Raw genomic sequence first — 57671 nt, forward strand, 5'->3', positions numbered from 1 at the left:
TGTGAGAGTAAGTCATCGCCAGCTCATTATTCTAAACACCCCCATTCTAATGAATGGGGGTGTTTTTTTATTGGGGAGTTTGTATCCTCAATTCTTTATATGATTATAATGGAAGAAATTCATATCAAGTCTAATAAGGATATAACATGTCTACCGATCAACAATTCCCAACACCCAATAATTTAGGTATCGCAGTTTATTCAAATAATGCAGAAGCTATTGGTAATACTCCTTTAGTTCGTATCAACCGTTTAATTAAAACTGGTGCAACTGTATTAGCGAAAGTAGAAAGTCGTAATCCTGCCTTTTCTGTGAAATGCCGTATTGGGGCTGCACTTATTGCAGATGCAGAAAAAAGAGGTGTGTTGAAAGAAGGCATGCATATTGTTGAACCAACAAGTGGTAATACAGGGATTGCATTGGCTTTTGTTGCGGCGGCGAAGGGTTATCCAATTACTTTGACTATGCCAGCCAGCATGAGTCTTGAACGCAGAAAAGTATTAAAAGCTTTAGGTGCTAATTTAATTCTAACTGAACCGGCGAAAGGGATGAAAGGTGCGGTTGATGAAGCGGTACGATTAGCAACTGAGCAACCAGATGTTTATTTCTTACCTCAACAATTCGAAAATCCAGCCAATCCGCAAATCCATGTAGACACAACTGGTCCTGAAATTTGGCAAGCTACAGGTGGACAAGTTGATATTTTGGTTGCTGGTGTGGGTACTGGCGGTACGATTACAGGTATTTCTCGTTATTTTGAACAAGTCCAAAATAAACCATTGTACTCAGTAGCAGTTGAGCCTGCTGAATCTCCAATTATTACTCAGACCAAAAATGGTGAAAACATTACCCCTGCACCGCATAAAATCCAAGGAATTGGTGCAAACTTTATTCCAAAGAATCTTGATTTGGACCTTGTGGATGAAGTCTTACCAGTGACTAGCGAAGAAGCAATTGAATGGGCGAGAAACTGTGCAACCCAAGAAGGTATTTTAGTGGGTATTTCAAGTGGAGCTGCATTAGCAGCCGCTGCAAAAATTGCAGAGCGTCCTGAAAATGCTGGTAAAACCATCGTTGTTATTCTGCCAGACAGTGGGGAACGTTATTTGTCTTCTGTATTATTTGAAGGTTTATTTGACGAATAAAATTAACCGCATAAAAAGCCCATCTATTGATGGGCTTTTGTTTAAGCATATTTATAAGGCACTTTTTAAATTTTTTTGATGGTGCTTAATAGATCGAGCATATTTTTTCGCTTTGTGACGGGTCCAGAAGCTTCGCTCATATCCTGTTGGTCCAACATTATAATAGGCCGTGGCTTTAAACCAGCTATCTGCGGTTTGATAGTAATGATTTAAAATATAAGCACCACATTGGATATTTGTAGATTCATCATACAAATTACCAGCACAAGTTTGTTGCCAATAGCTTGGAATAATTTGAGTTAAACCAACAGCCCCAGTCGGAGAGCGGGCATTACTATTGTAACTAGACTCTTGCCTGATGACTGCTGCGAGTAAAAGAGGGGGGACATTATATTGGTCAGCACTTTGAATAATCATTGGCGATAGCCGATTGGCTGTGCTCGCTGGAACAGAATACGCTTTTTGTAAGCCAGACGAGAGTTTATTTGAGCGCCAAGAAAATGAACCAGTGTTAGGTCCTAAGCTTGTACACCCTGTCATTATTGTCATCAATGCAATAATAAAAAATTTGAGGCTAAGGCGGTGTAATTCTGATGGTTCAAAATGATCTTGAGCTAAAGATGAGGTAAGCAAAATACAAAACCAATAATCAAATTTCAAGTGAAATGATGGTATTCAGCCGTACTTATCGGATCAATATAAGTTCTGTTGCTCAGCGCATCTATAAAGTAAGAATTTTGTATAATTGAAATGAAAAAACCCCGACATCCTGTCGAGGTTTCTTCGTATTCAGCTTTATGTAGCTAACTCCTGTCAACTACCGCTTCCTGCGTTCTTATTCTTCTTCAATGAGACATCCTGTCTCTCTATGTTTCATATATTATGAAAAAATACTAAAGTTGAATATTCGCAAATGACCGCAAGCTTTGTACGTTTTAACTTACAGACCTACTTCTTCAACTTTTTTTTAATATAATGTCGACTAGTTTCTGGGCGATAGGAGCACAAATCAATACACTTGGAAAAGCTAATATCCATGCAATAATCCAAGCTGATACCCACAATGAAACGAAGTGATGATTTAGTCCTATTACTTTAAAAGTTGAAACACCTGAAACGATAAAAGACATCATTCCTGATAAAATGAACAGGAATAAAAGTTTCTGTGCTTTCATGGTCTTATATTCCTTGATAAGCACTTAAGGTCAATGCAAAATTTTCTCCAAATTGTTGAGCAGTTTTAATATCTCCTTCATCAAACCTATCGGCATTACTGCCATGTTCAGCCTGAGCCATTAAGCCTGACCATGAGCCGAGACGATTGGCTGCTTGAGTATAAGGAATACCTTGGTGTTGCTCGGGCAGAATCGGGTTGCCGACCCATAACATGCCGTGTTGCATACAAAAGGTAAAAATGGAAATTAACGTCGATTGTTTATCACCAGCGGGAAGAGAGGAAATGGTAAATCCAGCTGCTAGCTTTCCCTTAAAGTTCTGCTTTTTCCATAATGGACCCGTTGCATCCATGAGTTGTTTTAACTTGGAAGATACACCCCCTAAATATGTAGGAGAGCCCCAAATTAAACCATCATATTGGATAAGCGTCTCTGGGTTCTCGATAAGATCTTCGGCATTGAGTAAATTTACTTCAATATCTTGATGGCTCAAAATACCAGTTTGAATTTGCTGAGCGATAAATTGGGTATGCCCTTGGCGACTATAGTAAATAATGGCAACAGTTTTCATGGATAGTTTCCTTTTTATCTAAATTTGAAATAGTTTTGCAGTGAGATATAAACCACAGCCAAAAACGCTATGGTTCAGTAAACTTTTTAGACAGTTCAGAAAAGGATGCAGGGTTTTTGACGAAGCAAAACCACTACCCATGGCTGGTTGCATAATAAAAAAGGGAATGAGAACAGTGACTACACCAAATAGTAGTGCTGAGTAAAACTGAGGATGAATGAGCCAATCTGAGCCGACAATGGAGAGAAAGCTCAATGCAAAGATTAGCCCAACACTATAATGAGCAATCCAGCCCAATAAATATTCACCCTTAATTTGAGGGCTTTGTGCTATAGATTGATGGATGAGTTTTCCTTGAACTATCCAGCCCACCCAGCGTCCGAGAAAGGCAAAATTTAAGGTAGGGATCTTAAATATTTTTAGTATTAACAGCCATATATCCATAATGACTGTTGCACCAACACCAAGACATAAAGCTTGAAAGAATAATGTGGAAGTATTCATTTTTACACCTTGCTTTTATACGTATGAAACGTGATAAATTTATTGTGCAAGTTCAAGTTCACTTGAAGTCAAGAGGATGTTTATGGATATTGGTGAAGTTTCTAAGAGGGCAAAAGTCACAACTGCTACACTACGTTTTTATGAAGAGAAGGGATTAATTAAATCGATAGGGCGGCAAGGTTTACGTCGGCAGTATGGTAAGCAGGTGCTTGATCAACTGGCACTTATTGCTTTAGGACGTGCTGCGGGTTTTTCTTTAAATGAGATCGCTACAATGTTTGGACAAGATGGTAAGCCTGATCTTGATCGGCAAAAGCTAAAAGATAAAGCTGAACAACTAGAGCAAATGGCAAAGCGTTTACATTTTATTAGTCAAGGATTACAGCATGCTGCTGTATGTCCTGCTGAAAATCATATGGAATGCCCAACTTTTCAGAACTTTTTGAAAGCAGCAATTGCTGGAGAATATCAGCCAACAAAACTTTAATTAGCTTTACTAACAAGTTCAGTTTTCTATTGGGTGCTAAACAATAGGCTTGTCATATTTTCGCCATAAAGATTTCATATTTTTGAAGCAAAAACTTCATACAAGCTTGATTAAATTTGCTTAATTTTTTACCAACTGTATAAAATCATGAGCAAAAAAACTTTAGTCGCATTATTATGCTGTGCCAGTTTAGGATTGACGGCATGTAATGATAATAACGATCAAGATCAAACATCACCTACTGAAAACGTTACCGAACCAACTTTAATTTCTTTTGCCAAATTGCCTGTAGAAACCTATGCTGCTGGCCCAGACTCTGGTGCATATGTAAAAGGTGCAAATGGAATTTATCCTCCATTTAAAGGCCAGCCTGTACAAGGTTTTTCTGCTGCATTAAAAAATGAAGATGGCAGCTATATGGCAATGGCCGATAATGGCTTTGGTACCCAAGATAATTCAGCAGACTTTTTACTTCGTATTTATAAATTAAAACCTGATTTCAAAACTAAAACCAAAGGTACAGGGCAAGTTACCGTACAAAGCTTTATTCAATTGCGTGATCCAAACAAGTTAATTCCTTTTAATATCGTGAACGGTAATACGCCTGAGCGTTTATTAACGGGTGCTGATTTTGACCCAGAGTCAATGCAACGTACTAGTGACGGGACCTACTGGATTGGGGATGAATTTGGACCTTATTTACTTCATTTTTCAGCAGATGGCGTGTTAGTAGATGCACCGATTGCTCTACCAAATCCGTTAAACCCGACCCAAGAATTACGTTCACCACAAAATCAGTTTAATAAAGCACAAATTAATTTTGTGGAGCCTCTGGTTCAGCAAAGTGGTGGTTTTGAAGGAATGGCAATTTCACCAGATGGGCAGTATCTTTACCCGCTTATAGAAAAGCCAATTAAATCAATTCGGGAAACGGAAAGACAGTTGCTGATCTCTCAATTCGACATTAAGAAAAAAGCGTATACAGGGAAATATTATTGGTTCCAATTAGACAGTAAGGCAACCAATATTGGTGACTTCCAACTCTTTAATGATAAAGAAGGCATTATTATTGAGCGTGATGCGACTCAGAATAATTTAGGCGGATATAAAAAATTAATCCGTATTAAATTGAATGAGCCAGATCAGCTAGTAAGCCGCGAAGATTTAGTCGATTTAATTAAAATTGCTAACCCGAATATGTTGTATGGCACGGCTAGAGCAGGGGATATTGGTACGGGACAAGTTTTTGCCTTCCCGTTTGAAACTATTGAAGATGTGATTATTGAAAATGGCACAACGCTCACGGTACTAAATGACAATAACTTCCCTGGTTCAACAGGACGTAATGCAAAACTGGCTGATGATAACGAGATTATTCAGATTCGTTTGCCAAAAACTTTGTTCTAATACCTATAAATAAATTATGTTAAGACTACGGCGGATTTTATTCCGCCGTATTTATTCTGAGAATAAAATATTGGATAAACTTTAATCAAATTAATTTCTATATTATTGTTTTCGTATGTTTTATAAACAAGGAAAATGAATGAAATTCATGTTAAAATGATCGGCTTTCATCTTTAGATGTCTCTCCTTCATCTGCTAGCCGAGATTCGCAAGCCATGTCTACCGCTTATACCATGCAAACTGCGCCAAAAGCGCTGTTTGATTACGACAAATATTGGGCGTCGTGTTTTGAACCAGCGCCATTTTTGCCGATGTCACGAGAAGAAATGGACCAACTCGGCTGGGATGCGTGTGACTTTATTTTAGTCTGTGGCGATGCTTATATTGACCACCCATCATTTGTATCGGGTGTGATTGGGCGTGTACTTGAAGCACAAGGTTTCCGTGTCGGAATTATTGCGCAGCCAGATTGGACCAATGTTGAAAGCTTCCGCGTTTTAGGTAAGCCAACGATTGCTTGGGGTGTAACCGCAGGTAATATGGATTCGATGATTAACCGTTATACGGCAGATCGTAAAATCCGTTCGGATGATGCATATTCTCCAAACAATGAACCAAATAAACGTCCTGACCGTGCTGCAACAGTTTATTGCCAACGTTGTCGTGAAGCATTCCCAGATGTACCAGTGTTATTAGGTGGTATTGAAGGTAGTTTACGTCGTATTGCGCACTACGATTATTGGTCAGATAAAGTCCGTCGTTCGATTTTGATGGACTCAAAAGCTGATTTACTCATGTATGGTAATGGTGAGCGTGCCATTATTGATGTGATGCATCGTTTGGCTAAAGGTGAAAAAATCCACGAGATTACAGATGTTCGTGGTACGGCATTTATTATTAATAAACATAACAAAGCATCAAAAGCAAAGTTTGTTGAAGTTGCGAGTAATGATGTAGATACGGTTGGGCGTGTTGACCCAATTATTAACCCATATGTCATGACAGAAGATATTGATGGCTGTGAGGTTGAAAAAGAAAAGGGTAATTCTTTAGCTCAGTATCAAAATTTCCAAAAAGAGATTGTTGCAAATCCGATTGTGCGTGAAGGCGACAAACTCGATGACGACACTCAAATCGTTCAATTAAAGCCAGCACCATCAAAAGCAATTAAACACAAATTACCACCACGAGAGTTGGCGGTTATTCGCTTACCTTCTTTTGAAGAAGTGGCGAATGACCAAGTGCTTTATGCACATGCAAACCGTATTTTGCACCTTGAAACTAATCCGGGTAATGCTCGTGCGTTGGTGCAACGCCATGGTGAGCGTGATGTGTGGATTAACCCACCTCCAATTCCTCTAACTACTGAGGAAATGGACTATGTATTTGATTTACCTTATGCACGTTTGCCACATCCTACTTATGGTGATGCGCGTTTCCCTGCATTTGATATGATCAAATTCTCAGTCAACATTATGCGTGGCTGTTTTGGTGGTTGTACATTCTGTTCAATTACGGAACATGAAGGTCGTATTATTCAAAACCGTTCGGAAGATTCAATTTTACGTGAGATTGAAAAAATCCGTGATACCGCACCAAACTTCACCGGCATTATTTCAGATTTAGGTGGTCCAACGGCAAACATGTATCGTTTGCATTGTAAGGACCCTGAAATTGAGAAAAACTGTCGTAAACCTTCTTGTGTATATCCGGGTGTTTGTCAAAACTTACATACGGATCATGCACCTTTAGTACAGCTTTACCGTAAAGCGCGCGCAATTAAAGGTGTGAAGAAAATTCTGATTGGGTCAGGTTTACGTTATGACCTTGCGGTACTCAACCCTGAATATGTAAAAGAACTAGTACAACACCATGTTGGTGGTTATTTAAAAATTGCTCCTGAACATACCGAACAAGGTCCGTTATCTAAGATGATGAAACCGGGTATTGGTACGTATGATCGTTTCAAGCAAATGTTTGATCGTTTCAGTAAAGAAGCAGGAAAAGAGCAATATTTAATTCCTTACTTTATTGCTGCGCATCCGGGTACTTCAGATTATGACATGATGCACCTTGCAATTTGGTTGAAAAAGAATGGTTTCCGTGCCGATCAGGTACAGACTTTCTATCCATCACCAATGGCAACTGCAACAACCATGTATTATTCGGGGAAAAACCCACTTGCTAAAGTAGCTCGCTATACTGAAAAGGTTGATATTGTAAAAGGTGAAAAACGCCGTCGTCTGCATAAAGCATTCTTGCGTTATCATGATCCAAACAACTGGCCATTACTTCGTGAGGCCCTAAAAGAGATGGGTCGTGCAGATTTAATTGGTAATTCGAAGCAGCATTTAATTCCGACTTATCAGCCAAAAGGCACAGAAGGGGAATATAAGTCTGCTCGTAAGAAAAATTCGTCTACAGCAGGCGATTCGGTTAAACGAAATAATCAGCAAACGAATAATCATTCGAATCAGAAGCGTCCACAAAAAGGACAGGTTCTAACGCAACATAATGGTTTACCTCCTCGTGAAACAGGAGAAAAAAGACCGTTTGGCGGGAAAAGTAAACCTAAATCTAAAGTTCGTGGATAATGATAAAACAGGCTCTTAAATAGAGCCTGTTTTGTTTTTTATAACTCTATTTAAATCGTATAATGAGATTTTTGAGGATTTAAAGTACAAAAAACGTAACGAATAATGATAAATAGCCAAAATCTGACGAGCTGCACTTGATTGTTATTGATTCTATGATTATAAATAATGTGAGGGTGGCTAAATTTAAGCCAAGCTTGATAACTACAAGTGAAATTACTAAGTGAACCTTTTAAAAAAACGGCTGTGTCGTTATCAATTAAAACAAAGTGTGATCTAGCAAAATCATTATAAAAAACTTAAAGGATTAGGCCCATGTATTATTTAATCACGATATTATTACTCTTTTTGACTGTCGTTATGGCGGCAAAGAGTCTATCCAGAAAGCATCAACAAGACAGTGCTTTAAAGCGCCGCGCCGTATTAAGCAGTCATGAACAAATGACACTTACTCGTTTACAAACAGTATTGCCTAAATTTACCGTATTAGCCCATGTTTCATTTGATGCTTTATTAACAACTAAATATGCTCACACACGTCGCAAATATCAAAATATGACGGCTGACTTTGTTGTACTTGATCAAAATTACCAAGTTTTTGTAGTGGTTATGCTTGAGGAAAATGGTTTACGCCGAGCACATCAGCAATATGAGCGCCGTTTATTACAACTTGCAGGTTATCGTGTGCTTCGCTACGGTAGTGTGCCTGATTATCATGATTTAAGAAGAGATTTATTAACCCCTGAATCAGAGATGGCAACTTTACCTGCCACGCCGCAGTTAGAAAGAATCTCAAATGCTTTTGTGAAGTCTTAGAAGTTATAAATAGAGGTTATAGCAATTTAATTTTAGGACTCATTAAAGAAGATTTGAATAAAATGCTGAAATTAAAACTTCTAAAAACATAAAAAACTGAGCATTATCTTGATCAATATTGCTCAGTTTTTTATTGCTTAAAATTAATAAGAATTATGGAAGTACTGCAACTACTGTCATTTCTACAAGTACATCTGGTGCATAAAGTTTTGATTCTACGCAAGTGCGTGCGGGTGGATGCTCTTTGCTAATCCATGCGTCCCATACAGCATTCATAGCTGCATAGTCTGTTTCAATATCTTTTAGAAAAATCATGACAGAAAGAATATGACTTTTGTCGGTTCCTGCTTCAGCAAGTAAGCGATCAATATTGTCTAAAGTTTGTTGAGTCTGCGCCGTAATGTCTACGCTGGTATCATCAGCGAGTTGTCCTGCTAAATGGACTAAATTACCCGAAATCGCCACTTCACAATATCTTGAAGTCACGTGTAAGCGTTTTACCGTCATAAAAATGCTCTAAAGTGTCTTTATTGAATAGTTTGATTTTATGAAGAGTTACTAGGCAGGCGCAAGCAAGTGCAAAGGAATTTCGGTAGATTATTGTTGTGATTTATAAGAATGGGTAGAGTCCCATGTACTTTAAGTGCCCTGTAATATTCGGATTTGGTCGTCACGCCAATCACAGGACGATATGCCGAAAGTAAGGTTGCTTTGGCACGTTGCAAATACATGGGTAATGAATATGCGTTGATTAGATTACTTCAAATTTTGATCAAAAGGGAACTGTTTTTGTTTAAAACTTGCTCATTTGGATAAAAAAACAACACTTACCATAAGGACAACTGAAAGTCGTCAGCTTTAGTCTGTAATTGATAAACGCCAATACCAATCAGCCGAAATTGGAAGTTTTCGGGAATATGCATCTCATTTAAAAGTAAGAATAAAACTTGAATCAGGTCTTGTTGAGAATGAATTGGGTTTTTAAAACTTTTACTGTGTTGGAGTGTCTGGAAATTCTTAAGTTTGAGCTTAATATTTACACCACGAGCATTAAGTTGTTTTTTCTCTAAGCTCTGCCAGACTTTTTCGGCTAAGCCATGCCAGTAGGGTTGGCACTGGGCGAGGGTAAAGTCACTATCAAATGTGGTTTCTTTTGAAATTTGCTGACGAGCACGTTCAGCTTGAACAGGCCGATTATCAATACCTTGTGCATATAAATGAAGTTGTTGCCCATATTTACCAAAGTGGTGAACCAAAACAGCTTCTTCAATTTTTTGTAAGTCACCCAGCGTATGTAACTCAAGCTGTTGGAGTTTTTCTTGGGTAACTTTACCGACCCCCGGAATTTTTTTTAAGGGCAAGTCTTGAATGAAACTGGCCACCTGAGAGGGCTTTATAACAAACAGGCCATTTGGTTTATTCCAGTCAGACGCGACTTTTGCTAAGAATTTATTGGGTGCTACACCAGCCGAGGCAGTTAGTCCTGTTAACCTAAAAATATCTTCCCGAATATGCATGGCCACTTCGGTTGCACTCGCGATTTGTTTTAAATTTTCAGTAACATCAAGGTATGCTTCATCAAGCGATAAAGGTTCAATCAGAGTGGTGTATTGTTGAAAAATACTATGAATTTGAGCCGAGATGGCACGATATTTTTCAAAATTAGGCTCAATAATAACAACTTGAGGGCATAGTTTTCTTGCTTGGCTCATGGACATGGCAGAGCGTAAGCCAAACTCACGGGCAGGGTAAGAAGCTGCCGCAATTACAGCACGCGGATGATGTGAAGAAATAACGACGGGAAGATGCTTTAGATTAGGACGCTCTCGCAATTCGACCGATGCATAGAAGGCATCCATATCGATATGAATGATTTTGCGCATATTATTGTGCTTTCACGATGCCTTGCTGCTGTAAAAATTGGTCCCATTCTTTGACTGAACCCTCATAAACGTTTAAGTCTACTGGTTTGGTCATGCCTCCAATTTTACCTTGATTACTATGCTGCCAAAAGAGCCATTTTCTTTTGTCTTTCAGCTCAGGTTTTCCTTCGTAATCTCTGACCCAAAGTGGTGTATTAGGGAAACTTCCTATTAATACAATGTGGTAAAAAGTTTTGGAAATATAAAAGATGGGCTGTTTGCCATAGTGCTGTTTTAAGCGGTCATGCATGATGCCTATTTCTTTAAGTAATTGTTCTTTGGTGTGCGCATTAATACAGTTACCGTCATATTCTAGATCGATAACAGGAGGAAGGGCATCGGCTTTGTTGGGTACAGCCGAAATAAAGTTATCTGCTTGCGTTTTACCATCACGGCATAGACGATAAAAGTGATAAGCGCCCACATTAAACCCATGTTCACGTGCCTTGAGCCAATTTTCCTGAAATTTTGGATCTTTGTAATCGCCGCCTTCGGTCGCTTTTAAATAGACGAATTGGAATTTTTCCGGTGATATTTTTTTCCAGTTAATATCACCTTGATGATGAGAAACATCGAACCCTTGCACTGGGTAATCCTGCGCAATAGCTTTTTGTTGATAGAACAAACCAAAATAAGCTAAGACTCCCATAACACAAGCTAAGCCAATTCCGATTAGGGTATTGTGCTGTGATGTGAAAAAAGTTTTAGCCAGTTTGCTCATTCAAAACTCGTTAAAATTTGAAGTCGACATCATAGCGTGATTCGCGAGCGAGAAACCATGCTAAAAATGCAACTGCTTATACAGACGTATCCTTTGGAATTTGCCAGAAAATAAATGCAGTAATGACATTGATACAACCGAGACAAATGAGAGTGACATGAAACGCTGTTGTCACGTGGTCTGCACCATAATAATTAGTAAAAATATTAATGAGGGTACCTGCCAGTGCAACACCAATACTCATTGATAGCATCATGATCATCGACAAGAAACTATTACCGCTACTCGCATCTTGTTGAGGCAAGTCTTTCAAGGTTAATGTATTCATGCCGACAAATTGCAGTGAATTTAATGTGCCAAACAAGAAAAAGTGCAAGGCTCTAAACCAAGTTGGAGTATCGACGGTCATGATTGCAAAAGAGGCAATACATAGCCCAACTAATGTTGTGTTAATGAGTAAAAAACGTCGGTAGCCAATTTTTTGAATAATAGGTCTGACAATTGGCTTTGAAAATAATGAGCCCAAGACCAATGGAATCATCATTAAACCTGCAATAAATGGTTCAAAACCAAAAGCGACTTGTAGCATGAGTGGTAAAACAAAAGGTAAGGCATTACCACCAAAGCGAGCAAAGAAATTACCTAAAATACCAATCGCATAAATTTTGTTTCTAAAGAGTCGGCTACGAAATAATGCATTTTGATGAGTATGTGAATGATAGGCATACCAAAGCGTTGCGATTATTCCGACGACTAATAATGAAATGCTAAACCATTTTGAATATTCAGGTGAGGCTAGGTGTTCGATCCCTAAAGACCATCCAATCATGGCCACGACTAATAAGATGAAGCCACCCAAATCGAATGTTTTGACTGAGGGTTCTTTTACATTTGGCATGACTTTTAGTGTCATTAATATGCCAAGTATGCCCATAGGAATATTGATGAGAAAAATCCAATGCCAAGTTGCAACTTCAACCAACCATCCGCCCAAAGTTGGACCAGCCAAAGGTCCGAGTAAACCTGCAAGGCTCATTAAGCTCATCGCAGCTAAGAACTGAGTTCGAGGAATAATTTTTAAAAGTGATAATCGGCCAACAGGAAGTAGTAAGGCGCCGCCTATGCCTTGGATGACTCGGAAAAATAACAGCTGATTGAGACTCTGAGAAAGACCACAACCTAAAGAAGCCAGAGTAAAAATTACGATTGCCGACAAGAAAATATTTCTAACACCAAAGCGGTCTGCTAACCATCCACTTAGAGGAATACAGGCAGCAACCGATAATACATAGGCCACCACTACACTGTGCATGCGTAAAGGGTCTTCATTTAGATGATGAGCCATTGCAGGAATAGCAGTATTTACAATGGTTGTGTCCAAGGCCTGCATAAAAAAGCCAATAGAAACCAAAAGAACGAGTAGTCGATATTCGGGTTGCAAAGCTTGGTGAGTCGGCGTGGCATTCATAACATTTGAAAATTAACGTTTTAGTCTAGTGTAAAACAAATTGAATTTAAAAGAAGTAAGCCAATGTTGAATACCCCTTTACTAAATCTAAGTTCTTTTGAAGATAGAGGTGAAAATAGTTAAAACAAAAAAAGCGGCAGAACCGCTTTTTTAAGTAGAGTAGGGGGACAACTAGACAACAAATCTTTTTGGCATTTTTAAGTTTTTAATGACGTTATAAATTTGATCAACATCATCACATACAATTAATTTAGCTCGGTGCTGAAGGGGAAGGAAACCTTCTTGAACTGCATGGTCTAATTGGGCAATAAGTGCGTTATAAAAGCCATTTACGTTATATAAAATCATTGGCTTTTGATGTTGGTTGAGTTGGCCCCAAGTGGCTATTTCCAATATTTCTTCAAATGTTCCTAAACCACCCGGCAACGCAATAAATGCACTTGCGCGCTCTGCCATCATGGCTTTACGTTCATGCATGGTTTCTACGACATGTAATTCAGTTAGGCCTGCATGTGCGACTTCATAATCAAGCATAAATTCAGGGATCACACCGACAGCTTCTCCGCCGTTTGCGAGAACGCTCTCAGCGACTTGTCCCATTAAACCGATACTAGCACCGCCATAGACTAATCCAAAGCCTTGTTCAGCGATTCCATGAGCGAGTTCAATTGCTTTTTCTCGGTAGATTGGGTTATTTCCTGCACGTGAACCACAATATAATGCAATAAGAGGTTGTTTTGTTTTTACAGCTGTTATTGGTGAATCATTTACTGCCATTGTTAATACGCTATTCATTGTTTTATTTTTACCTTATCACGTTCATATTTCTTGTCTACAGTAAGCAAAAGATATGACAACTTTATAAGCAGATTTATAAGAAAGATTCATGTTTTGTATGGGTTTGGTGAATGCTGGTTATGTACAAATAAAAATGATGAATTTATGTTAAATCTTGCCTATACTAAAAAATCGTTTAACAACATATGAACAAATATGGGTAGTGGTTGTAGTCGCTCCGTTTTAATTTCTTGTCTTAAAAAAACATTTTCCCCCCTTTGTATAGGCGCGCCTGTTGTGTTGCCAAATAAAGATAAAATCCAAACAACACAGGAGCAGGATCAATGATCTTTGAATGGATGTCTGATCCCTCTGCTTGGGTTGGTTTAGCAACTTTAATCGTTCTTGAAATTGTATTGGGGATCGATAACCTCGTTTTTATCGCGATTTTGGCTGAGAAATTGCCGCCAGAGCAACGAGCTAAAGCACGTATAGTCGGTTTGGTACTCGCATTAGGAATGCGCCTTGTACTCTTAGCCTCGATTGCTTGGGTCGTGACACTGACTGAGCCACTCTTCCATATTTTTGATCATCCATTCTCTGGTCGTGATTTGATTTTGTTATTCGGTGGTGTGTTCTTATTATTTAAAGGCACCATGGAATTGCATGAACGAATGGAAGGAAAACAACTTCATAAAGAAGATAATCCTGTTCATGCTGCATTCTGGATGGTCATTGTTCAGATTGTTGTACTTGATGCGGTATTCTCACTAGACAGCGTGATTACAGCTGTGGGTATGGTGAAAGAGCTGTCAGTCATGATGGTTGCGGTTGTTATAGCTGTCGGAATCATGTTGTGGGCATCAAAACCACTCATGGACTTCGTCAATAAACATCCAACAGTTGTCATTCTGTGTCTTGGCTTCTTGATGATGATCGGTTTCTCTTTGGTGGTGGAAGGCTTTGGTTTCCATATTCCGAAGGGCTATTTATATGCTGCAATTGGCTTCTCGGTTTTGGTAGAAGTTATCAATCAGAGCATGCGTCGCAATCAGGAAAAGCTAGTTACCACTACAGACTTGCGTTATCGCACTGCCTCTGCGGTTTTACGTATGTTAGGCAGTAAAAATAGTAGTTCTTCAGATACTCAATCTTCTGATAAAGAAGATGTATTAGCGACGCAAGCTTTTGCTGATGAAGTTTTTGACGAAGAAAATGGTGCTTATCACAGTGTGCTTGTACAAGGTGTGCTTGGTTTATCAGAGCGTCCTGTAAAATCTGTTATGACTCCACGCCCTGAACTTGAGTGGATTGACTTAGACGATGAACCTGAAGTTTTAAAAGAACGTTTAATGTCGATGACACATTCTCGTTTGATCGTTGCACGTGGTGAGCTTGATAATATTGAAGGTATTGCGCTTACGCATAAAGTTTTAAATAACTTTATTGAGACAGGTGTAATTGATTTCCAAAAGCATCTACGTGAACCTGTGATTGTGCATGAAAATGCTCAAGTGCTTATGGTGATGGAGCAATTGCGTCAAGCACCTTTACAAATGGCGATCGTATTAAATGAATATGGTTCCATCGAAGGTATCGCAACACCAATTGATATCTTAGAAGCAATTGCTGGCGAATTCCCTGATGAAGATGAGTTAGACGCTGCTGCTGAAAGCTTGGCAGATGGTTCATTAATGCTTGAAGGTTCAACTGATATTCGCCATGTATCACTTTTATTAGGTCGTGATCTCGTTGACGAAAGTGAACAGTATTCAACTTTATCGGGCTACTTGTTATTCCATTTAGGCCGTTTACCGGAAAATGGCGAAGCTGTTGAGGCAGACGGTTATCGCTTTGAAGTGATTACGATGGAAGGTCATAAAATTGAGAAAGTTCATATTGTTTCTATCGAGCAAGATGAATCAAAAGATTAAATGACGTTTTAAGTCTAGAAACATCATAAAATAGCTCAACTCTGAGCTATTTTTTATTTGAGAAACACCAAATGACCCAACAAACTTGTCCATGTGGAAAAGGCAGCTATACCCAATGTTGTGAGCCTTTACATTTAGGCACAGCCAAAGCACTAACGGCAGAGCAGCTTATGCGTTCACGTTATAGCGCTTTTGCATTACAGCAAATTGACTATATTGTGCAAACGACTGCTTTAGGTCAGCAAACAGCACTTGATAAAGATGCTATCGCAGAGTGGAGCAAACAAAATCAGTGGTTGGGTTTAGATGTAGTTAACGCCAACGAAAAATTAGATAAAACCCACGCACAGGTTGAGTTCAAGGCTCACTATCATGATGGACAAAAAGCCCAAATTCATCATGAGGTTTCACATTTTGTTTATCACCAGCAAAAATGGTTTTTCCTCGACCCAACGGTCGATATGCACGTCACAATGAAACAACCTTGTATATGTGGTTCAGGAAAAAAATTTAAGCAATGCTGTGCACAATTTCTGTAAGTTTATCTTAAAATACGCCCACTGTTTGGCCTGAGGGAAAGGGCGATGTTACTCACCGTTATTTATATTATTGCGATTACTGCGGAAGCCATGACAGGTGCATTGTCTGCTGGTCGACGGAGTATGGACTGGTTCGGTGTCGTACTGATTGCCTGTGTGACTGCTTTAGGTGGTGGTTCGGTGCGAGATGTATTGCTTGGCCACTATCCTTTAACTTGGGTAAAACATCCGGAATACTTAGTTCTGACCTGTTGTGCTGCATTTGTCACGATTATTATTGCCAAATGGATGCGTCATTTACATAACATCTTTTTGGTGCTCGATGCATTAGGCTTAATTGGTTTTACGATCATTGGTTGTCAGATTGCCCTACAAATGGGACATGGTTTTGTCGTGTCGGCAGTAGCTGGGGTGTTGACTGGAGTATCTGGCGGTATTTTACGTGATATTTTATGTAACGATGTTCCATTCGTTTTCCGCCGTGAACTCTATGCGAGTATCTCTTTTGTGGCAGTCATCTGTTACTGGGTTTGTCAGGATTTAGGATTAAGCCTAGAGTTAACCGTTATTTCAACTTTAATTTTTGGCTTTACCTTACGTCTGATTGCAATCTATTTTGGCTTAGAAATGCCTAAATTTATTTATAAAGATGATGATGCAGAATCGGCGTCTTCAACCGACGAACATTAATCATGCAGAATTCGATGTGAGCATGATATAACAATTAAATATATTGTCTTGCTCACTTATTTTTTCCAGTAGAGTTTTTCCTATGGATCTGGTTTCACGTATACAAAATCTTCCAATTGGCAAATTTCACTACACATTACTGTGGGTGGTTGGTTTAGGTTGGATGTTTGATGCTATGGACACCGGTATCATTGCTTTTATCATGACAACGCTTGTTAAAGACTGGGCATTAACGCCAGCAGAAAGCGGTTGGATTGTAAGTATTGGTTTTGTAGGGATGGCTATTGGAGCTGTTTGCTCAGGAGCTTTAGCAGATCGCTTTGGCCGTAAGACAATATTTGCAGTGACCATGGCCATCTATAGTATTGCGACTGCCTTATGTGCTTTTGCTCCAGATTTGAAGTGGTTATTAATTTTCCGTTTTATTGTTGGTCTTGGGCTTGGTGGACAGTTACCCGTTGCAGTGACATTGGTGAGTGAATATATACCTGCACATGTACGTGGTCGTTTTATCGTCCTACTCGAAAGTTTTTGGGGTTTGGGTTGGTTAGTTGCTGCACTCATTTCTTATTTTATTATTCCTAAATTTGGTTGGCACATTGCATTTCTTATGGGTGGCCTCCCACTGATTTATATTTTAGTCATTTGGAAAAAACTCCCTGAATCGATACCTTACCTGATTAACCGTGGACGTGTTGAAGAGGCACACGCATTAGTTCAAAAATTAGAAGCTCAAGCAGGCGTTCAAATTGTTCACCATATTGAAGTCGTGCCTGTAGCCATGCGACAAAAAGTCTCTTTTAAACAACTTTGGAGTGGTCAATTTGCTCGCAGAAGCTTAATGCTTTGGCTCATCTGGTTTGGAATTGTTTATTCCTACTACGGGATCTTTACGTGGCTGCCAAGTTTATTAGTGAAACAGGGCTATGACATCGTTAAATCTTTTGAATATGTTTTGCTTATGATTTTGGCGCAGCTACCAGGTTACTTGGCAGCAGCATGGTTTGTAGAGCGATTAGGTAGAAAAATTACACTCGCTGCATTTATCGGGTTTTGTGCGTTGTCTGCATATTTCTTTGGACAAGCCGATAGTGTAAATAGCATTATGTTTTGGGGTTGTCTCATGTCCTTCTTTAATTTGGGTGCATGGGGAGTGTTATATACCTATACACCAGAGCAATATCCAGCCAACATTCGGGCTTTTGGTTCGGGCTGGGCATCGGCAATGGGCCGTTTAGGTGGAATTTTGGCGCCGATAGTCGTCACTCATATGATGGTTTCCAAAAATGGGTTTAGCCATGTTTTTATGATGTTTACTATTGTTTTACTTTTGGTTGCAGCTGTAATTTTAATATTAGGTGAAGAAACCCAAGGTAAAAGACTAGAGTCGATAGGCCTCTAGTTTTGCCTAACTTTATAGCAAGTAACTAAAAATATAGAGAGATGAGACATAATTTGACGCTCAGGTGACAGAGTCCCTCTTGTGTCTGTAACATAGCCCACTTAGCATAAGACTCATTTAAAATAACGACTGATTTGGAAGATAAGCTGACTATGACCAGCCTTGCGCATCAAGCGACAGAAAACCGCTCTGTAGCCGAATTTACTGAACAGGCTTACCTGAATTATGCCATGTACGTCATTATGGACCGTGCATTGCCGCATATCAGTGACGGCTTAAAACCTGTACAGCGCCGTATTGTCTACGCCATGAGCGAGTTGGGCTTAAAAAGTAGTGGTAAGCCAAAAAAATCGGCCCGTACTGTAGGTGACGTACTAGGTAAATATCATCCGCATGGTGATTCAGCATGTTATGAAGCCATGGTGTTGATGGCTCAGCCATTTAGTTATCGTTATCCTTTAATTGAAGGTCAAGGGAATTGGGGTTCACCAGATGACCCTAAATCGTTTGCTGCGATGCGTTATACCGAGGCAAAACTTTCTGCCTACAGTGAGTTATTGCTAAGTGAGTTAGGACAAGGCACGAGTGAATGGCAAGATAACTTTGACGGTTCATTAAAAGAACCGATTACCTTGCCAGCACGAGTTCCTAATATTCTGCTGAATGGTACAACTGGTATTGCGGTTGGTATGGCGACTGATATTCCGCCACATAATTTGCGTGAAGTGATTAAAGGAACAATTGCCTTAATTCGTAATCCGCAAACATCAGACGAGAAATTGGCTGAATATATTCCAGCGCCAGATTTACCAACAAAAGCTGAAATTATTACGCCGCCAGAAGAATTGCTCAAAATCCAGACGACTGGACGTGGTAGTTACCGCATGCGAGCGGTTTATACCATCGAAAAAAATGAAATCGTGATTACCGAATTGCCGTATCAAGTATCGGGTTCTAAGGTGATCACTCAAATTGCCGACCAAATGCAGGCTAAGAAGCTACCATTAGTGGTGGATGTGCGTGACGAGTCGGATCATGAAAACCCAACACGACTCGTAATTGTACTGCGTTCTAACCGTATTGATGCTGAAGCGGTGATGAGCCACTTATTTGCGACTACCGATTTAGAATCAAGCTATCGCGTTAATTTAAACATGATTGGTGAGGACGGTCGTCCTCAGGTTAAGTCGATTCGACGTATCTTACTTGAGTGGATTGAGATCCGTAAAAAAACGGTTACTCGCCGTTTGGAATATCATTTAAACCGAATTGAAAAACGCCTACATATTTTGGCAGGTCTTTTAATTGCTTATCTCGATATTGATACAGTTATTCGTATTATTCGTGAAGAAGATCAACCTAAACCTGTATTGATGGATCATTTCAAAATTGATGAGATACAGGCAGAAGCAATTTTAGAACTCAAGTTACGCCATTTAGCAAAACTTGAAGAGATGGAAATCCGTCAAGAACAGGATGAGCTCTCAGCAAAAGCAGCGATTATTCGTGAGCAATTAGAAAACCCTGAATCTTTAAAGAATCTAATTATTGGCGAATTAAAAGAAGACGCGAAAAAGTTTGGTGACGAACGCCGTTCTCCAATTGTTGCACGTGCTGAAGCTGTTCAGATTAGAGAACAAGATTTAATGCCAGCTGAAGCAGTAACAGTGGTTTTATCTGAAGCGGGATGGATTCGTGCTGCAAAAGGTGCGGATGTTGATGCCGAGAATTTAAACTATCGTGCTGGCGACCAGTATTTAAGTCATGCGGTGGGTAAAACCAATCAACGAATTTATTTCCTCGATGAGACAGGGCGTAGTTATGCCTTGCCTATTAGCAGTCTGCCATCAGCAAGAGGGTTAGGTGAGCCATTAAGTTCGAAGCTTGCTCCTGCAAGTGGAGTCGCGTTTATTCAGGTCTATTTAGATGATGAGGAGTCAGAACTTATTGCTGCTAGCTCATCAGGTTATGGTTTTAAAACTCAAGTCAAACAGTTAGATACTAATGCTAAGGCAGGAAAAAGCTTCTTGTCGGTACCTGAAAAGTCAAAAGCGCTACCGCTAATATCTGCCCAAAACATGACACATTTGGCTGTACTCAGCTCAGCAGGTCGACTCCTAATTATTGATTTATTAGAACTGCCAAATTTAAATAAGGGTAAAGGTAATAAGTTGATACAACTTGAAGCGAAAGAGCAGATTTTATCCATGACAACCCTGAACTTAGATGAAATAATTCAGGTGGTTGCAGGTCAACAACATCTAAAATTAAAAGGTGATGATCTACAAAAATACATGGGTAAACGAGCTTCAAAAGGTCACCTCTTACCACGTGGATATCAAAAAGCAAATAAACTGTTGATTCAGAGATAAAGCTAGCGTCGGGCAACATAAATACGCTATATATGGCAATAAGTTCAAGCAATGAACTGAACTTATTGGTATTGGATAACGATTAAAAGGGCAGCAATTTGGAGTACGCAATTTGTACTCCATGCAAAAAATTTGGCAGGGTCAAATTGTCAAAACTTCTGTCTCATAATCTTGTTCGAAAGTGTCATGAATGTGCCAATAAGTTTTAAATATGTTCTGGCACCAAGAAGCTAAAGAATAGCTGGGGCATTGAATAACAGTTATTACTAAGGATTACGAATCGGAGATAATGGCATTATGGAAAAGATTTGGTTTGCAGAATACCAAAAAACAGGGATTCCAGAAACAGTAGCATTGCCTGCGGAAAATACCTCTCTTGTTGATATTTTTGAGAGTAATTTCCAAAAATTTGGTTCTCGTGATGCCTTTATCTTTATGGATAAAGCGATGTCATTTAACGAGTTGGAACTTGCAAGCCGTAAGTTCGCGACCTATTTGCAAAATTTGGGGTTAGCAAAGGGAACTCGTGTGGCAGTGATGATGCCGAACGTATTGCAATATCCTGTAGTTGCATTAGCTGTGTTACGTGCAGGCTTAGTGTTGGTGAATGTAAACCCACTTTATACTGCGCGTGAGCTTGAGCATCAATTAAATGACTCAGGTGCAGAAGTACTCGTGATTATCGAAAACTTTGCCAGTGTTTACCAAAGCATTTTAGGTAAAACTCCTGTGAAGCATGTTGTAGTTGCAACAGTAGGAGATATGCTTGGTACGCTTAAAGGTACATTAGTAAATTTTGTATTACGTAAAGTACGTAAGCAAATTCCTGCTTGGAATATTCCTGGGTACGTTAAATTTAATGCAGCATTAAATAAAGTAAGTCCGAGTAGTTATAAGCGTCCAAATTTAACTTTAAGTGATACTGCCGTGCTTCAATATACGGGTGGTACTACAGGTGTTTCAAAAGGTGCGGAATTAACACATCTTAATTTGGTTGCCAACCTTTTACAGTGTGATGGTATCTTCCAAAGTAAATTTGGTGCAAATGATGGTGCTAAAGGCGACCGTATTGTTTGTGCATTACCGCTTTATCATATTTTTGCGTTCATGGTTTGCGCGATGTACGGTATGTATAAAGGTCAGGCAAATATCTTGATTCCGAACCCACGTGATTTACCAGCGGTAATTAATGAATTACGTAAATATCAGCCATCATTCTTCCCAGCAGTAAATACATTATTTAATGCTTTAGTAAACAATGAAGAATTTAAACAACTTGACCATAGCAATTTAAAAATGGCGATGGGCGGTGGTATGGCAGTTCTACCTTCTACAGCAGAAGCGTGGAAGAAGATTACTGGTACAACCATTATTGAAGGTTATGGTTTGTCTGAGACTTCTCCTGTGGCGACTGCAAACCCTCCTGCATCTACTGAATTTAGCGGCACAATTGGTATTCCATTACCTTTAACAGAAGTTGCTATTTTAGATGATGACGGTAAAGAAGTTGCCTTAGGTGAGCAAGGTGAAATCTCTATTCGTGGTCCTCAAGTCATGAAAGGCTATTGGAAGCGTCCTGATGAGACTGCGAAAGTCATGACAGCAGACGGTTTCTTCCGTACTGGTGATATCGGTGTTATGGATAGCCGTGGATATACTAAAATTGTAGACCGTAAAAAAGATATGATTTTGGTTTCTGGCTTTAACGTTTATCCAAGCGAAATCGAAGAAGTTATTGCTAAACATCCAAAAGTATTGGAAGTTGCAGCAATTGGTGTTCCTGATGAAAAATCAGGTGAAGTGCCAAAACTCTTTATCGTGAAAAAAGACCAAAGCTTAACGACCGAAGAAATTTTGAACTTTGCTAAAGAAAACTTAACAGGTTATAAACGCCCTCGTTATGTTGAGTTTATGGATGAATTACCTAAATCAAACGTAGGCAAAATCTTACGTAAAGACTTACGTAAGCCAGCCTAAAAAGTTAATAAAAAAGCGCCTTAGGGCGCTTTTTTTGTTTTTACATTTTGTTGTGGCTCTTCATAAACCAGCGGTCTATGTAAGGGCGACCAATTCCTACCATCCCAACAAAAACTAGCATTGTGCCCAATTGCAAACGCAGATGAGTTAAATCGAGCTGACCATAACTTAAATAATTATCTGCTAGGCAATATAGGGTAATCACAATTAACCAATGCCATAAAGGAAGTCGTTTAATACCGACTGCAATAAAAGTAATTGTTAAAATAACAAAGGTGCCCAGTGTCGATTGCCAATTTAGATTTGCACAAATCACACTCAATAAAAAAGCCACAATAGGAAGTACGATTTTTAATATACGGTCTACCTGAAGTTGATTTTGTTTTTGCTTCTCTAAGACGTCAAACAATTCTTTTTGATCAGGTTGTTGCATACATGGCCCTATTAATCAGTGATGACAAGTGATTGCATAAAATTTCAGGTAAAAACGCAATGTTATGATAGCATGATCAACAGTATTTTCAGTGATGGATGGCACTATGCAGGGCATCAGCGGCATTATCTATATTATTTTAGTGGCATGTTTGCTGCCATACGCATTTACCGTAATTGCAAAATTTACAGGTGGTTTTCAGCCCGTCGATAATCAAAATCCGAGAGCTTTTTTGGCCAAAACAACAGGCCTTGCTGCTCGCGCTAATGCCGTACAACAAAATAGCTTTGAAAGCCTACCTTTATTCTTAACTGCTATTTTAATGGCTGAATATATGGTTGTTCCGGAATATTTTATTCTGAGATTAGGCTGGGCATATATTATTTTAAGAGTTATTTATGGCATCTGCTATTTAAGTAACTGGGCAACTTTACGCTCGATTGTTTGGTTCTTATCGATATTGTGTCCAATCTTTCTGTTAGTGGTCACGATAAAACTGACTTGAGTGTCATTCTGTCATCATTCATATCAACTTTCGCGTGTGCCCATTGTATAATCGGCATCATTTTGATGATATCCACGCTATAATCGAGTGGATTTTACATCTGACTTCATAACGAAAGAGTATTGATATGAGTTACAGCAATATCCCAGCAGGTAAAGATGCGCCAAATGACATCTATGTCATCATTGAAATACCTGCAAATGCAGCACCAATTAAATATGAAATCGATAAAGATTCTGATGCATTGTTTGTAGACCGTTTCATGGGTACAGCAATGTTCTATCCAGCGAACTATGGCTATGTTCCAAATACTTTGTCTGAAGATGGCGATCCACTAGACGTACTTGTTGTAACTCCACATCCTGTTGCTGCTGGTTCTGTAATTCGTTGCCGTCCAGTGGGCAAATTAAACATGGAAGATGACGGTGGTATTGATGCGAAATTAATCGCTGTTCCACACGAAAAATTATCTCCACTCTACAAAGACGTGAAGGAATATACAGATCTTCCTCCGTTATTGATTAGCCAAGTTGAGCATTTCTTCAGTCACTATAAAGATTTAGAACCAGGTAAGTGGGTAAAAATCAGTGGTTGGGAAGGTGCTGATGTTGCTAAAGCAGAAGTATTAAAAGCAATTGAAGCTGCTAAATAAGCTTTAATTGATAAGCTCAGAATTTCTGAATTGATATTTTGAGCTTAATAAAAAACCTACATCTGTTGCCAGACGTAGGTTTTTTTATGCTTGATAGATTTGTGAATTAGAATAATTTCACAGGAATATCAAGGAAAATACGCCATTCATTAGTGTCAGGCATATAGTCTGCAGTATAAGCATCGTCAGCACGGTAGATTGAATTACGTAAGCGTAAGCTTGAACCTTTGGTAAAACCACTTTGAACTGTGTATTTTACTTGGTTAAAGAATTCGCTTTCTTTTGAGTCATCTGCACCGTTAGATGTTTTGATATCCCAGCCATACACATAAGCTGTAGTCCAGTTTAGACCTGGTAATACACCTAACTTACCAAAGTCGAGACTGTATTGGATTTGTGCAGATTTTTCGTCATTACCAATGAAGTCAGATAGGTAAGAGTTTGGCAAATAGACACTTTGACCGCCGTCTTGGTTTGAACCATAGTTATAACCAATGTTACCGCTGTTTTGTTGGTACGCTAACATCACACTATGTGGACCAGTCGCATAAGTTCCTGAAACTGCCCAAATATTATTAGTTTTGTCTTCACCAGCTGGGCCAGTTGCATATGATAATGAAGCATTTTTATCAAATTTAGTATGATAACCACTGAAGTCATAAGTAAGTGAGCTGTCATTAGCAAGGGGTTGCTTGTAGTTCACATTTACATAATGACGATCAAGTTTGTCTTTTACATCAACGCCATAGTAAGAACCATTGAGTTGATCATCAAACTTATATTTTGCACCCCAAACCACTGCACGATCTAAACCATTTTGGTCAGTCGCAATTTGGTCAGAATATTGGTTTTTAGTGAATTTACCCGCAATGACTTCTAAATCTTTAATTTCATGGCTGGTTAACAATGTACCTGTGAAATATTCCGGAACCATACGAGCAGTGTTACTTGCAAGAACAGGTAAATCAAGTACTTGAGTACCATAACGTACAGTAGTATTTGAGAAACGAGCCTTTACGCTACCGCCACCGCGTGTCCATTGATCATACGGATTTTCACGTACGCCATTGTAACGAGGAATCATTTGGTTGCCGTTATTGTTATTTGCACCAATTTTGAATGAAAAATCACCCACAGCGCCGACACCGAAACCAACAATACCTTTGGTAAAGCCAGAATCTAGTGTAACGATTGCTGATTGAACAAATGAACTGTCATCTTCAACGTTATTTTTCTTGTCACGTTGAATATAACCTGTACGGAAGAGAATAGAACCGTTCGCATCTTCAACAAATCCTTTTGCCTCACTTTGCTCACTTGCCTGAGCTGAGGAAATTATTGCCGCAGAAATGAGAACTGCTAATGTAAGTTTTTGTGCTTTTAGCATATTTAAAGAACCTCATAAAAACGATAAATCCTGTGCCTTGTTATTGTTCAGGGCCTAGGATTTCCATTAATTGTATAAGTAATCTGTAAAAAAGATATATTTTTGTTCATTTTATTTTATATATGCTATGCAGGATTTGATTAATGTGGTAGGGGTTATTTAATAAATTTATAATTCGTCTTTTATACTTAATTTATTGTTTAAAATAAAAAAAGTAATTTAATTTTTAGTGGATTTTTACCATTTATTTTGTATTTAAAGTTAAAAAAACAGTTGATTCTTGTGTTCATTTTTTACTCTTTTTTGTTGGATATGTTTACTTTTTAATCTTATTTTAAGTTTCTTTTTTCATCACTTTTATTTTTATACCCTTTAAATTGTTACTATATAACGTTATTTTAAAAAATGGAATGTACAAAAATAGATCACTACAGGCGGTTAACAAAATATGTTTAGGTTGATCAAATTTAGTGCAATAACTTGCTTATATTTTGTGCACTACTCTTTTTATCCATATTATTGCTTAAAAAAGACCCAAAATAGTACATCTACTTTAAACAAGGAATAAATAAACAAATCCAATGAGTAGAAATGCGCAATCACAGATCATTACAAGCACTGTCCTTCAGAAATTTACATACTTTTTATATCTCGCCTCTAAGATTAAATAGAAAATTTATGTGCAACAAATGAATACTTCTCACCTCGCTAATTAATTTCCGATAAGGGGTTTTCGTATGTTTAGTATTTTTTCTTATATAAGAATTTTATTTTATCACTATGTTTTTTATAGATATATTTTTATAAAAATTACAGAGGAATTTTATAATAAAGTGAGTTTGATCTCAAAATTAATGAAGAGCACTGATAGCAAATTTGTACTTGGCACAGCAATTGCTAAAGCTCAAGTAACACAATTTGTTTAATTCCTATAAATCGTGCGTTCATTGTGGGGGAGATCAAAATGATGAAATTTGCACTTAAGGCAGTAACTCTTGGTATCTTTGCAGCAGGGTCAACTATGGCTATGGCTGAAGATGCTCCATCTTTTTATGGAATCACGGCAACAGGTAATGTAGCCGCGACCACAGACTACCGTTTCCGCGGTGTTACTCAATCTTCAAATAACCCAGCTATTCAAGGTGGGTTCACTTTTTCTCATAAGTCAGGTGCTTATGTTGCGCTTTGGGGGTCAAGCGTAGACTTTAATACACCTGGCGTTTCAACTGAAACCGATATCTCTTTAGGTTATACAAATACGTTAAAATTGTCTGATACGCTTGCACCAACTTATGATGTGGGTGTAATTCATTATGGATACATTGGTTCTGACTCAAAATTTACTAACCCATACAATGGTGATACTGGCTTCGACTTCACCGAATTTTACGGAAAATTAACGTTTGCAGACTCTTTATTTAAAGGTGATGCACTTAGTGTGGGCGTAAGCTATTCAGATGATTACTGGGGCCACTCTGATGAGTTCTGGTATTTCAACGTCGGTTATTCAGCACCAATTGCAGACACAGGATTTACTGGACTTGCTTCAGTTGGTTATAACAAACTCAAAAACAAAGACTCTTTACTTGTAGTTGCGGGTGGGCCAGGTGAAGACGATAGCTATATCGATTATAAAGTTGGTGTGAATTATAACATCTTGGGTATTGTTGCTGAGCTAGATGTTGTTGGTACAGACATTAGTACTTCTGGTATGACTGATGCTGGTAAGAAACCTTATGACACGGGCTTGGTGTTTAGTTTAACTAAAACATTCTAAGTTTGAGTTTTAAAAAAGCGGGTGAGTAACCCGCTTTTTTATTAGTTTTCTATTTCAGAAAGTAGCTGTTTTAACTGGTTAAGCTCAATATCCGTAGCTTTAGATAATGGCTTGCGTGGTAAGCCCGCAGAGACACCTTTTAGTTGTAAACCAGCTTTAATCATTTTAGGTAAACCACCATTTACAATAAAGCGTAGTAAAGGAAGTTGCTGATAAAATGAATTCTGGGCCTGTTCCAATTCACCATTTTTTACATGTTCAATAAGCTGTTGAGGTCGTTGACCTAATAGGTTTGGTGCTGCTGTACACCAGCCGCTTGCTCCAGCACATAAAGCTTCTAAAGCTAGAGGGTTACACCCGTTATAAAATGGGAGTTCTCCTTTTGATAGCTCATAAATCTTATGCATGCGCTGAATATCACCGCTACTTTCTTTCACCATCGTAATATTTGCAATGCTATTAAACATACGCACAATTAACTCTGGAGACATATCAACACCGCTAGTCGCGGGGTTGTTATAAATCATAATTGGTAGTGTGGTTTCTTGGGCAATTGCTTGATAATATTCAAAAATATCTTGGTCTGTTAGCTTCCAATAAGATATAGGAATCATCATGAGTGCATCTGCACCGTAGCTTTGAGCGATTTGGGCTTTTTTAATGGCTTGATCAGTCGTGAGTTCTGAAATTCCAATAATGACAGGCACGCGTTTTTTAATACTTTCAATTGAAGTTTTTGCGACTAAGCACCATTCATCCCATTCAAGATAAGCGCTTTCGCCTGTACTGCCTAAAGGCGCAATCGCGTCGCAACCGTTTTCAATAAGCAAATCCAGCATCTGTTTTAAAACAGGAAGATTAATGGTGTTGTCATCAGAAAATGGGGTAACAGGGTAGCCAATAATGCCGTTTAGTTTCATGGTGGAAATCTCTTTTTAAATACAGTCAGAATGTTTTTTCAAAGCTTTACGTGCGTAGTAGGCAAAGTTCACTTTGTTACGTTTATCGGTAGAAACCCAGTCATGAGCTTCTGTTGCTAAAGCATGGGGGATGGGCTGGATTTGTCCGGCAGACATGGCTAGCAGTTGCAGTTGAGCTGCTCGTTCAATTAAAAGAGCCAAGTTGCAGGCTTCTTCAATGGTTTTTCCTGTAACCAGTTGGCCATGATGAGACAACAAAACAGCACGGTTTTTACCAAGCGCAGAAGAAATCAAAATACCTTCTTCATTACCTACAGGGACACCTGGCCAATGACCTACAAATGAGCAGTCTTCGTAGAGTGCGCAAACATCCATTTGGGAAATCATAAGTGGAATCTGTAACATCGATAGAGCCGCTACATGAGTCGGATGAGTATGGATAATGCAGTTCACTTCTGGATGTTCTTTATAAATCCATGTGTGAAAACGATTGGCTGGGTTTGCCATTCCTTCTTGATTGATGGGTTCTAAATCTTGATTTACCTCAAGTAAATTTGAGGCAGTAATTTCATCAAAACCTAAACCAAAACGTTGGGTAATAAAGGACTCTTTATTTCCACTACGGCAGGTAATTTGGCCAGCTAAACCAGCATCATGGCCATGGTCAAATAAAATACGACAAGTGAGTGCAAGCTTTTGACGATCAGTTAAATCTGAGTCGCTAATCCACTTTTGCATGTCTTGCTGCGCGTGTTGCATCAGGTCTTGTTTATTTACAGAAGCAGTCTTCATCTCTTCTCCAGTCCAGTTGACCAAATTAAGTAGGTGAAGGCAGAATAGAAAACAACTGGATGAATCAATACATCCAGTTTTCATAAATTGTATGGTCCAGATGGGGCGAATATGCTAAGACCTTGGCAAGTACATTTTCGTATCGATGAAAGAGAAGAAAAAACGGTATTTCTAAAACTGACTAACTTGATTAGTCAGGAAATTTTATGTGGCCGTTTAGTGCAGGGTACGATGCTGCCGGGGTCTCGTAGCTTGTCAAAAGAACTAGGAATTAATCGAAAAACCGTACAAGCAGTCTATGAAGAGTTAGAGGCACAAGGATGGCTTGTGACCCGTCCCCGAAAAGGCACATTTGTGGCGGATGTTTTGCCGGAAAAACAGCTTCAAATAGAGCCAGTATCTGAGCGAACAGTTAATGATAAATCAATCACTCAAGAAGTGATTCAACGCCCACATAACGATGGTGTGCCAGATCCGAGGCTTATTCCCTACGAACTATTTTCGCGGGCATACCGGCATGCACTGATTAAAATTACGCAAAACCAGTACATGGGATATGGTGACCCACGAGGTATGGTTGAGCTAAGACAGGCTTTACAACAAATGCTGTCGATGGAACGTTTTATGAATATTGCCGAAGATGAGATTTGTATTGTACGTGGTAGCCAGATGGGAATTTTTCTTGCCTCTCGTGCATTACCCAATCGGCAGGGCGTTATCGTTATTGAGGAATTATATTATCCATCTGCTTTTAAAGCATTTCAGTCAAATGGCTTTCAAGTAGTTTCTGTTAAATTAGATGAACAAGGTATTGTTATTGAAGATTTAGAGCGGGTTTTACAAGAACACTCAGTTGCTGCCATTTATACAACTCCGCATCACCAATATCCTACAACTGTCACCATGACCATGTCTCGCCGTCTTCAACTCTTAGAGCTTTCAAAAAAATGGGGGTTTTATATTATTGAAGACGACTATGACCACGAATTCCATTATGACAGCCGGCCTATGCCACCCTTAGCAAGTTTGCCTCATTCTGAATTGGTCATTCATGTGGGCTCATTATCAAAGGTCTTTGCACCCGGTATTCGCTTGGGATACGTCGTGGCATCGTCAATAATCATTCAATCGATTACAGAAAATATTCTATTGATTGATCGGCAAGGCAATAACATTACGGAACTTGCTTTAGCAGATTTAATGCAGCGAGGGGAAATTAAGCGACATATCCGTAAAATGAAAAAAATATATCAACTACGCCGAGACCATGCATTAACTGAGTTTAATCGAATTTTTGCAGAGAGTGTTCAGATACAGCCACCCGCAGGTGGAATGGCTTTGTGGGTGAAATTCCAGAAACCATTTACTCAAGATCAGCTTATAAAATTAAAAGAACTTAACATTGATACAGAGCATAAGTTTAAACAGAAAGAATGTACTAATCATTGTATCCGTTTTGGCTTTGCGGCTTTATCCGAGAAAGAAATTACTTCCTTAATTGAGACTTTAAATGAAGCTTTTAATAAAAGGACAGCGGACTAATAATACGCTGTTTTATTTTAAGAAAGTTCACTTTAATTCATTTCTACATTTTTGAATCTCTGAGACAAATTTAAGCAGAAAGGGGGTAATTTGTGACTTATATTTTTCGGTTTGTAGCATCTCGCTAATTTGTTCAGGAGATTTGCCGATGAGAGAAATCCTTAAAAATAAATCTTCAAAGAAATTGCTGCTAACAGTCGACAATACTCTTCTTAAAGAAACTAGCATGTCGTCGCCGCGGCTAGATGCATGAACTAGGACTATAGGTATATCTATAATTTCGGTACGGGAAACCATCCAATCAATTGCATTTTTAAGACCACCTGGAATACAACGGATATATTCTGGACTTGAGATGATAATGCCATCTGCATCAGAAACAGATTTAATAAATTCTTCCACTACAGTAGGCGTTTTTTCTCCTTCATTATCTGGAGAAAAGACAGGCAGATTATTAATATGATCAAAAACTCTCAATTCAATGTCGGACGGTGCTATATCCTTTATTGCTCTTAATAGAGCAGTATTTGTAGATTCTTTTCTTGCACTACCTGAGATAGCCAAAATTTTCATAGCGTCCTCTTTTTTACCTTTTTATATAGGCATCAATAAATTCTTTAATGAACAACTTATATGCATATTAAAAAAGCGGATACACGATCCGCTGTTTTATCTTAAGAATGATTGCCTCGATAAGAGAGTGCTTCTGTAAGATGAGGACTTTGGATCATCTCACTTTGAGCCAAATCGGCAATGGTACGAGCAACCCGTAAAACACGATGATAAGCACGAGCCGACAGATTCAAACGTTGCTGAGCCATTTCAATCATTCGTTGAGAAGTACTATCAAGTACAGCATATTGCTCAAGTTGTTTGGGTGAAAGTGCTTGATTTAAATAATCTTGTCTTTGCATTTGTTGTTCATAAGCATAAATCACACGTTGTCTTACAGTCGTAGAGTCTTCAGCAGGCGTTGGATCCTGCAGTTCTTGAGCTTTTAAAGGCGGTACATCAATATGTAAATCGATACGATCAAGTAATGGCCCCGATATACGGTTTTGATAGCGCTTGATACTCTCTGGCGAACATTGGCAACGGCTGTCTTGATTAAACGCATAACCACATGGACAAGGGTTCATTGCTGCAATGAGTTGAAAGTTTGCAGGATAAGTAATTTGCCGAGCTGCACGTGAAATAATGATTTCTTTTGACTCAAGCGGCTGACGTAAGACCTCTAGAACTTTTCTGTCAAACTCGGGGAGTTCATCTAAAAACAAAACCCCTAAATGAGATAAGGTAATTTCACCCGGTTTAGGATGTGAACCGCCCCCAACTAGTGCAATCGCTGATGCTGTATGGTGGGGCGCGCGAAATGGACGCTGACCAAAGGTATGGGGTGTATTTGAAATAGAATAAATACTCGCGACTTCAAGCGTTTCCTGATTAGAAAGCGGTGGCAAAATTGAAGGAAGACGTGAAGCGAGTAAAGTCTTACCTGTACCTGGTGGTCCTTTAAAGAGCAGCGAGTGCCCGCCTGCGGCGGCAATTTCTAGTGCGCGACGTGGACGTAGCTGACCTTTTACATCTGCCAGATCAAATTTATAAGGCATTTGGTTTGAGGTCGTTGCAGGTTCAATCGAAGATAGTGATTTTATGCCCAAGAAATGATCACAAACTTCTTTTAAATGGCTCACTGGATAACATTTAAGATTCGGTAAATGGCTAATATCCTGACTGTTATCGAGAGGTAAAAGCATTTTATGCTTGGCCTGTTGACACGCCATTGCCAAAGTTAAAGTGCCTGACACTGGCCTTACATGGCCATCTAAAGCTAATTCACCAATTAATTCAAAATCTTCGGCACAGTTTTCTGGGAGCTGGCCAGATGCAATTAAAATACCTATAGCAATAGGTAAATCTAGACGTGATCCATCTTTGGGCAAATCTGCTGGTGCAAGATTAATGGTCAGCCGTTTTGTTGGAAATTGAAATCCACTATTAATAATGGCTGAGCGAACGCGGTCTTTACTTTCTCTTACCGCCGCCTCTGCTAGGCCGACAATAGTAAGAGAAGGTAAGCCTTGACTCACATGTACCTCAACTTCAATCAGAGGTGCATGTAAACCTAAAAGTCCCCGTGTATAAATTTTAGAAAAAGACATCTTATTGTTCCATTATGGTGCTTCATTTTTAATCGTTGTAAAGTATAAATGCGCTACGTTGGTGCTTATTTTTTATTCTTTAAAGTTTCTTCTAACAAACTTACTTGTTTTTGTAGCTCTTCTAAACGTTGATTGGCTGATTGAAGTGCAGTCTTTTGACGGTCGATCTCTTGTTTGGAAACAAGATCCAACTTTTCGACCGCTTCATTTAATAATGCACGTAAATTTTTTTCCAAATCTTTTTTAGGCTCATCAATTTGTTCCAGAATGGCCTGTAGCAAAGTTTCTAGCATGAAATATCCAAAGTGTTGTATTACCTTATGCTTTACAGTTTAACACTGCTTAAGCGCTGGATATAGGTTTCAATTTTTTTAGTGCAAATAGATCATTAAATCAGCATATAACACTACTGAAAATTCATTTTATTTTTGATAGCTCATCTACATCTTGCTCACTAAATAGGTTATAAAGAAAGTTCATGCAAAAGATTCATTTCCCTCAACCTTTGAAATATTGGCATGAAAATTGAACATAAAACCTTACTGGTGAAAAGAAGCCGAAGGAAACAAACATGAAGCTTGTAACTGCAATTGTAAAACCGTTTAAATTGGATGACGTGCGTGAAGCACTCTCTGACATTGGTGTACAAGGGATTACCGTAACTGAAGTTAAAGGTTTTGGTCGTCAAAAAGGGCATACTGAACTCTACCGTGGCGCGGAGTATGTGGTTGATTTCTTACCTAAAGTAAAAATCGAGATTGCGATTAGTGATGAAATGGTCGACGCAGTAATTGAATCAATTACACGTGTCGCAAGCACTGGAAAAATCGGCGATGGTAAGATTTTTGTGACTAACCTGGAACAAGTAATCCGTATTCGTACGGGTGAAACTGGACCGGATGCTGTCTAAATTGGCACAAAGCTTGCTGAGTAGAAAATAACTCGCAAATGAGGTTGGGGGACACGAATGAAAAAAATGCTTATGGCGCTCAGTCTATCAGGCGCTCTTTTGGGTGGTACTGCCGTTTGGGCAGAAGAAGCTGTAACAACGCCAACATCGGAAGTTGCGGCTGCATCAACATCTCCAGCTACTGCAACTACTGCAGAAGCACCAGTTGCTGAAACTCCAGCAGCTCCAGCACCGACACCTACGCTTGATACGGGTGATACCTCTTGGATTTTAGTTTCAACCGCATTGGTTCTATTAATGACCATTCCGGGATTGGCATTATTCTACGGCGGTATGGTACGTAAAAAAAATGTACTCAGTACGATGATGTTCAGCCTTTCAGCTGCAATCTTGGTAAGTTTGCTGTGGGTGATTGCTGGTTACTCAATCGCGTTCTCTGGCACAGGTGCATTTTTTGGTGATTTGTCTAAAGCAATGCTAAACGGGGTAGCGTTTGATGCATTAAGTGGGACAATTCCTGAAAGTCTCTTTGTTATTTTCCAAATGACTTTTGCCATTATTACAGTGGCGATCCTTAGCGGTTCTATTGCAGACCGTATGAAATATTCAGCTTTCATGGTGTTTATTGCAGTTTGGGTGCTCGTTGTTTACGCACCAATTACCCACTGGGTGTGGGCTGCAGATGGCTGGTTATTTAAAGCAGGTGCATTAGATTTTGCTGGTGGTACAGTTGTACATATCAACTCAGGTGTTGCAGGTCTAGTTGCTGCTTACATGCTTGGAAAACGTATTGGCCTTGGCCGCGAATCTATGGCTCCGCATAACCTGACTTTAACTGTAGTGGGTGCAAGCTTACTTTGGGTGGGTTGGTTCGGCTTTAACGGTGGTAGTGCTCTAGGCGCTGGTGCTCGTGCAAGTATGGCAATTTTAGTGACTCAAGTTGCTGCTGCCGCTGCTGCATTCTCTTGGTTAGTTGTTGAACGTATGATTCGTGGCAAAGCATCTGTATTAGGCGGTGCTTCTGGTGCGGTAGCTGGTTTAGTTGTGATTACACCAGCAGCAGGTTTTGTTGGGGTAGGCGGTGCTTTAGTGATGGGCCTTATTGGTGGCGTAGTGTGCTTCTGGGGTATTACAGCACTTAAACGCTTACTTAAAGCCGATGATGCTTTGGATGCGTTTGGTTTGCATGCGGTAGGTGGTATTGTCGGTGCGATTTTAACTGGCGTATTCTACAGTGACGAAATTATTAAAGCAGCGAACGTTGCATTAGCTCCAACATTCGCTGGCCAATTATGGGTACAAGTTGAAGGCGTATTGGCAACCATGGTTTACAGCGGTATCGCGACTTTCGTTATTCTTAAAGTGATTGATCTTGTGATTGGTATCCGTGTTAATGCTGATGATGAGCGTATGGGTCTGGATTTAAGCCAACATGGCGAACGTATTGAATAATCATTAATATATCTGCTGTCTTAAAAGAACAGTCTTGCGCTGTGATCAAAGCGATGCTTTGATCTTGCTCAGGACTGTTTTTTTGTCTTGAAGAATGCTGGTTCTGTAAGTGTAGAAATTTTGCTACACTAGGTCAAAGTAATCGACCCTATAAATCCGCTATGCATTGTCCATTTTGCAACGCCGCAGATAGTAAAGTCATCGATTCACGTTTAGCCGCCGAAGGCTGTCAGATTCGTCGACGTCGTGAGTGTGTAAGTTGCGGTGAACGTTTTACCACTTTTGAAAGCTATGAAGTGGTAATGCCCCGTGTGATCAAATCGAATGGAAAAAATGAACCTTTCGATGAGGCCAAATTACGCCGTTCGTTAATGCATGCTTTGCAAAAACGTCCGGTCACACAAGAGCAGATCGAAACAGTTTTAAGTGATATCCAGTTGCAGATTCGCCGTTTAGGTGAGCGTGATGTGAAATCTAGAACAATTGGCGAAATTGTCATGCAATCTTTATTTGCCCTTGACCATGTTGCTTACGTCCGATTTGCTTCTGTCTATCAAGATTTTCAGGATGTTGAAGCGTTTCGCCGCCAAATAGAGCAAATGCAACAACGTGAACACTAATCATTTGAGATTTTTATGTCTGAGTTGAAACAAGATCAGTATTGGATGCAGCAAGCTATTGAACTTGCCAAACGAGGACTATATTCGACCAAGCCTAATCCAAATGTGGGTTGTGTGATTGTCAAAGATGATCAGTTAGTTGGCCAAGGTTTTCATCCTAAAGCGGGTCAGCCACACGCAGAGGTTTTTGCCTTACGCGAAGCGGGTGAATATGCACAAGGTGCAACAGCTTACGTTACGCTTGAACCATGTGCACATTATGGCAGAACCCCTCCTTGTGCCGAAGCATTGGTAAAAGCCCAAGTTAAAAAAGTAGTGGTTGCTTGTCCTGATCCAAATCCATTGGTGGCGGGTAAGGGTGTTCAGATTTTGGAAAATGCTGGAATTGAAGTAGAAGTTGGCATTTGCGAAGATTTAGCATCAAAACTTAATCAAGGTTTTTTAAAGGCAATGTCTACAGGCATGCCTTATGTGCGTTTAAAAGTAGCCTCAAGTTTAGATGGACGTACTGCAATGGCATCAGGTGAGTCGAAGTGGATTACTGGTTCGGCTGCACGCCAAGATGTACAACATTGGCGTGCCATTTCTGGAGCAGTAATTACAGGTATTGAAACTGTGATTGCAGATGATTGTCAGCTTAACGTGCGTTCACTCAATAATTTTGATATCGAGACAGTTGCTCAGCCAAAACGTGTTGTTTTAGATCGCCAAGGACGTTTATCACTTAACGCTAAGATCTTAGAGAATCCTGAAACTGTGATGGTGATGGGGCCGTATCGTCAAGAACTTGCTGATTTAGGCGTGATACAATTAGAAATTCAGCCTTTAAAAATGCTGTTACAGACCTTATCTAAGCAACATCAAATTTATGATGTGTTGGTTGAAGCTGGCGCAACATTGTCTACTGCCTTTTTGCAAGAAGGTTTGGTGGATGAATTGATCAGTTATATTGCCCCGACCTTATTGGGGAAAAGTGCAAGGGCCATGTTCAATGCAGAATTTGAATATATGGCAGAGCAACTTCGTTTTACACTTCTTGATGTGACACAAATTGATCAAGATATACGCTTAAGGTTAATCCCTACGCAAGAGAAAGTATGAATTCAGAGCCTTCGGTTTATCACAAACGTCGTCATGCAGCCCGTACGACAGACGAATATCTTTTCCATCAGCTTGTGCCGTACTTGGGTAATAAGCGCCGATTGCTCCATCTAATTTTAGAAGCCCTTGAAATTACAGGGACACTAAATAGCAAGAAAAAGAATCCACCGATTTTTGCCGATTTCTTTGCCGGCAGTGGCGTTGTATCTCGTTTAGCACGTCAAAATGGTTACCGAGTGATTGCGAATGACTGGGAACCTTATAGTCATGCTTTAAATCATGCGATTTTAGCCTGTGTAGATGCACCTGCTTTTAAAGAACTGGGTGGCTATCAAAAGGCAATCGATTATTTAAATCGCTTACCTGAAGTTAAAGGTTGGGTAACGCATAACCTTTGTCCACGTAACGATGATGTATACGATCCAACTCGTGACCGTTTATTCTTTAAACGCCGTAACGGTATGCGTATTGATGCGATTCGCCAGCAGATTGCAACATGGCAGGCACAAGGTGCAATTAATGATGTAGAGATGAGTGCTTTGCTTGCACCATTGCTCTATTCAGCTAGTTTTGTCAGTAACACGAGTGGTGTATTTAAAAGCTTCCACCAAGGGTGGGGCGGACGTACTCAAACTGCGTTAGAACGAATTGAATCATTACTTTGGTTAACACCGAGCCGTTTTTGTGAGATTGGTGATCGCAAACGTCCGGCTGCTGAAATGTGGTGTGTAGATTCACAACATCTAGCAAATCAAATGAGTGGTTTTGAGGTTGATGTTGCCTATCTCGATCCACCATATAACCAGCACGCATATAGTAGTAATTACCACGTTTTAAATGCATTAACTTTATGGGATCAGGTGGATTTACCTTCACCAGATACCAAAGGTTATAAGAGTGGTATTGATAGAGCATGGCGTAAAGAACGTCCAAGTCCATATAACTCTTCTAAACATGCAAAAGATGCGTATGAGAAATTACTTTCAACGATCAATGCACGCTATATTCTGACCAGCTATTCAACTGATGGTAATATCGAGCCGAAAGATTTACTTATGGCCAATCTGGAACGAGGCAAAGTGACCTTGTTAACACAAGATGTTCCGCGTTATCGAGTGAGTAAACAACGACAGTCTGAACGTGCACGCGTGCTTGAGTTTATTGTGATTACTGATACTCATGCTAAGTCAGGACCACCATTACGTCAGTTATTAGGCCAGCTTTACCACTTCGCCGAGCTAGGTGGTGTAGATACCTCAGGCAATAGTACACAGCTCGCACTTTGGTAAGCGCTGCAATTTAAGCAGTGTAAAAAGATTTGGAGATTGAGCCATGTTTACAGGCATTATTGAAAGTTTAGGTAAAGTAGAAAGCCTGCAAAGTGTAGGTGGTGATGTGCGTCTACGTATTCAGACAGATCTGGATATGTCTGATGTACATTTGGGTGACTCAATTGCAACCAATGGTATTTGCCTCACAGTGATTGAATGGGGCGATAACTGGTACGCGGCAGATGTTTCTCGTGAAAGTTTAAATCGAACAACATTGGGTAATTGGAAAGTTGGGCAACGTGTCAATGTTGAAAAGGCAATGTTACCGACAACGCGCTTTGGTGGGCACATTGTAAGTGGTCACGTTGATGGCGTAGGTGAAATTACTGTAGTACGTGAAGACGCTCGTTCAATCTATTATGAAGTTACAGCACCGACAGAACTTGCTAAATATTTGGCGGAAAAAGGTTCTGTAACCGTTGACGGAATTAGCTTAACGATTAACCACTTACGTGGAAATGTTTTAAGCTTGAATTTGATTCCGCATACCGCAGAACGTACCAATATTGGAACGTGGCAAGTAGGCAGTAAGGTCAACCTTGAAGTCGACGTGTTGGCGCGTTATATCGAGCGTTTATTGCTAGGTGATAAAGCAGCTGAGCAAAAAACTGAGTCAAATATTAGTATGGCTTTTTTAGCTGAAAATGGTTTTTTAAAATAAAAGCCAGATCATCAAAATAAAAAACCGGATATATGTTCCGGTTTTTTATTTTTAAAAATTAATGCTTAGTCAGAGTAACCGAATGTGTGCCGACCCATGGTTTAGTATGCTGAGTACGTGTAATTGAAAACTCACCTTTTTCCGACGCTCGTGTCAGCAAGATTGAAAGCGAATTAAAGTCGTTATGACTCATATAAAGTTCTTGTGCTGAAAATGTCCATTGCTCACCCTGATTAAGCTGCTCAAGTTGCTTTGAAATCTGATGCGGAATGTCCATTTCTTACCCTCATTAATTATCTTAAATCACCACTTTCTATTCTCATAATCAGTTGATCTACAAGAATAATATTTATGTCTATTTTGTGACATATAGGTGTCAGTTTTATGACAGAAGAAGTTTTAAAAACTTTACTTCTCTATTTTTTCATCAGAAAACTTAGAGTTCTTTAAAATATATTCAATTTCTTCTTGAGCTGCTGAATGGAGTTTGGCTCGGAAAGCCGCTACAGACTCTTCAATTAAGTTTTCAGCTTCAAGTTCTAAACGAATGCGTAAACTTTCAAGCTCAGATAAGATTTGATCATCGGTAATACTAAGTTTTACGCCAGCAGAGTAATTGACTGCTGGGGTTTCAGGGTTTTTCTGATAACGTGCAGTTTGTTCTGCAACTTCTTGTTCTAAATGGCTACGTAATATCTGTAATGTTTCAGTCTGTTCATTAAACTGGCGAACTTCGTCTGCTTGCAACTCCGCAGCATAAGCAGCTTCTGATGCACGTTTGTCAGCAAGTGCTTTTTCTAAAGCGAGCTGACGACGGATACGTGCTTGCTCAATAAGCTCTGCTTTAAGGTCCGCGTAAGCTTGTTCAATTTTCTGCTGTGATTCTAACTGCGCTTTTTCGTCATTTAAAACCCAAAGCTGAATAGGGGTTTGGGGTTCTAATAAGTCACAAATACGTGCCAGATCCTGTTGATAGGCATGACGGACAGCTTCAGGCGCATTTAACCATCTTTTTTTAAAATCTTGCCCGACATTTAATGCCACCATGCTTCTCCTTTGTTCAACAGTATTTACATTTTAGCGCGTTATAATTTAAAGGTCCGCGGTTCTATACCCAAACGGCGATACATTTTAAATTTTTCTCGGCCAATTTGCTTGGCTGTTTCATTATTTTCAACAATTTCTATAATGTGGCTAAAATGATCAACTTGTTCAAGTGCATGATTGTTAAAATTAAATACTAACAAGCCTTGTTCAAGCGGTTGTTTAGCCGAAATACATACAGCAGCTTCAGCTTGGTCAATGCCATGCGCAATGAAACTTGCAGGGTCGAAATCCCATAATCTTTCATCAAGAGTTTGTTGTAGCTGCACATCTGGGCAATACCACCAGATTTTAGGATGCTTCTGCAAAATCTTTCGGCATAAACGGCAAGCACTATCGACTTGCCGTTCTTCACTGGTTTCAAACAGATAAAAACTAACTTTAGCCATTCGTATCTACACGATTCGCTAAAAATTGCATGAGTAATGGTACTGGGCGACCTGTTGCACCTTTAGCTGGACCAGATAACCATGCTGTTCCTGCTACATCTAAATGAGCCCAACGGTACTCACGTGTAAAGCGCTCAAGGAAACATGCTGCCGTAATTGCACCGCCGTATGGACCGCCGATGTTCGCAATGTCAGCAAATGGTGAATCAAGTAATTCTTGATAATCCTCAATCACTGGCATACGCCATACACGGTCAAATGATTGCTCACCCGCTTGTTGAAGTTCAGCTGCTAAAGCATCATCTGGTGAGAACAAACCACTCAGTACTTTACCTAAAGCGACTACACATGCACCAGTTAATGTTGCGATATCAACCACAACTGCTGGGTTGAAGCGTTTGATATAGGTCAATGTGTCGCACAGTACCAAACGACCTTCTGCATCGGTATTTAAGATTTCAACTGTTTGTCCGCTCATGGTTGTCACAATATCACCTGGGCGAGTTGCTTTACCTGATGGCATGTTTTCTGCAGCTGCAATTGCTCCAACGACATGAATAGGAAGTCTTGCCTCGCATAGCGCGCGAATAGTACCTAGTACAGAGGCTGCACCGCACATATCGAACTTCATTTCATCCATGCCTAGGCCTGGTTTTATAGAAATACCGCCTGTATCAAAAGTAACGCCTTTACCAACAAGCACAACAGGCGCTTGATCGATTCCTGCTTGGTATTCGAGTGTTACGATACGACCTGGACGTTCAGATCCTTTGCTGACTGCAAGAAAAGCATACATACCTAAATCAGCCATTTGCTGTTCATTTAAGACAGTTACTCTGAGTAAGTCAGGGAATTCTGCAGCTAAAGCTAATGCTTGTTCTGCCAAATATTCAGGGAAGCAAATGTTACCTGGACGGTTTCCAAGGTCACGTGCATACGACTGACCAGACTGTACGGCATGCACTAAAGCCAGTTGTTTTTCATCGAGGCTCGTCGTTGAACTAATTAAATCAACCTGTTGTAACACAAATTCATTTTTTTTCGATTTAAACTCATCATAACCATAAGCTGCTTGAGTTAAGCTTAAAGCGAATAAATAATGGTATTCGACAGGTAACGCAGCAATATCAATCGCGATATGCTTAAATTTATTTTGTGTCGATTTGATAATGGTTTGGGCAAGTTTAGCGAGCTTAACTGCCTGAAGTTCGGCTGTTTTTCCTAAGCCAAGTAATTGGCTATGAGGTTGATTTGAAACCTGACCGAATAAAGGCAGAGTTTCATTGAAGTTGCCTTTGAATTGGGTGGCAGTAAGAACGCTTTCTAGGTTATTGATTTGATATGTGTTGATGTTGCTTTGTAGCTGTTCTGAATCAACTAAAACCCACAAAGATTCATTAGATGTCTGTTCGGGAAAAGTTGTATAAGTTGTAAATTTCATGGCTGCCGTGATTGCCTATAGAAAGTTATGTTGGATTAAAACATTGAAACACTTTCAAGCATAGCGTTGCAATGTGCGGTTTTATATTTTTAACATTCGGGTAAACTAGCACACGTCCCGATTAGCCTTTTGGAAGTATTACTTTGATTATTCGGCGTTATCTCGTCAAGCAAGTTGTCTCTACCTCATTGGTGGTCATTTCTTTACTGACCTTAATCATGATGGGTGGTCGTCTGATCAAATACTTTGGTGTGGCGGCGCAGGGGCGCTTAGATGCCAGTATCTTGTTTAGCATCATTGGATATCGGTTACCTGAATTTCTAACACTCATTTTACCACTGGGTTTTTTCATTGGTTTAATGTTGGTGTTTGGTCGTTTATATGTTGACCATGAAATGGCTGTATTAAATGGTAGTGGTGTAAGCCGTCATCAATTAGCACGATTACTCATTCCAATGACGCTGGTTTATATGGTATTTCAGTCTGTGCTTATGCTCTGGATGACGCCATGGGGACTACGCGAGTTTGAAAAACTGACAACTACACAAGCTGTTCGGACAGGTTTCGATTTGGTTCGACCAAGAGAGTTTATTTCTTCTGGGCCATATACGATCTATGCAGGTTCATTGTCAGAAGACCGAAAGAATTTGAAGGATATTTTCTTTTATCAGCGCGCTGCTAAAGAAGATAAGCCAGATGTTATGATTTTGGCAAAAGAAGCGACTCGTGTAGAAGTTGCAAATGACACCGCCAATGTCGTTGATCTGGTACAAGGTCGTCGCTATGAAATATTCCCAGGACAACCAAAATATACACAAGCAGAGTTCCAGTCTTATCGTCTACGTTTAGAAAATGACAAAGATGTTAAGTTTGAGAGTGGCGATGTAGAAGCACTATCAACAACAAAACTCTTTTCAAAAACAAATGATCCAGTCATCAGAAGTGAGTTGGGATGGCGTTTATTTGGGCCATTCACCATTGTTATTGCGCTAATGCTCTCAGTGGCATTGTCTGAGGTGAGTCCACGACAAGGCCGTTATTACCGTCTTATTCCGGCGATTTTTATTTTTTCCAGTCTGATCGTATTAATGATTGCAATCAAGACTCGTATTAGTAAAGAAGAACTCGATATTTGGGCTTATCCTGCCGTGTTAGTTGTGTATGGCGTTGCTGCCGCCTTATTCTCACGTAAGCAGAAGTTAGGACCAAAAATCAAGAAACAGATCAAGCGAGTGAAATTATAATGTTAGCACGTCGAATAGTCGCCAAATATGTGACGAAAACCACTGCGCTTGCGATGTTTGGCACCACAGTTGTTTTGTCCATTCTTCAGGTCTTATTTACATATCTTGGCGAGTTGGGTGAACTCAAACCAGACTATAACGCATGGCAAGCTCTCGTCTATGTTTTGTGGGGAGCTCCTCGCTATCTCTATGAAATTTTACCTATCTCTGCCTTGATTGGTGCTGTGATTGGGCTGGGCTCATTGGCAACGAGTAGTGAACTCATTGTTATGCGTTCAGTCGGTGTTAGCTTATGGCGTATTGTCGGTTGGGTTATGCGCTCAGCTTTACTGCTTATTATTTTGTCGTTTGCTTTAAGTGAATGGGTTATCCCTTACACGAATGAAAAAGCACAAAGTGTTAAAAGCCATCGTTCAGTAGCTGCTTTAGGTGAAGTTAAAGGTTATTGGTCACGTGAAGGGCAGCGATTTATCTATATCGACTATGCTAACTCTCAAGGCAATTTAAGAGACATTCAAGTGGTCGACTTTGACCAGAACTATTACTTGCAATCATTAATTAATGCTCAGCAAGGACAGTTTATTAAAAATGGTCAATGGGCTTTGAAAAAAGCTGAACAAATGGACATTTTGGCGGCAGGAAATGCCATCAAAACTGACCATGAAGAACAATCGCTTGCTTTAGCATTACAGCCTAAATATGTGCATATGGTGACTTTAGATCCTGAAGATTTATCGCCAAGCCAACTGATTAGCTTTATGCGTTATATGGATGAATATAGTCAGGTACCAAAGACGTATCAATTGGCTTTCTGGCAAAAAGTTGCTTCGCCATTTTCACTTATCGCATTAGTTCTCGTGGCGTGTTCTTTTATTTTTGGACCGTTACGCCAACAATCAATGGGTTTTCGTTTGGTGATCGCATTGTTTATTGGTTTGAGTTTCTATTATTTGCAGGATTTCTTGGGCTATGCGAGCTTGGTTTATTCTCCATCTCCAGCATGGTTCGTACTTGTGCCTATCTTGCTAATGTTTGGTGCCGGAAGTTATTTGCTTTACCGCGCTCGCTAGAAATAAGTGATATTTATGGTTTTCATCAATCGCGGATATTGGTGAAAGCCATAGGAATAAATAGAGTCTTGACCGAAAATTCGGTAAGATATTGTGACGAAATTGTAGACAAAAGAGAAATTGATTATGACGGATGCAACTGCTGGCAAGATCCCTCACGTTCTGGTCATTATGGATGGTGTTGGACACCGTGAAGCGATTGAAGATAATGCTTTTCTTGCAGCAAAAACACCAAATTTGGCGGCAATGAAAGCCAAGCATCCGAATAGTCTAATTTCTGGTTCAGGTGAAGATGTTGGATTGCCTGATGGGCAAATGGGGAACTCTGAAGTTGGCCATATGAATCTTGGCGCTGGCCGTGTGTTATATCAAGATTTTACCCGTATTACTAAAGATATCCGTACTGGTGACTTTTTTAAACATGAAGTGTTGATCGACGCTGTTGAAAAAGCCAAAGCTGCTGGCGGTGCTGTTCATATTATGGGACTACTTTCAGAAGGTGGCGTCCATTCACATGAAGATCATATTGTGGCGATGTGTGAGCTTGCATTAAAACGCGGTGCAAAAGTTTACTTACACGCGTTCCTTGATGGTCGTGATACACCTCCACGCAGTGCTCAGCCGTCTTTAGAAAAATTAGATGCATTATTTGCTCAATATCCGGGCCAAGGCCGTATCGCAACTATGATTGGTCGCTACTTTGCAATGGATCGTGACAACCGTTGGGATCGCGTTGAGCAAGCTTATCGCTTGTTAACCGAAGGTGAAGCACTTCGTACTGCACAAACCGCAGTTGAAGGGTTGGAATTAGCTTATGCAGCCAACGAAAATGATGAGTTTGTAAAAGCGACTCGTATTGGTGATATTGCTAAAGTTCAAGATGGTGATAGCGTTGTATTTATGAATTTCCGTGCTGACCGAGCTCGTGAAATTACTCGCGCATTTGTAGAGAAAGACTTTGCTGGTTTTGAACGTAAAGTTGTACCGAATCTTTCTAAGTTTGTGATGTTAACGCGTTATCAGGCAAGCATTGATGCACCAGTTGCCTACATGCCAGAAGCCCTCAAAAACTCATTGGGTGAGTATTTATCTTCTTTAGGTAAAACCCAGTTACGTATTGCCGAAACTGAAAAGTATGCACATGTAACATTCTTCTTTAGTGGTGGCCGTGAAGATGAATATCCAGGTGAAAAGCGTATTTTAATTCCGTCTCCAAACGTTGCGACATATGACCTTAAGCCAGAAATGAGTGCTTATGAAGTCACTGATGAGTTGGTTAAAGCGATTAATTCGGGTGAGTACGACTTATTAGTTGTGAACTATGCAAATGGTGATATGGTCGGGCATACAGGTGTATTTGATGCTGCGGTTAAAGCAGTTGAAGCGGTTGATACTTGTTTAGGTCGTGTCTATGAGGCAGTTATGGCGAAAAAAGGCCATATGCTCATTACTGCTGACCATGGTAACGTTGAACAAATGCAAGACTATGAAAGTGGGCAAGTGCATACTCAACATACAACCGAGCTTGTGCCGTTTATCTATGTTGGTCCAACACAAGCAACAATTGCAGAAGGTGGTGTGCTTGCAGACGTAGCACCGACAATTCTCAATTTAATGAAGATTCCTGTTCCTGCCGAAATGCAAGGACGTAATCTGATTACACTATCTGCATAAGTTAAAGGTGATTGGATGCTGCAACACATTAAATATAAAAAACTTATTGTAAGTATGTTGCTGTGTTGCAGCCAATTTACCTTTGCAGCGCCAGTTGTAAAAGAAAAAATGTCACCTTTGCATTCGGATTCGGAAGAACCGGAACATAGCTATGCAGAGGTGCCGATCGAGTCGATTCAACAGTTTGTGCAAATCTATGGAATTGTTCGAGATAACTACGTTGATGTGAAATCTGACGATGCCTTGTTTCAACAAGCCATAAAAGGGTTAGTGAGTGGGTTAGATCGTTATTCGCGTTATTTATCGGCAGAAGAATATCGCCAACTGATTCAATACACAGAGGGTGATCTTGCATCAGTTGATTTTGCATTAAGCCCTGAATCACATGCTCATAAATGGATGATTCGTGATCTTAAAACCGGTTCTGATTCCTATAAATTAGGTTTGAGAAATGGTCAGACGATTCTCAAAATTGATAACCAAGATTTAAAAAATTTAAACCAAGATCAGGTGCTTGGACTACTTTACGGTTCTATAGGAAGTACACTTCAAGTACAAGCAGAAGAGCTAAACGGAAACATTAACTTAGTCCGTAATAAAAAAATAGAAACCGATATAGAACCTGTAATGTTACATAATCAGGTGCTCGTACTCAAAATTAGAGTATTCCAACAAGACACTGCTAATGAAATTAAAAGATTAATTGAAGAAAACAGTTCTCCACGTTTAAAGGCTGTTTTAATCGATTTGCGAAACAATCCGGGTGGGTTGTTATCGGCAGCAGTTGAGTCAGCAGATTTATTTTTAAATAACGGAATTATTGTTTCGACCAAAAGCCGTTCGGAAGGTAACCAGCAGTTTCAAGCTTTGCCCGGTAATGAATTTCAGAATATAAAACTGGGTATATTAATTAATCACCGCTCTGCATCGGCGGCAGAAGTTTTTACTGCGGCCATGAAAGAACACCAGCGTGCTTGGGTGATGGGTGAAAAAAGTTATGGAAAAGGTGTAGTACAAAAGCTATTTCCTTTGCCAAGTGGGGCGGCTCTACAGATGACGGTCTCTCATTACTACACGCCAAATGGCAATATGATTGAAGGTCAGGGTATTCAACCTAACCAGACCTATCCATTACCTGCAGAAATGAAAGAAGACGTATATTTAGAGCGCGTTGCAGATTTATTTCTAAAGAGGAAGTAACTTTTATACTTCCTCTCCCATTTCAGTATCTAGGCCAAATTTTTTGAGTCGATAGCGCAAAGAACGGAAAGTCATTCCTAACTTTTTAGCCGCTAAAGTTCGATTCCAATGCGTCATGTTCAGAGCATTCAGTAAAATATCTTTTTCGATATTTTCTAAGTAGCGTTCTAAACCCTCCATTGGAAATTTTGGGTGAGTCTGAACAGCCGGTGTTTGATTTAGTTGTTTCGTTACGATTTGCGGGCTCACGCTACTGCCTCTAAGAGGAGGCGCTAAGTGTGTTAAATCAATGGACTTATCATCACTTAAAGTAATAGCTCGTTCAATCATATTTCTTAATTCACGAACGTTACCCGGGAAGTCTTGCTGCAATAAGTAAGTCTCAGCGCTCGCTGTTAATTGCTTGCTTGAAACTCCCCATTCCGTACAAACCTTTTGAATAAAATGATTGGCCAATAGCAAAATATCTCCACCACGGTCACGTAGTGGCGGCAACATAATATCCATAACATGAATACGGAAAAATAAGTCCTGACGGAATTTACCTTGTTGAACTAATACATCTAAGTCTTGGTGACTGGCACTGATTACTCGAAAATCGACATCAATTTCCTGATCTGAACCTACTGGGCGAATCTTTTTCTCTTGTACTGCGCGAAGCAATTTAACTTGCATACTTAAAGGCAATTCGGCAATTTCATCTAAAAATAAACTGCCGCCATGTGCCGATAAAATCAGACCTTGTTTGTCTTGAGTCGCACCAGTAAAGCTCCCTTTTTTATGCCCAAAAAGTTCACTTTCCATGAGCTCAGTTGGGATTGCTCCACAGTTAATTGCAATAAATGGTCCTTCACTGCGGTTGCTTAAGCGGTGAATCAGATTAGCAACCACTTCTTTGCCGGTACCAGACTCACCTGTAACAAACACAGGTGCTTGGGAGCGGGCTATTTTTTTTATAGCTGTCCGTAAGTTTTGTATAGGTGGTGAACGCCCAATTAATAAGTCATTCTCTAGAGTTGTTTCACCAAATTCATGCTCTGGTTTTGGCTGGTTAAGCGCCTTTTTTAACAATTGATCTAAATGAATTTGGTTAATCGGTTTGCTGACAAAATCAAAAGCTCCCGCTTTTAGTGCTGCAATTGCAATATCCATATTGCCGTATGCAGTTAAGACTGCAATGGGTGTGTGTGGGTAAGTTTGAGAAACATGTTGAACCAATTCTAAACCACTACCATCAGGTAGATTTAAATCGGTCAAGCACGCATCGTAATGAAACTGAGTAAAGAGCTGTTTGGCCTGTTCAACCCGATAAGCAAGATGTGTCTTAATCCCCATTCGTGCAAGAGTCATTTGCATTAACAGGCACAAATCTTCTTCATCGTCTACAAGCAAAACGAGTGGTTGCTGTTCTGCCATTTCCCCAAAAACCTAATAAAAAATCAATATATTATTGGGCATTCTATTCTGAAGCATGCCCCTTGTTTTTGCTCTACATAAGTGAGCTTTGCATGGTTTGCCTCACAAAAACTATGAGACAAATATAATCCTAAACCAGTTCCATTAATTTCGGTACTAAAAAATGGTTTAAATAATTGAGATATATCACGTTTTGAAACACCTTCACCGTAATCGATCACATCAATATAAATTTTATTTGTTTGTGAATGGATATTGATCAGAACATAGGGCGAATCGGGTGCATTGTGTCGTAGAGCATTCCTAACAAGATTAATTAGCACTTGTCTGAGTTGCTTTTCATCAAACAATAGCTTTAAGGATAAATCAGAACTTTTAAGCTGGATTGCATGTTTAACATCAGATAAATCTTCATCTAAGAATGTTTTTATAAAGTCGTTTAATTCAATCTGGATGGGATACGTTCTTTCACTACGGGCAAGTCCTAACGTATCTTGAACAATACTATCAATGCGTTTTGTTTGCTTGCCAATCATATTGCGCAAAGTGTTTTGCTGTTCCACATCACTGTCTTTGAGCAATTCATTTGCTTGAACAATGGCTGCAAGAGGATTACGGATCTCATGTGCAATACTTGCTGAGAGTTGTCCTAAAGCGGCAAGTTTGAGTTGTTGAGCTTGCTGATTAATCTGCTGCGCATCTTGTAAGATGAGTAGTGTTAATGCTTGCTGTGGCACCAAAAGATGTTGCACTTTAATATTAATAGAGTAAGCCGACAGTCGAGACTCAAAAATAAATCGATCACCTTCTTTTAAGTTATCAAACTTAAGAATTTCAAATAAGTCAGCATGCCATTTTGCTAAGGGATATTTTTCACTGGCAAATTGAGGTGGAATTCCTAAAAGAGAGCAGGCGGCTGGGTTACTTAAAACAATGTCGTAGTTTTCATCTAGAACTAAATAGCCCTCTTCAATTTGTTCCAAGATATAGCGGTTAATATTTTGTAGTTGATAGAGTTCTATTGATTGATGGAAAGTTAGCGCTTCAAGTAATTTAAAGCGCTGGACCGCAATTTGTCCGATTCCATGTACTACAAAAAACAAGAATGCCAATAAGGCGCTATTACCAATCGTATTTAAATTATTGTAGTCAAATAAACTGCCAACGAAGCGTTGGTAAATAACCGCAATGACTGCAAGTAATGTAATGAGCAACGACATTCTTGCGCTAAGTAAAATGGCCGAAGTAAATATGGCAATAACATAGAGCAAGCTGAGTTGAAGATTTGGTTCACCTACAGAAAATGTAAGTAAACTCAGACAGATAATATCAACTACAAAAAATAAAATGAGCTGCCTTGTGGCCTGAGTGGCAATAAACTTAAAACATAAAAGTTGAAGAAGGCTTAAGAGCGAATAGCCGAGTAGTGTGTAAGAATATAGAGCGGGTTGTTGTAGACTATTGTCGATTTGAGCATCGGTTAAAACCAAAATAATATTCAGGCTAACCGCAATAATAAGGCGATATAAACCATACCACGTGCCCAAACGAAATATCGTATGGGACAAGGATGAGTTTACGGGAAATTGCATGTAAGTCTGATTAAGGCTTGATCAGACCGTAACGAATCGCGAGATGAGTTAGTTTAACATCACTATCAATGGCTAGCTTTTCAAAAATACGGTAGCGGTAAGTATTCACTGTTTTGACACTTACAAAAAGTTTGTCTGCAATTTCTTGAGCGCTAATACAATTTACAACCATCATTGCAACTTGCATTTCTCGTTCAGAGAGAGAATCAAAAGGTGATTGCTGTGTGTCGGATAAATAAGAACTTGCTAGTTGCTCCGCAATATCGGCACTAAAGTATTTGCCGCCTTGCATCACTTTATTAATAGCCCGAACCATTTCGGTAATTGGAGCACCTTTGGTAATGTAGCCTTTAGCTCCTGCTTTAAGCAAAAGAGAAGGGTATGGTTCTTCTGCTAAGCCACTGACTGCAATCACTTTTGTATCTGGTGCTGTTTGCAGTAAACGGCGGGTTGTTTCTACGCCACCGATGCCAGGCATATTGACATCAAGTAGCACAACTTGAGGATGTTTCTGACGAACAATAGCAATTGCTTCTTCACCCGATTCGGCTTGTCCAATGACCTCTACATCGGCATGATCTTCTAACATACGGCAGATACCTGTACGTACAAGTTCATGGTCATCCACAACTAAAACTGTAATCAAGAAGACCTCCTTTCTTTCAAAAAACAAGTTTTTTGTTACATAAAGCAAAATTAGCTTGCAATGGAATGACAAAATTAGCAATCCTATTCTTATATAGTGAGCGAATAGTTGTGCACAATTGTGTCGGTAAAAGCGTTATACCTTATACCTCAAATGTAAGGCATAATTATAGTAAGCGCAAATGTGTATCACCCTGAGTCGAGTATTGTGCCGTGAAAAATTCTAAAAAGTCTTTAATGCATGTGCTAAGCATGTCTATTTTGCTTAGTTTGAGTTCAACAAGCTTTGCAGAACTCGTCAATAACCCGTCCTCAGGGAGTAGTGGTACTGCAAGCTTAAATTGGTCTTCAGCTGATGCTAGCCAATTTTTAAATGATGAAGATGACGAACCTACTCCGCAAGGCTCAACATCGGTAACCACAACTTTGCGTGGTGGTAGTGCACCGAAAATTGTAGCATCTGCACCGAAAATTGCTCCAATCCGTGATACGACTGGTTACAATGCCCAGCCAAGTGTAAGCGCTCGAGCTGCACTTGTGATGGATGCGCAAACTGGTGAAGTGCTCTACAGTAAAAATACCAACGCTTCTGTGCCAATTGCCTCTATTACTAAGTTGATGACAGCAGTTGTAACGGCAGATGCCCGTTTAAACATGTCAGAAGAAATTACACTTGAGCAAATCGATTTTGCTGGTGCAAATGGTAAAAACTCAAGTTCAACCTTACGTGTTGGCGACAAGATGAACCGTGCAGAAGTTCTTCTGTTTGCTCTAATGAAATCAGAAAACCCAGCAGCGGCGGCTTTAGCACGTACTTATCCGGGTGGTCGTCCTGCATTCGTAGCTGCAATGAACGCTAAAGCACGTGCTTTAGGCATGAATGCAACTCACTATTACGAGTCAACAGGTTTAGATCCACGTAATGTGTCTTCTGCGCGTGACTTAGGGATTTTGGCAAGTACAGCTTCTCAATATGGCTTGATTCGTCAGTTCTCAACTACACCAACTTATGACTTTAACTTAGGTTATCGCGTGTTGAAATCTAACAATACCAATGCTCTTGTACGCAATGGTGGTTGGAATATTAACTTGTCTAAAACTGGATATATTAATGAAGCAGGTCGCTGTGTTGTGATGCACACGACTGTAAATTCGCGTCCAGCAGTCATTGTATTACTGGGTGAACCAAGTACACAGGCACGTAATAATGATGCAACTAACTTGCTTGGTTGGTTGAGCAATTTGCCAAAACGTATTTAATTTAAATATTCAAAAAACGCTTCTATTAAGAAGCGTTTTTTTTGGTTATAAAAAGACATAAAAAAACGGCTGTGTTGAACAGCCGTTTTTGAAAAATCAGATCTTACATATTAGATAAAATCGAATCTTTTACTTGGTCCATTGTTGCATCAATTGACAACATCACTGCATCAGCACATTGTTTGATTGCAGTGTCAGGATCTTTCAAGCCATTACCAGTTACTGTACATACAATTACAGAACCTTCAGCAATTTTACCCGCTTTAATATCACGGATCGCACCGCCGATAGAAGCAGCAGACGCTGGCTCAACAAATACGCCTTCATACATAGAAAGTAAGCGTTGAGCTTCTAAAATTTCGCTGTCTTGAAGTTCATCAAACCAGCCTTTAGAGTCACGTACTACAGCTTTTGCATGGTTCCAGCTTTGTGGATTACCAATACGGATTGCAGTTGCAACAGTTTCAGGGCTTTCAACTGGAGCGCCACGTAAGAATGGAGCTGCGCCAGAAGCTTGGTAACCCACCATAGTCGGTAAACCTTCTGGTTTTGGACCAGTGAATTGATCAGTCGCAGCATCATAAATCACTTGTTCAAACTGATCAGCAGGTTGGTTTGCTACAGCTTCGGTATAACCCATCCAGTGAGCGGTGATGTTGCCTGCGTTACCTACAGGTAAGCAATGGTAATCAGGTGCACGGCCTAAAGCTTCAACGATTTCATAAGCAATCGTCTTTTGACCTTGCAAACGGTAAGGGTTGATTGAGTTTACAATCGTTACAGGCGCTTGATCAGCGACTTCTTTTACAAGACGCATACCATCATCGAAGTTACCACGAATTTGCATAGTAATCGCACCATACATCATCGCTTGTGCCATTTTACCCATCGCAATTTTGCCTTCTGGAATCAAAACAAATGCTTTGATACCTGCACGTGCAGCATAGGCAGCAGCAGCAGCAGAAGTGTTACCAGTAGATGCACAGATAATCGCTTTAGAGCCTTCTTCAACCGCTTTGGTTACAGCCATGGTCATACCACGGTCTTTAAATGAACCAGTTGGGTTTAAACCCTCATATTTCACATAAATTTCAACATCTTTGCCAATAATACGTGGAATATTCTCAAGTTTAATGAGTGGGGTGTTGCCTTCACCCAAAGAGATAGCACGAGTAGTTGCCGAAACTGGCAAACGGTCACGATAACGATCTACAAGACCAGTATAACGATTGGCATTAGACATGATGGTGTTCCAATTAGAGGTGAAGCGGGAGAGGGAATCTTTCCCTCAACCTGATTAACTATCGAGCGATTCTAAACGAATTCTTACGATTTCGCCACGAATTGCAGGTAATGCTTGGATTTGTGCAAGAGCATCATCCATTTTTGATTCAACGATTGGATCGGTCAGAATCACGATTGGAATAAGGTCTTTTAAACGAGATTGTTGCATGATCGCATCAATACTAATTCCAGCGCGACTTAAGATGGTAGTAACATCTGCAAGTACGCCAGTTTGGTCTTCTGCATTTAAGCGGATGTAATAACCTGTGGTCATTTCTTCACGGCTTAAAATTGGCACATTGGTTAATGCTTCAAAAGCCAACTGAGGAATTGTTCCTGCACCGTCTTCGGTATAAGAGATGTCACGAACAATATCAATAACGTCGGCAACAACCGCAGAAGCTGTAGGACCTGCGCCTGCACCCGCGCCATAATAGAGTGTTGGACCTACGGCATTTGCCTGAACTAACACAGCATTTTTAACGCCGTTTACATTCGCAATAAGCTGTTCATCTGGAATAAGTGTTGGGTGAACACGTAACTCAATACCTTTTTCAGCACGACGTGCAATACCAAGATGTTTAATGCGGAAACCAAGATCTTCGGCATATTTCACATCTTGCGCAGTGATTTTGCTGATACCTTCGGTATAAACCTTATCAAATTGAAGAGGAATACCAAACGCACAAGACGCTAAAATTGTAAGTTTGTGCGCAGCATCAATACCTTCAACGTCAAAAGTTGGGTCTGCTTCTGCATAACCGAGTTCTTGAGCTTCTTTTAATACATCATCAAATGCACGACCTTTCTCACGCATTTCAGTCAGAATAAAGTTACCTGTACCATTAATAATGCCAGCCAACCATTCGATATGGTTTGCAGCAAGACCTTCACGGATCACTTTAATAATTGGAATACCGCCAGCAACTGCTGCTTCATAAGCAATTTGCACAGCATTGTCTTCTGCTGCTTTAAATAATTCATTGCCATGTTCAGCGAGTAACGCTTTGTTTGCAGTCACGACTTGTTTGCCGTGTTTGATCGCTTCCATGATAACTTCGTAAGCAGGGTGGATCCCACCCATAACTTCTACAACTACATCAACGTCTGGTTGACGAACGATGTCAAGTAAATCGGCGCTTTGTTTAATCCCTTCCAATTCAAGATCTGGACGAGGGCGGCGTGTTCCAACGTGGGTAATTTGAATTTCTCGACCGGTGCGACGTTTAATTTCAGCGGCATTTTCTTGTAGTAGTTTAAGGGCTCCTCCACCTACGGTTCCTAGACCGAGTATTGCCAGGCGAACTGGTTTCACGTCACACTCCATTCATCATTTAATCATTTAGTTGAAGCTAGATCATAGCTAAAAAAAACGCCAGACTCTAGCGCTTTTAGTGCCTGTTCAATGAATTAGAGTGCGATGTTTGGAAAAGAAGAGTAGATCAGTCTTTAAACAGAGGTTGTTTAAATATTAATTATTGAAAAAACAAAGCGCTGCAATCAGAGCAGCGCTTTTTAAAAGAGATAGATGATTAATCATTCATCAGCCTAAAGGATGTTATTTATCCAGACGTTTAATTAATTCATCTGGTGTTAGGTATCCACCTAAGTACTCGCCATCAACATTATAAATAGCTGGTGTTCCATTTACACCCATGTTTAAGCCAAGTTGATATTGTTCACGAACAGGGTTTTTACATTGAGCAGGTGGGATATTGATACCTTGTACTGCTTGGTTAAAGGCGGCTTTACGGTCTACACTACACCATACAGCTTCCATGGTCGGCATAAATTGTTCACCGCGTGGCCAAGCGATATAGCGTACCTCAATACCTTTTTCATTAATTTCAGGTAAATGCTCATGTAATTTGTGGCAATAAGGACAGCTTGCATCGGTAAACACATAAATCACATGTTTAGCCTTACCACCTTTAGCTGGGTAGACGATCAAATCTTCATTTTTTAAAGCAGCAAGATGCTTTTTATTTTCTGAAGCTTGAAGATTATCGCCAATATTATGCAGTTCTTTACCGCCTAAACGAATGACATCACCTTGAATCAGGTATTTGCCATCACTGGTTGTATAAATCGACGTCATTCCTTCGAGATTTACCCAATATAAGTTAGGAACTTCAGTAGGCTTGATATCTAAAATTTTGGCGTTAATGTTTGCATTCTTAAATTGTTTTTGCAAAGTTTCAATTAAACGCTGTTTAGCATTGCGTTCAATGATAGTTGAAGCTTCCCCAGTAGCAGGTGCGGTCGCAGTGAGCGCATCTTCTTTTTGTGGTTTGTTTTCTTTAGAACAAGCACTGAATAACAGGCTAGAAGCCAAAGCACAGGCAAGAAACAGTTGAGATCGGGTAAAAGACATAGATAACCCTTATTTCATCAGTATTTATAGTCAGAAGCTGCTAAGCATAACAAAAAATCTAGTGTGTATTGTTAAAACTTTCTTAACCTTTGTGAACGAAATCAATTGATTGTTGGGTGTATTTCAAATAATAAGTTTTAAATTTTTTAACCTCTAGGATGATGTTTTTCATGCAATTGTTGCATTCTTACTTGTGCCACATGGGTATAGATTTGAGTAGTTGATAAGTCACTATGGCCCAATAACATTTGTACTACGCGTAAATCGGCGCCGTGATTGAGCAGGTGTGTTGCAAAGGCGTGACGTAAGGTGTGAGGTGAGAGTTCAGCTTGAATATTGGCTTGTAAGGCGTAACGCTTAATGGCATACCAGAAGTTCTGACGGCTCATAATTCCGCCGTGTTGAGTTAAAAAGAGATAGTCAGTAGAGCTTTTATAGAGTTGAGGTCGAGCATCCTGCAAGTAGCGTTCTACCCATTCACAAGCAAATTGCCCTAGCGGGACCAAACGCTCTTTATTACCTTTACCCGTAATTCTTAAATAGCCTTGTTTTAAGTTAATAAGTTCTAGGCGCAAGTTCAGCAGTTCTGAAACACGTAAACCACATGCGTAAAGAACTTCAAACATTGCCCGATCACGTAAACCAAGTGCCGTATCAATATCGGGGGCCTGAATCAGTGCTTCGACATCTTCTTCAGATAGATCTTTGGGTAAGGCTCTGCCAATTTTTGGAGAATGATGGGTTGCTACAGGATTATCGCTTCGTAATTTCTGTTCACGTAAAAATTTGTAAAACTGGCGTAGGGCAGATAAGCAACGGGCAATCGAGCGCGGGCTTTTTCCAGCTTTAGTCAACTCAATCAAAACATCAGCGATATCATCACTTGTCCACTCTGGAAGAGCTGATTTTTTATGAAGTTCACTACATTGAATAAGGTCGGATAAATAAGCATTACGTGTATGTGGACTTACCGTCTGAGCAACGAGATAGTCACGAAAACCTTGTAAAAAGCTCAAATGTTCAGGAATTTGAACAGGGCTTGGAATACGCGGTTTTTTATTCAACATACACTAGATCCTCTAAACCTCTGTACTGTAAAAGAAACTTTAAGGTTTGTCGATTAAACTAGATAAGAAGTGAAATTTAACCTTATTTGGTAATTATTCTCATTTATATGTATACTATTAAAAAAGGTTTAGGATCGGATGCGGTGCGTTTATCAGCTTTAAAAGTGAAGCAAGCGGCGACCATCACCAAAGTGAATCGGATAGAACTAGAGTCCGAGCAGCAAGATTTGGTCGCAATTCGTTTGGAAAGTCTGGGCTTTGTACCGGGCACACGAGTGGAAGTGATTACCAAAGGTATTTTTGGTGGTGATCCGATCTTAATCCAAATTGGCTTTACTCGTTTCGCTTTACGTAAAGCAGAAGCGGAAAAAATTGAAATTCAAGTAGAAGAAGGAGTACCCGCATGAGTGATGCGTTACGTATTGCCCTTGTGGGAAACCCTAACTGTGGTAAAACCTCTCTTTTTAACCATTTAACCGGAACTCGACAAAAAGTTGCAAACTATGCAGGCGTAACGGTCGAGCGTAAGGTTGGTCATTTTCAGTTGCCTTCAGGCCGAGCCGTGCGTGTACTCGATTTACCGGGTACATATAGTCTTAATGCAACCAGTCCCGATGAAGTGATTACCCGTGATGTTTGTTTGGGTAAAATTGCAGAAGAAGGTCAGCAAGATGCCTTTTTGTGTGTGGTTGATGCCACTAACTTAAAATTGCATTTAGGACTAGTACTCGAAATGATCGAGTTAGGTCGTCCGATTTTACTTGTACTGAATATGATGGATGAAGCGCGTCGTCGTGGCATCCAAATTAATACTCAAAAGTTGTCTCAACGTTTGGGCGTGCCAGTTGTTGAAACAGTTGCCGTCCGTAATGCGGGTATTGAAAATCTATTACATGCCCTTGATCAAGAAAAATACAGTGTGCCACAAACCGAACTAAGTGGTTTAACTGGAACTCATCATCAAAAAATCGATATGATTTTTAAAGATGTAGTTCATTATGTTGATCAGGGAGATAAGCGTACTGATTTTCTAGATCGAATTTTCTTACATCCGGTTTTAGGCCTACTTAGCCTTGCCATCATGATGTTTATTGTGTTCCAAGCAGTGTTTGCATGGGCAGCTCCATTCATGGATGGTATTGAAGGCTTCTTCGGTTGGCTTGGT

Annotated in this window: 56 protein-coding genes and 1 pseudogene (1 of these 57 running past the window's edge); 30 read left to right on the plus strand and 27 right to left on the minus strand. The window is 39.8% G+C overall.

Going from position 1 to position 57671, the window contains the following annotated elements:
* Positions 1–146: 146 nt before the first annotated feature.
* Entirely contained in the window at positions 147–1145 is a 999-nt protein-coding gene (cysK, locus tag RMB06_RS02295; RefSeq protein ID WP_311078074.1) for a cysteine synthase A, read from the plus strand.
* Between the two features lie 51 nt (positions 1146–1196).
* Here the strand turns inward: cysK and RMB06_RS02300 are convergent, their stop codons facing one another.
* The 4 genes from RMB06_RS02300 to RMB06_RS02315 form a co-directional block, all read right to left on the minus strand.
* Positions 1197–1805, minus strand: a complete 609-nt coding sequence (locus RMB06_RS02300; protein ID WP_311078076.1) for a transglycosylase SLT domain-containing protein — start codon at positions 1803–1805, stop codon at positions 1197–1199.
* Between the two features lie 296 nt (positions 1806–2101).
* Positions 2102–2320 carry a DUF2798 domain-containing protein gene (locus tag RMB06_RS02305; RefSeq protein ID WP_311078077.1) on the minus strand — a complete coding sequence of 73 codons (219 nt, stop codon included), beginning with the start codon at positions 2318–2320 and terminating at the stop codon, positions 2102–2104.
* Positions 2321–2324: 4 nt separating this feature from the next.
* Positions 2325–2891: a flavodoxin family protein gene (locus RMB06_RS02310; RefSeq protein WP_311078080.1), complete on the minus strand. Its 567-nt coding sequence runs from the start codon at positions 2889–2891 to the stop codon at positions 2325–2327.
* Positions 2892–2909: 18 nt separating this feature from the next.
* Positions 2910–3395: a DUF2938 domain-containing protein gene (locus tag RMB06_RS02315; RefSeq protein ID WP_311078082.1), complete on the minus strand. Its 486-nt coding sequence runs from the start codon at positions 3393–3395 to the stop codon at positions 2910–2912.
* 82 nt (positions 3396–3477) lie between these two features.
* On the opposite strand from RMB06_RS02315, the gene RMB06_RS02320 reads away from it, so the two are divergent.
* From RMB06_RS02320 to RMB06_RS02335, 4 genes are all read left to right on the plus strand, one after another.
* On the plus strand, positions 3478–3882 hold the full coding sequence (locus RMB06_RS02320) for a helix-turn-helix domain-containing protein (protein ID WP_174723867.1): 405 nt from the start codon (positions 3478–3480) through the stop codon (positions 3880–3882).
* Between the two features lie 147 nt (positions 3883–4029).
* The gene (locus RMB06_RS02325) at positions 4030–5289 is read left to right on the plus strand and encodes an esterase-like activity of phytase family protein (protein WP_311078086.1); all 1260 of its coding nucleotides are present in this window, start codon (positions 4030–4032) and stop codon (positions 5287–5289) included.
* Between the two features lie 215 nt (positions 5290–5504).
* Positions 5505–7883, plus strand: coding sequence for a YgiQ family radical SAM protein (locus tag RMB06_RS02330; RefSeq protein WP_005065662.1), 2379 nt, complete (start codon positions 5505–5507; stop codon positions 7881–7883).
* Between the two features lie 315 nt (positions 7884–8198).
* Positions 8199–8699, plus strand: coding sequence for a DUF2726 domain-containing protein (locus tag RMB06_RS02335; protein ID WP_311078089.1), 501 nt, complete (start codon positions 8199–8201; stop codon positions 8697–8699).
* Positions 8700–8852: 153 nt separating this feature from the next.
* On the opposite strand, the gene RMB06_RS02340 is transcribed toward RMB06_RS02335, so the two are convergent.
* Positions 8853–9206 carry a RidA family protein gene (locus RMB06_RS02340; protein WP_004711002.1) on the minus strand — a complete coding sequence of 118 codons (354 nt, stop codon included), beginning with the start codon at positions 9204–9206 and terminating at the stop codon, positions 8853–8855.
* A 199-nt stretch (positions 9207–9405) separates the two neighbouring features.
* Here RMB06_RS02340 and RMB06_RS02345 point away from each other — a divergent pair.
* A pseudogene (locus tag RMB06_RS02345) lies at positions 9406–9468 on the plus strand (hypothetical protein); the annotation flags it as partial.
* A 58-nt stretch (positions 9469–9526) separates the two neighbouring features.
* Here the strand turns inward: RMB06_RS02345 and dinB are convergent.
* The 4 genes from dinB to RMB06_RS02365 form a co-directional block, all read right to left on the minus strand.
* On the minus strand, positions 9527–10582 hold the full coding sequence (dinB, locus tag RMB06_RS02350; protein WP_311078092.1) for a DNA polymerase IV: 1056 nt from the start codon (positions 10580–10582) through the stop codon (positions 9527–9529).
* Position 10583: 1 nt separating this feature from the next.
* Positions 10584–11342, minus strand: a complete 759-nt coding sequence (locus RMB06_RS02355) for a GH25 family lysozyme (RefSeq protein ID WP_311078094.1) — start codon at positions 11340–11342, stop codon at positions 10584–10586.
* Positions 11343–11418: 76 nt separating this feature from the next.
* Complete coding sequence (gene mdtD / locus RMB06_RS02360) at positions 11419–12810, minus strand: multidrug transporter subunit MdtD (protein ID WP_032037757.1); 1392 nt, start codon at positions 12808–12810, stop codon at positions 11419–11421.
* Positions 12811–12981: 171 nt separating this feature from the next.
* On the minus strand, positions 12982–13605 hold the full coding sequence (locus RMB06_RS02365) for a TIGR00730 family Rossman fold protein (protein WP_002062375.1): 624 nt from the start codon (positions 13603–13605) through the stop codon (positions 12982–12984).
* A gap of 326 nt (positions 13606–13931) precedes the next feature.
* On the opposite strand from RMB06_RS02365, the gene RMB06_RS02370 reads away from it, so the two are divergent.
* From RMB06_RS02370 to RMB06_RS02395, 6 genes are all read left to right on the plus strand, one after another.
* The gene (locus tag RMB06_RS02370; protein WP_002121643.1) at positions 13932–15521 is read left to right on the plus strand and encodes a TerC family protein; all 1590 of its coding nucleotides are present in this window, start codon (positions 13932–13934) and stop codon (positions 15519–15521) included.
* 71 nt (positions 15522–15592) lie between these two features.
* Entirely contained in the window at positions 15593–16060 is a 468-nt protein-coding gene (locus RMB06_RS02375; protein WP_276124172.1) for a YchJ family protein, read from the plus strand.
* Positions 16061–16105: 45 nt separating this feature from the next.
* Entirely contained in the window at positions 16106–16750 is a 645-nt protein-coding gene (locus RMB06_RS02380; RefSeq protein WP_002121256.1) for a trimeric intracellular cation channel family protein, read from the plus strand.
* A gap of 82 nt (positions 16751–16832) precedes the next feature.
* Positions 16833–18152: an MFS transporter gene (locus tag RMB06_RS02385; protein ID WP_002121171.1), complete on the plus strand. Its 1320-nt coding sequence runs from the start codon at positions 16833–16835 to the stop codon at positions 18150–18152.
* A gap of 152 nt (positions 18153–18304) precedes the next feature.
* The gene (gene parC / locus RMB06_RS02390) at positions 18305–20524 is read left to right on the plus strand and encodes a DNA topoisomerase IV subunit A (RefSeq protein WP_032037746.1); all 2220 of its coding nucleotides are present in this window, start codon (positions 18305–18307) and stop codon (positions 20522–20524) included.
* 297 nt (positions 20525–20821) lie between these two features.
* Complete coding sequence (locus tag RMB06_RS02395) at positions 20822–22501, plus strand: long-chain-fatty-acid--CoA ligase (RefSeq protein ID WP_311078102.1); 1680 nt, start codon at positions 20822–20824, stop codon at positions 22499–22501.
* A 40-nt stretch (positions 22502–22541) separates the two neighbouring features.
* Here RMB06_RS02395 and RMB06_RS02400 read toward each other — a convergent pair whose 3' ends face one another.
* Entirely contained in the window at positions 22542–22934 is a 393-nt protein-coding gene (locus RMB06_RS02400; protein WP_033851266.1) for a hypothetical protein, read from the minus strand.
* A gap of 106 nt (positions 22935–23040) precedes the next feature.
* Between RMB06_RS02400 and RMB06_RS02405 the strand changes: the two genes are divergently transcribed.
* Positions 23041–23439 carry an MAPEG family protein gene (locus RMB06_RS02405; RefSeq protein ID WP_002121258.1) on the plus strand — a complete coding sequence of 133 codons (399 nt, stop codon included), beginning with the start codon at positions 23041–23043 and terminating at the stop codon, positions 23437–23439.
* 127 nt (positions 23440–23566) lie between these two features.
* Positions 23567–24091 carry an inorganic diphosphatase gene (gene ppa / locus RMB06_RS02410; protein ID WP_002121243.1) on the plus strand — a complete coding sequence of 175 codons (525 nt, stop codon included), beginning with the start codon at positions 23567–23569 and terminating at the stop codon, positions 24089–24091.
* Positions 24092–24197: 106 nt separating this feature from the next.
* On the opposite strand, the gene RMB06_RS02415 is transcribed toward ppa, so the two are convergent.
* Complete coding sequence (locus RMB06_RS02415; RefSeq protein WP_311078106.1) at positions 24198–25478, minus strand: OprD family outer membrane porin; 1281 nt, start codon at positions 25476–25478, stop codon at positions 24198–24200.
* Between the two features lie 737 nt (positions 25479–26215).
* Here RMB06_RS02415 and RMB06_RS02420 point away from each other — a divergent pair.
* Together RMB06_RS02420 and RMB06_RS02425 are read left to right on the plus strand one after the other, a co-directional pair.
* Positions 26216–26404, plus strand: coding sequence for a hypothetical protein (locus RMB06_RS02420; protein WP_311078108.1), 189 nt, complete (start codon positions 26216–26218; stop codon positions 26402–26404).
* A gap of 38 nt (positions 26405–26442) precedes the next feature.
* A complete protein-coding gene (locus tag RMB06_RS02425) occupies positions 26443–27255 on the plus strand; it encodes a TorF family putative porin (protein ID WP_311078110.1) in 813 nt (270 codons plus the stop codon).
* Positions 27256–27296: 41 nt separating this feature from the next.
* Here RMB06_RS02425 and RMB06_RS02430 read toward each other — a convergent pair whose 3' ends face one another.
* Complete coding sequence (locus RMB06_RS02430) at positions 27297–28175, minus strand: dihydrodipicolinate synthase family protein (protein ID WP_311078112.1); 879 nt, start codon at positions 28173–28175, stop codon at positions 27297–27299.
* 15 nt (positions 28176–28190) lie between these two features.
* On the minus strand, positions 28191–28967 hold the full coding sequence (locus tag RMB06_RS02435) for an aldolase (RefSeq protein ID WP_309164929.1): 777 nt from the start codon (positions 28965–28967) through the stop codon (positions 28191–28193).
* A gap of 111 nt (positions 28968–29078) precedes the next feature.
* Here RMB06_RS02435 and RMB06_RS02440 point away from each other — a divergent pair, with 111 nt between their 5' ends.
* Positions 29079–30509 carry a PLP-dependent aminotransferase family protein gene (locus RMB06_RS02440; protein ID WP_311078118.1) on the plus strand — a complete coding sequence of 477 codons (1431 nt, stop codon included), beginning with the start codon at positions 29079–29081 and terminating at the stop codon, positions 30507–30509.
* Positions 30510–30536: 27 nt separating this feature from the next.
* Here RMB06_RS02440 and RMB06_RS02445 read toward each other — a convergent pair whose 3' ends face one another.
* The 3 genes from RMB06_RS02445 to RMB06_RS02455 form a co-directional block, all read right to left on the minus strand.
* Positions 30537–31082, minus strand: a complete 546-nt coding sequence (locus RMB06_RS02445) for an NADPH-dependent FMN reductase (protein ID WP_086394469.1) — start codon at positions 31080–31082, stop codon at positions 30537–30539.
* Between the two features lie 101 nt (positions 31083–31183).
* Positions 31184–32671: a YifB family Mg chelatase-like AAA ATPase gene (locus tag RMB06_RS02450; RefSeq protein ID WP_311078122.1), complete on the minus strand. Its 1488-nt coding sequence runs from the start codon at positions 32669–32671 to the stop codon at positions 31184–31186.
* A gap of 65 nt (positions 32672–32736) precedes the next feature.
* Positions 32737–32964 carry an accessory factor UbiK family protein gene (locus RMB06_RS02455; protein ID WP_002121136.1) on the minus strand — a complete coding sequence of 76 codons (228 nt, stop codon included), beginning with the start codon at positions 32962–32964 and terminating at the stop codon, positions 32737–32739.
* Between the two features lie 278 nt (positions 32965–33242).
* On the opposite strand from RMB06_RS02455, the gene glnK reads away from it, so the two are divergent.
* The 6 genes from glnK to RMB06_RS02485 all read left to right on the plus strand — a co-directional run bounded on the left by glnK (position 33243) and on the right by RMB06_RS02485 (position 38746).
* Positions 33243–33581, plus strand: a complete 339-nt coding sequence (gene glnK / locus RMB06_RS02460) for a P-II family nitrogen regulator (protein ID WP_000780326.1) — start codon at positions 33243–33245, stop codon at positions 33579–33581.
* A gap of 57 nt (positions 33582–33638) precedes the next feature.
* Positions 33639–35033: an ammonium transporter gene (locus RMB06_RS02465; RefSeq protein WP_005079483.1), complete on the plus strand. Its 1395-nt coding sequence runs from the start codon at positions 33639–33641 to the stop codon at positions 35031–35033.
* Positions 35034–35194: 161 nt separating this feature from the next.
* Positions 35195–35653: a transcriptional regulator NrdR gene (gene nrdR / locus RMB06_RS02470; protein WP_000543541.1), complete on the plus strand. Its 459-nt coding sequence runs from the start codon at positions 35195–35197 to the stop codon at positions 35651–35653.
* Positions 35654–35668: 15 nt separating this feature from the next.
* Positions 35669–36754, plus strand: coding sequence for a bifunctional diaminohydroxyphosphoribosylaminopyrimidine deaminase/5-amino-6-(5-phosphoribosylamino)uracil reductase RibD (gene ribD, locus RMB06_RS02475; RefSeq protein ID WP_311078127.1), 1086 nt, complete (start codon positions 35669–35671; stop codon positions 36752–36754).
* Positions 36751–38043 (plus strand): DNA adenine methylase, encoded by a 1293-nt coding sequence (locus RMB06_RS02480; protein WP_002121221.1) that lies wholly within the window; start codon positions 36751–36753, stop codon positions 38041–38043. Before ribD ends, RMB06_RS02480 begins: the two co-directional genes overlap by 4 nt.
* A gap of 43 nt (positions 38044–38086) precedes the next feature.
* Positions 38087–38746: a riboflavin synthase gene (locus RMB06_RS02485; RefSeq protein ID WP_119685531.1), complete on the plus strand. Its 660-nt coding sequence runs from the start codon at positions 38087–38089 to the stop codon at positions 38744–38746.
* A 58-nt stretch (positions 38747–38804) separates the two neighbouring features.
* On the opposite strand, the gene RMB06_RS02490 is transcribed toward RMB06_RS02485, so the two are convergent.
* From RMB06_RS02490 to RMB06_RS02505, 4 genes are all read right to left on the minus strand, one after another.
* On the minus strand, positions 38805–39023 hold the full coding sequence (locus RMB06_RS02490; RefSeq protein WP_002121224.1) for a hypothetical protein: 219 nt from the start codon (positions 39021–39023) through the stop codon (positions 38805–38807).
* A 131-nt stretch (positions 39024–39154) separates the two neighbouring features.
* Entirely contained in the window at positions 39155–39793 is a 639-nt protein-coding gene (locus RMB06_RS02495) for a hypothetical protein (protein ID WP_274862095.1), read from the minus strand.
* A 38-nt stretch (positions 39794–39831) separates the two neighbouring features.
* Positions 39832–40239 (minus strand): DNA polymerase III subunit chi, encoded by a 408-nt coding sequence (locus RMB06_RS02500; RefSeq protein ID WP_002121193.1) that lies wholly within the window; start codon positions 40237–40239, stop codon positions 39832–39834.
* On the minus strand, positions 40232–41680 hold the full coding sequence (locus RMB06_RS02505) for a leucyl aminopeptidase (RefSeq protein WP_311078133.1): 1449 nt from the start codon (positions 41678–41680) through the stop codon (positions 40232–40234). Before RMB06_RS02505 ends, RMB06_RS02500 begins: the two co-directional genes overlap by 8 nt.
* A 143-nt stretch (positions 41681–41823) precedes the next feature.
* Here RMB06_RS02505 and lptF point away from each other — a divergent pair, with 143 nt between their 5' ends.
* From lptF to RMB06_RS02525, 4 genes are all read left to right on the plus strand, one after another.
* Positions 41824–42924: an LPS export ABC transporter permease LptF gene (gene lptF, locus RMB06_RS02510; RefSeq protein ID WP_002121169.1), complete on the plus strand. Its 1101-nt coding sequence runs from the start codon at positions 41824–41826 to the stop codon at positions 42922–42924.
* On the plus strand, positions 42924–43994 hold the full coding sequence (lptG, locus tag RMB06_RS02515; RefSeq protein WP_002121203.1) for an LPS export ABC transporter permease LptG: 1071 nt from the start codon (positions 42924–42926) through the stop codon (positions 43992–43994). Before lptF ends, lptG begins: the two co-directional genes overlap by 1 nt.
* A 126-nt stretch (positions 43995–44120) precedes the next feature.
* Complete coding sequence (gene gpmI, locus RMB06_RS02520) at positions 44121–45668, plus strand: 2,3-bisphosphoglycerate-independent phosphoglycerate mutase (RefSeq protein ID WP_005065710.1); 1548 nt, start codon at positions 44121–44123, stop codon at positions 45666–45668.
* A gap of 15 nt (positions 45669–45683) precedes the next feature.
* On the plus strand, positions 45684–46868 hold the full coding sequence (locus RMB06_RS02525; protein WP_002121269.1) for a S41 family peptidase: 1185 nt from the start codon (positions 45684–45686) through the stop codon (positions 46866–46868).
* A 3-nt stretch (positions 46869–46871) separates the two neighbouring features.
* Here the strand turns inward: RMB06_RS02525 and RMB06_RS02530 are convergent, their stop codons facing one another.
* From RMB06_RS02530 to RMB06_RS02540, 3 genes are read right to left on the minus strand one after another with little or no spacing between them, the layout of a single operon-like run.
* On the minus strand, positions 46872–48284 hold the full coding sequence (locus RMB06_RS02530; protein ID WP_311078139.1) for a sigma-54 dependent transcriptional regulator: 1413 nt from the start codon (positions 48282–48284) through the stop codon (positions 46872–46874).
* Positions 48285–48307: 23 nt separating this feature from the next.
* Complete coding sequence (locus tag RMB06_RS02535) at positions 48308–49876, minus strand: PAS domain-containing sensor histidine kinase (RefSeq protein WP_311078141.1); 1569 nt, start codon at positions 49874–49876, stop codon at positions 48308–48310.
* 10 nt (positions 49877–49886) lie between these two features.
* Positions 49887–50522, minus strand: coding sequence for a response regulator (locus RMB06_RS02540; RefSeq protein ID WP_002121174.1), 636 nt, complete (start codon positions 50520–50522; stop codon positions 49887–49889).
* 212 nt (positions 50523–50734) lie between these two features.
* Between RMB06_RS02540 and pbpG the strand changes: the two genes are divergently transcribed.
* Positions 50735–51781 carry a D-alanyl-D-alanine endopeptidase PBP7/8 gene (gene pbpG, locus RMB06_RS02545; protein WP_139111793.1) on the plus strand — a complete coding sequence of 349 codons (1047 nt, stop codon included), beginning with the start codon at positions 50735–50737 and terminating at the stop codon, positions 51779–51781.
* Positions 51782–51884: 103 nt separating this feature from the next.
* Here the strand turns inward: pbpG and thrC are convergent, their stop codons facing one another.
* The 4 genes from thrC to xerD all read right to left on the minus strand — a co-directional run bounded on the left by thrC (position 51885) and on the right by xerD (position 56506).
* Entirely contained in the window at positions 51885–53024 is a 1140-nt protein-coding gene (thrC, locus tag RMB06_RS02550; RefSeq protein ID WP_002048893.1) for a threonine synthase, read from the minus strand.
* A 54-nt stretch (positions 53025–53078) separates the two neighbouring features.
* Positions 53079–54380, minus strand: a complete 1302-nt coding sequence (locus RMB06_RS02555; RefSeq protein WP_002121263.1) for a homoserine dehydrogenase — start codon at positions 54378–54380, stop codon at positions 53079–53081.
* A 243-nt stretch (positions 54381–54623) separates the two neighbouring features.
* Positions 54624–55439, minus strand: a complete 816-nt coding sequence (locus RMB06_RS02560) for a DsbC family protein (RefSeq protein ID WP_311078150.1) — start codon at positions 55437–55439, stop codon at positions 54624–54626.
* 146 nt (positions 55440–55585) lie between these two features.
* Positions 55586–56506, minus strand: coding sequence for a site-specific tyrosine recombinase XerD (xerD, locus tag RMB06_RS02565; RefSeq protein ID WP_017385870.1), 921 nt, complete (start codon positions 56504–56506; stop codon positions 55586–55588).
* A gap of 143 nt (positions 56507–56649) precedes the next feature.
* Between xerD and RMB06_RS02570 the strand changes: the two genes are divergently transcribed.
* Both RMB06_RS02570 and RMB06_RS02575 read left to right on the plus strand, forming a co-directional pair.
* Complete coding sequence (locus RMB06_RS02570) at positions 56650–56913, plus strand: FeoA family protein (RefSeq protein WP_002121198.1); 264 nt, start codon at positions 56650–56652, stop codon at positions 56911–56913.
* Positions 56910–57671: the beginning of a ferrous iron transporter B gene (locus RMB06_RS02575; protein ID WP_005079453.1), read on the plus strand. The gene runs 1092 nt beyond the window's last position; only the first 762 of its 1854 coding nucleotides appear in the window; its start codon is at positions 56910–56912; its stop codon lies beyond the right edge, outside the window. The genes RMB06_RS02570 and RMB06_RS02575 overlap by 4 nt, the downstream gene beginning before the upstream one ends.

Source organism: Acinetobacter sp. V104_13 (genome assembly GCF_031798995.1).
In the GTDB taxonomy this organism is placed as follows: domain Bacteria; phylum Pseudomonadota; class Gammaproteobacteria; order Pseudomonadales; family Moraxellaceae; genus Acinetobacter; species Acinetobacter pittii.

Coding starts and splice junctions, on each gene's coding strand:
- thrC (WP_002048893.1), bottom strand. CDS start 53,024: ATGTCTAATGCCAATCGTTATACTGGTCTTGTAGATCGTTATCGTGAC.
- glnK (WP_000780326.1), top strand. CDS start 33,243: ATGAAGCTTGTAACTGCAATTGTAAAACCGTTTAAATTGGATGACGTG.
- RMB06_RS02465 (WP_005079483.1), top strand. CDS start 33,639: ATGAAAAAAATGCTTATGGCGCTCAGTCTATCAGGCGCTCTTTTGGGT.
- RMB06_RS02440 (WP_311078118.1), top strand. CDS start 29,079: ATGCTAAGACCTTGGCAAGTACATTTTCGTATCGATGAAAGAGAAGAA.
- RMB06_RS02365 (WP_002062375.1), bottom strand. CDS start 13,605: ATGAATAGCGTATTAACAATGGCAGTAAATGATTCACCAATAACAGCT.
- RMB06_RS02455 (WP_002121136.1), bottom strand. CDS start 32,964: ATGCTAGAAACTTTGCTACAGGCCATTCTGGAACAAATTGATGAGCCT.
- RMB06_RS02500 (WP_002121193.1), bottom strand. CDS start 40,239: ATGGCTAAAGTTAGTTTTTATCTGTTTGAAACCAGTGAAGAACGGCAA.
- RMB06_RS02385 (WP_002121171.1), top strand. CDS start 16,833: ATGGATCTGGTTTCACGTATACAAAATCTTCCAATTGGCAAATTTCAC.
- RMB06_RS02445 (WP_086394469.1), bottom strand. CDS start 31,082: ATGAAAATTTTGGCTATCTCAGGTAGTGCAAGAAAAGAATCTACAAAT.
- lptG (WP_002121203.1), top strand. CDS start 42,924: ATGTTAGCACGTCGAATAGTCGCCAAATATGTGACGAAAACCACTGCG.
- RMB06_RS02430 (WP_311078112.1), bottom strand. CDS start 28,175: ATGAAACTAAACGGCATTATTGGCTACCCTGTTACCCCATTTTCTGAT.
- RMB06_RS02355 (WP_311078094.1), bottom strand. CDS start 11,342: ATGAGCAAACTGGCTAAAACTTTTTTCACATCACAGCACAATACCCTA.
- RMB06_RS02535 (WP_311078141.1), bottom strand. CDS start 49,876: ATGCAATTTCCCGTAAACTCATCCTTGTCCCATACGATATTTCGTTTG.
- RMB06_RS02380 (WP_002121256.1), top strand. CDS start 16,106: ATGTTACTCACCGTTATTTATATTATTGCGATTACTGCGGAAGCCATG.
- dinB (WP_311078092.1), bottom strand. CDS start 10,582: ATGCGCAAAATCATTCATATCGATATGGATGCCTTCTATGCATCGGTC.
- RMB06_RS02370 (WP_002121643.1), top strand. CDS start 13,932: ATGATCTTTGAATGGATGTCTGATCCCTCTGCTTGGGTTGGTTTAGCA.
- cysK (WP_311078074.1), top strand. CDS start 147: ATGTCTACCGATCAACAATTCCCAACACCCAATAATTTAGGTATCGCA.
- RMB06_RS02400 (WP_033851266.1), bottom strand. CDS start 22,934: ATGCAACAACCTGATCAAAAAGAATTGTTTGACGTCTTAGAGAAGCAA.
- RMB06_RS02375 (WP_276124172.1), top strand. CDS start 15,593: ATGACCCAACAAACTTGTCCATGTGGAAAAGGCAGCTATACCCAATGT.
- parC (WP_032037746.1), top strand. CDS start 18,305: ATGACCAGCCTTGCGCATCAAGCGACAGAAAACCGCTCTGTAGCCGAA.
- RMB06_RS02420 (WP_311078108.1), top strand. CDS start 26,216: ATGTTTAGTATTTTTTCTTATATAAGAATTTTATTTTATCACTATGTT.
- nrdR (WP_000543541.1), top strand. CDS start 35,195: ATGCATTGTCCATTTTGCAACGCCGCAGATAGTAAAGTCATCGATTCA.
- RMB06_RS02320 (WP_174723867.1), top strand. CDS start 3,478: ATGGATATTGGTGAAGTTTCTAAGAGGGCAAAAGTCACAACTGCTACA.
- RMB06_RS02305 (WP_311078077.1), bottom strand. CDS start 2,320: ATGAAAGCACAGAAACTTTTATTCCTGTTCATTTTATCAGGAATGATG.
- RMB06_RS02490 (WP_002121224.1), bottom strand. CDS start 39,023: ATGGACATTCCGCATCAGATTTCAAAGCAACTTGAGCAGCTTAATCAG.
- RMB06_RS02340 (WP_004711002.1), bottom strand. CDS start 9,206: ATGACGGTAAAACGCTTACACGTGACTTCAAGATATTGTGAAGTGGCG.
- RMB06_RS02310 (WP_311078080.1), bottom strand. CDS start 2,891: ATGAAAACTGTTGCCATTATTTACTATAGTCGCCAAGGGCATACCCAA.
- RMB06_RS02560 (WP_311078150.1), bottom strand. CDS start 55,439: ATGTCTTTTACCCGATCTCAACTGTTTCTTGCCTGTGCTTTGGCTTCT.
- xerD (WP_017385870.1), bottom strand. CDS start 56,506: ATGTTGAATAAAAAACCGCGTATTCCAAGCCCTGTTCAAATTCCTGAA.
- RMB06_RS02480 (WP_002121221.1), top strand. CDS start 36,751: ATGAATTCAGAGCCTTCGGTTTATCACAAACGTCGTCATGCAGCCCGT.
- RMB06_RS02505 (WP_311078133.1), bottom strand. CDS start 41,680: ATGAAATTTACAACTTATACAACTTTTCCCGAACAGACATCTAATGAA.
- RMB06_RS02485 (WP_119685531.1), top strand. CDS start 38,087: ATGTTTACAGGCATTATTGAAAGTTTAGGTAAAGTAGAAAGCCTGCAA.
- RMB06_RS02530 (WP_311078139.1), bottom strand. CDS start 48,284: ATGGCAGAACAGCAACCACTCGTTTTGCTTGTAGACGATGAAGAAGAT.
- RMB06_RS02315 (WP_311078082.1), bottom strand. CDS start 3,395: ATGAATACTTCCACATTATTCTTTCAAGCTTTATGTCTTGGTGTTGGT.
- RMB06_RS02495 (WP_274862095.1), bottom strand. CDS start 39,793: ATGGTGGCATTAAATGTCGGGCAAGATTTTAAAAAAAGATGGTTAAAT.
- RMB06_RS02335 (WP_311078089.1), top strand. CDS start 8,199: ATGTATTATTTAATCACGATATTATTACTCTTTTTGACTGTCGTTATG.
- ribD (WP_311078127.1), top strand. CDS start 35,669: ATGTCTGAGTTGAAACAAGATCAGTATTGGATGCAGCAAGCTATTGAA.
- RMB06_RS02325 (WP_311078086.1), top strand. CDS start 4,030: ATGAGCAAAAAAACTTTAGTCGCATTATTATGCTGTGCCAGTTTAGGA.
- RMB06_RS02415 (WP_311078106.1), bottom strand. CDS start 25,478: ATGCTAAAAGCACAAAAACTTACATTAGCAGTTCTCATTTCTGCGGCA.
- RMB06_RS02525 (WP_002121269.1), top strand. CDS start 45,684: ATGCTGCAACACATTAAATATAAAAAACTTATTGTAAGTATGTTGCTG.
- RMB06_RS02395 (WP_311078102.1), top strand. CDS start 20,822: ATGGAAAAGATTTGGTTTGCAGAATACCAAAAAACAGGGATTCCAGAA.
- RMB06_RS02435 (WP_309164929.1), bottom strand. CDS start 28,967: ATGAAGACTGCTTCTGTAAATAAACAAGACCTGATGCAACACGCGCAG.
- RMB06_RS02425 (WP_311078110.1), top strand. CDS start 26,443: ATGATGAAATTTGCACTTAAGGCAGTAACTCTTGGTATCTTTGCAGCA.
- ppa (WP_002121243.1), top strand. CDS start 23,567: ATGAGTTACAGCAATATCCCAGCAGGTAAAGATGCGCCAAATGACATC.
- mdtD (WP_032037757.1), bottom strand. CDS start 12,810: ATGAATGCCACGCCGACTCACCAAGCTTTGCAACCCGAATATCGACTA.
- RMB06_RS02405 (WP_002121258.1), top strand. CDS start 23,041: ATGCAGGGCATCAGCGGCATTATCTATATTATTTTAGTGGCATGTTTG.
- RMB06_RS02450 (WP_311078122.1), bottom strand. CDS start 32,671: ATGTCTTTTTCTAAAATTTATACACGGGGACTTTTAGGTTTACATGCA.
- RMB06_RS02330 (WP_005065662.1), top strand. CDS start 5,505: ATGTCTACCGCTTATACCATGCAAACTGCGCCAAAAGCGCTGTTTGAT.
- gpmI (WP_005065710.1), top strand. CDS start 44,121: ATGACGGATGCAACTGCTGGCAAGATCCCTCACGTTCTGGTCATTATG.